Here is a 57,671-nt window from a genome sequence, read left to right as displayed (position 1 = left end):
CGGTTGAGTACTTCCTAAAAGAGAAAGTAGCAGACGTTCCTGAACTGCACGCAGTAAACGAGTTCTTCCACTTTGCATGTACTTCTGAAGACATCAACAACACTTCACACGCTCTTATGCTTAAAGAAGCGCGTGAGAACGTGATTCTTCCAGAAATCCGTAACCTAATCGACGCTATCAAAGCGCTAGCAGTGGAATACCGCGACATTCCTCTTCTATCTCGTACACACGGTCAGCCAGCTTCTCCATCAACAATGGGTAAAGAAATGGCAAACGTGGCGTACCGTATGGAGCGTCAATTCAAGCAAATCGAAAACGTTGAGATCCTAGCGAAAATCAACGGTGCAGTAGGTAACTACAACGCACACCTTTCTGCTTACCCAGAGCTAGATTGGCACAAGTTCTCTGAAGAGTTCATCACAGAGTCTCTAGGCGTAACTTGGAACCCTTACACAACTCAGATCGAACCGCACGATTACATCGCTGAACTGTTCGACGCTATCGCTCGTTTCAACACTATCTTGATTGACTTCGACCGTGACGTTTGGGGTTACATCGCACTAGGTCACTTCAAGCAAAAAACCATTGCTGGTGAGATTGGCTCTTCAACAATGCCTCACAAAGTTAACCCAATCGACTTTGAAAACTCAGAAGGTAACCTAGGTCTTGCGAACGCTGTATTCGGTCACCTAGCACAGAAACTACCTATCTCTCGTTGGCAACGTGACCTAACTGACTCAACAGTTCTACGTAACCTTGGTGTTGGTGTTGGCTACGCAATTATCGCTTACACTTCTACGCTTAAAGGCATCAGCAAGCTAGAAGTAAACCGCGAAGCACTTCTTGCTGAACTAGACAAGAACTGGGAAGTACTTGCAGAACCAGTACAAACAGTAATGCGTCGTTACGGCATCGAGAAGCCTTACGAGAAACTAAAAGAACTGACTCGTGGTAAGCGTGTAGATGGTGAAGCAATGCGTAACTTCATCGACGGTCTTGAGCTTCCTGAGCACGAGAAAGCGCGACTTAAAGAGATGACACCAGCGAACTACATCGGTCAAGCAATTGAGTTGACAGACAAGCTGTAAGAGAATCGAATGATAAAGAGGGTTGACGTGAAAGCGTCAACCCTTTCTTTATTTTAGGGGGAACGAACTACACCCTATGCAGCGCAGTGATTCGGAATAATGGATAAGGCTCTATTCATGAAGCGAAGCGTTCTCGAATCTCGAATCTCGAATCTCGAATCTCGAAGACCAGCATTACCAGACTTACCAGCAATTTTATTGCCTCTGAAAAAACAGAGTAATCGTCCCTACTTCGATCCCAAACTTCTTGATCTTAGTGAGATTAAACACGTGCATTTCGTCTTGGCGGTAGAGCCAGTCATCAAATGAAACCGTGATAGTTGAATCATCCATTTTTAGCTCAAAATCGTACTGCCATTGCAGAGCGTTTCCTACCTCTTTGCCCGTAGCGACACCAATAATATCATCCGCTTTCCCCTGATAAGTACCGTCTGCAAGTTTGGTAATGACCCAGATTCGCTGGTCAAGTTCACCATCGTCAAAGACAAAGTCTTCCACCAGCGTTAACTCATTGCCTTCAACCGTTCCAACAATATCGACTTCAAAGCGGCGAGTTTGCTTCTCGGTGTAATCTTGAACCATCCCCCACGCTTTGACATCGCCTTCAAAGTAGCCAAATAGATCAAAAGCCGGTGAGGACGCCTGGTAATTATCTATGTCAGCCGAACATGCGCCGAGTAACGTTGCAGCAGCGACAACCGATGTTTTGATCATTCGTTTTATTATTTTCACTGCCTCACCTGCCCAATCAGTTGTTTACGAAGTTTGGGGAATTCCGTCTGTGGTGATAACCAAATTGAAAGAAAGGCATCATTGAGGCGCTCATCATTCACATAACCAACCGTCTGGTAAGGTTTACTGCCTGCTTGACGATAAATCAGTTGACCATTTTTACCATCGGTAAGGTAGGTAAGCTCATCGCCTTTCTTGATGTCAGGAAACATAGTGTTCAATTCAGAAATCCACTGCTGGCGATAAGCCTGAGTAAAACCCAGCTTTTGCCATTGTTCGTCGGTCACATCAAGTAGCTGGTCTCTACTGATATCGCGCTGATAGTTAATCTCGAGAGCAAATGGATGGGGAGAAATATCACCGGACACCATATATATGCCCTCAGGCGCTTTTAAGCGAGATTTATAGATATCAAACACGAACCAAGTGAGCTGCGCTTCGCCGACAGTTTGCCATTGCTGCCAATCGCTATTTGTTACTCCGTTTGTACTCGTCACACTTTGCGCTTGCAAAGGCACCGCACAGAATAGGGAGGCGACAATTACACTGCTAGTCAGTTTCCGTTTCCAATTTATCTTCCAACTTTTCATTTCCGTACACCTTGAGTATCAATAGCATCATCAAACACCATTCAACGAACAAAATCGCTAGTGTCGCGCTAACGCTGAAACCAAACTCGACAGCCTCAAGCTTATAACCGGCAAAGTAGCTGGCTGTGCCTCCGAGACCACCTACTATTGATACGTAAATTTTGGGGAAACGGTACAAAATTGACTTAAGTTGATAAGCGTACCAAGAGAACAGAACCCACAAACATGTGAGCCATAAGGGTAACCACGTGGTCGGAAATATAAAGACAGAAAATTGCTTATTGAGTGTGTCTAGCACCAAACCCACAAAGACAACCATTGCGATACGTTTGAGAGCGGAGGGCTCCACTCTCCAACAATGTACTATGGTCAGCAATGTAAGTATTAAGGTCAGCGACTGCCACTGATAGGTTCCAAGCACAGCTAAAAACCAGCATAGTTGGAACCAAGTTGACGCTAAAAACACTTTCATGACGAACTACGGGCGCTGAAACGTCATATGAACCGCACTGATCGTGCGAGCTAGAAACCCACCTTCACAGTAACTTAGATAGTATCGCCACATACGTACAAAGCGATCATCGTAACCAAACGCACGCACGTCATGCTCTGATTGATTAAAGCGGTGGTGCCATTCGTTAAGCGTCTTGGCGTAATCCAACCCAATATCAAACAAGTCTCGCGTCACCAGGTCACTGTGTTTAGTTGTTGCTTGGGTGAGTGACGTTACCGAAGGTAAAAAACCGCCGGGGAATATGTACTTCTGAATGAAGTCGACATTGTTGCTGTAGTAATCGTAACGCTGATCGGCAATAGTAATCGCTTGGATAGCCATCAAACCACCCGGCTTTAGCAGGGACTCACACTTCTTGATATAAGAAGGTAAAAATTGCTTACCCACGGCTTCTATCATCTCAATAGAAACAAGCTTGTCATAAGACCCCATTAAGTTTCGGTAATCTTCTTTGAGCAAGGTGATTTTGTCGGTCAAACCACGCTCATTTATCTTCTGTTCAGCGTAGGCATACTGTTCTTCAGAAATGGTTGTCGTGGTCACTCGACAGCCATACTGCTCAGCCATATAAATCGCCATTGCGCCCCAACCGGTACCAATTTCAATGACATGGTCGCTAGATTTGAGCTCAAGTTGTTGACACAGGCGTTCCATCTTATTGATTTGCGCCTGCTCTAATGAGTCATCCACTTGGTTGTACAGGGCCGACGAGTACAGCATATTCGTATCAAGAAATGCTTCATACAAATTGTTGCCTAAATCGTAATGAGCGTGAATGTTTTTGCGCGAGTTTTCTTGCGAATTGCGATTTGTCCAATGGCTCACCTTATATAACAGCCTCGTTATCCAGCTGCCCTGCTCTTCAAGCTTATCCAGCGCTCGCATGTTAAGCGCCATTAGCTTCATCAATGCTGTCAGATCTGGACTATCCCACCACCCATCCATATAGGCTTCACCCGCAGCGATACTGCCGCCCTGTAGAATTCGGGAGTAGAACCCCGGATGCTTAACTTCAATAGTTGCAGCAACGGGATCTCCGTTATGCTCACCATTGGGTGTTGAAAAACGTTCGCTACGCTCAGTCGTTTCTGTCTTGAAGCTCTCAATGACCGTCAAGCATCCAATCTCCATCTTTTGCAGACACTGGAAAAGAACTCCACGGGCCGCTTTTTGCGTTGTTGTTAATTCACGCGGCATTGCGATAGAAGTTGTATTTAACATGCAGAGTTCTCCTTATGCTTATTATTTTTCTTGTCTTCACCCACATGGTTTGCTTCGCCCTTACTGGATTGAGCGTATTTTGGATGTGAGTAAAAAGGTGCGCCTTTAATCCACAATTTCAGTGCGTGCCAATAAATACCAACCATTACTTTTACCGTTTGAATCGGCGTAACGATCAAGCATTTCAACAAGGCATTACTTGAAAAGGGCTTGGCTTTCATAGCCATAGTCGCATCAAAATGTTTTTCGCCTTTATGGCATTCCAAATGAATATTCAGCTTGTCTGTTAAAGGTTTGATTTTCCATCGGTACAGTTGGTCGATTGGGTTGAAAGGAGAAACATGAAATGCTTTGTTCTGCTCCCACCCAAACTCTTCATCTTGCTCGTCCGCTGCTACCGCATAATAATGACGTTCATTCCAAGGTGTGTTGCTCACCTCTGCGAGAAGGTACTTCCATTCCCCTTCTTTGTTATAAACGTAGTAGAAATTGACCGGACTGAAATAGAGCCCTAGATAACGTAAGTGACAAACCGCTATCACTTTACCGGTCAAACGAACACCAGCTAGCGCTTCCAGTTTGTCTTGAACCGCAGATTTTACGCACCCTTTACCACCGATATAATCACTGCGCTTAAAACGTGCCCAATGCCACCATCGCGAACCAAAGCCCCATACTTTTTTCTCTAACGCTTCGAGCTCGTCCACGTCGATGGCTGGCATAAATAGTGAGTAATTCAACTCATGCTTTATAGGCGTAAAGCGACGGTGACGGACGTTACCTATAAATAATCTGCTGTTCATCTGACTATCCATATCATGCCGCGCCTTTTTCAAAAGGAACCACATTTTGCTCGCGGTACTTTTCTTCTAGCCCTTGAACAACATCGAGTGCGCTACGGACACCATCTTCATGGAAACCGTTGTACCAATAAGCACCGCAGAACCATGTGCCTTGTATACCTTGCACTTCGTCTTTACGTTGCTGTGCAGCGATAGACTCCGTCGTAAACACAGGGTGATGATAAGTGAATGAGCGTAGGATTTTGTTTGGGTCGATTTGTTCCGTACTGTTCAAAGTGACACAGAAAGTATGCTCAGACTGGACATGCTGAAGGATATTCATGTTGTAAGTAAGCGAAGGAAGTCGTTGCTGCTCATCTTCACTGCCTTCTAGCAGATAATTCCATGACGCCCACGCTGCCTTACGTTTTGGGAGTAAACGGGTGTCTGTATGCAGTACAACCTCGTTTGCTTGATAGGTCATATCCCCTAGAATTTCCTGCTCGGTTTGGCTGATATCTCCTAGCATTCTCATTGCTTGATCACTGTGACAAGCGAAGATAACGTCATCAAACCAATGTGTTTCTCCATGAACCTGAACACCTACGCCATTTTCATTTCGGATAACTTTCTCTACAGGGCTGTTTAGACGAATATCATTGGCATAGCCTTTCGTTAGAGGCGTAATGTAAGAGCGAGAGCCACCTTTAACCACGTACCATTGTGGGCGATTTGTAATATCCAACAAACCGTGGTTGAGGAAGAAGCGTAAGAAAAACATAAGCGGGAATGCACGCATATCCGCTAGTGTCGACGACCAAATTGCAGCGCCCATCGGCAAGATGTAGTTGTCGGTAAAGAAAGCACTGAATTTGTGCTCATCCAGAAACGCTCCCAACGTCTGGTTATTAGTTAACTGTTCATTGGCAAAGCTTTTAGCCAGTTTGTTGAAGCGAAGGATTTCAAAAATAAAACGATAGAACTTTGGATTTGCCCAATTTCGTTTTTGAGCAAACAATGTCGATACAGTGTGTCCGTTGTATTCCAATCCATTACCATCGTTTCTGACGCTGAAGCTCATCTGAGTAGGAATGCCTTCAACGCCAATCTCATCCATCATTTCTATGAAGTTTGGGTATGTACGATCGTTGTATACGATAAACCCAGTGTCGATTGCATACTCTTTACCATCAAGACTGACATCAACAGTCGCCGTATGACCACCAACGTAATCATTCGCTTCAAACAACGTCACGTCATGTTCTTTATGTAAGTAATAGCCACATGTGAGACCAGATATCCCTGTACCTACGATGGCGATTTTTTTTCTTCCTGCCGTATTCATGATTCTTCCTTCTTATGATGCGAGTTTTGAGGTAAGCCGAGCTTGCCAGCTATACGGAAGCAACGAGATAAAACGCAGAACACCGGTGAATCTCGCCGGGAAATAAATATGGCTTTTGTTGGCATCCAACTGTTTTCGAATCGCAGCTGAAGCCTGATTGACAGAAACAATCATCGGCATGTCAAACGTGTTTTTGTCAGTAAGTGGCGTTTCGACAAAGCCAGGGAACACCGTCACCACTTTGATACCTTTCTTCTTCAAATCGACGGCTAGCGTACGTGCAAAGTAACTGACGGCTGCTTTTGAAGCGCCGTAGGCTTCAGCACGAGGCAATGCGACCTCTGACGCGATTGACCCGACAATTACAACACGATGCCCACGTTCAAATTGCCCCTGACACGCTTCGACACAATTGGCCACACCAACGACGTTAACGTTCATAACACGCGCCATGAGTTGCGCATCAACAATGCCATCATCCATGTATTCACAGTCACCGGCATTGAAAATCCAAGTTTCAGGGATAAACGGCAGTTGAGAGAGAGCTTGAATTGTTTCGTCGTACTGAGTCACGTCGAAGCGTAAAGTCGACATGTTGGTTGAACCTTTTTCTAGCTCAGCCAATACAGCTTCGTTACGACCACATGCAATCACTTTCCAACCTTCATTGGCATAATCCAAGGCGAGCTGTTTGCCAATGCCTGAAGTTGCCCCGGTGATAAGTACTGAGCCACTCATTGCCCTAACCTCTGTTTAATGGTTTTGACGACAGAACCTAGGAGCGGTAGGTTCTCGTAGAGCATTTCGCCCAAATCAAAATAATCACGATGGTAAATGACTTGCCCTTCACAAAACTTAAGGTGGGATACACCATTTACAGATATCGGCGCACCCTTTTGAAGCTTAGGATGTTGTAAATCCATCGTCCAAGTGAGAAACCCAGTTTCTCCGACTTGTTGATGGTCATGGATAACGAAGTCACAGCGAATGACATTGGTGTATAAGGACTGAAAGTAATCGGAAAGTGCAGGCCACCCTTCTAATCGATGGGCTGCATCTTCAAACACCACATCTCGGTGGTAAACCCCTTCAAGCAAATGCAAGTTTGCTTTACTCAACTTCTGATATATGTTGCCAACTGACTGAATGTCCATTCCTTTGCTCCTATACCACATCAAAAGTTGTACAAAAATATCATATGTACAAGATAGACTAATCATGAAAAGTTGTACAAAAATATTTTTGTATAACTTTGTTTCTGAACAGTGATACGTGATGAAGTTCAGCAGAGATCAACAGACACAAAAAAAGGCTTGGTTAAAAAACCAAGCCTTTTCAAAATTTTAACTAGCAGTAAGTTGAACTGTTAGCTTACAACGTGATTAGTATTGTTGGCTACGTAGCGCTGCAATACGTTTATCTAACGGTGGGTGGCTCATTAGAAGTTCTGTCATCGAGCGCTTACCGTTAATACCAAATGCCATCATAGTGCCATCTAGTTGAGATTCGTGACTCATCTTCAAGCGCTCTAGTGCTGCGATCATCTTCTCTTTACCGACTAATTGAGCAGCCCCTGCGTCTGCGTGGAATTCACGATGGCGGCTGTACCACATGGTTAAGAAACTTGCTAGGAACCCGAATACCAGTTCAAGTACCATAGATACACCAAAGTAAACCATCATGTTGGTACCTTGACCTTCCTCATCATCGTTAGAAGCAACAATATTTGCGATAAAGCGAGATAGGAAGATAACAAACGTATTCACCACGCCTTGCATTAGCGTCATCGTTACCATGTCACCATTAGCGATGTGGCTAACTTCGTGCGCCAATACCGCTTCTGCTTCATCACGGGTCATGTTGTGTAGTAGACCGGTAGAAACTGCAACCAATGAATCGTCGCGTTTTGCACCCGTTGCGAATGCGTTGATGTCCGCAGAATCATAAATTGCAACAGTTGGCATACCAATGCCAGCTTGCTGAGCTTGACGTCCAACCGTTTCAAGAAGCCAATGCTCTGTTTCGTTACGAGGACTTTCGATGACCATGCCACCCACAGAACGCAGTGCCATGCCCTTAGACATCATTAACGAAATAAATGCGCCACCAAAACCAAATACAGCAGCCATCACAAGTAGACCAGATAGACTGCCTGGTTGCATTCCAGTTACAGCGTAAACAATATTCAGAACAACACTAAGCACTAGCACAACAGCTAGGTTAGTTGCTAGGAATAACATAATTCGCTTCATTACTTTTCTCCGAGGAAGCTTATCGTTTTTTAAAACAGATGTTTTTTAAACGGATTATTATATGGAACAGGTTTTTATAAGTAACAGAACGCTTGAAAAGCTGATTCCGCTTAGTTTCGTGCTCCGTTGCGTTATAGATATAGTCTATCCGCGATAAAAACAAGGTTAAGCAATAAATTGCAACATTTGTTTTCGAGACTGAAATAATATACCCAAGTAACCTCGAGATGCTAGGTTCAGCGAGAATGACTTGGTTTGTAGACGCGGCGACGATTTAAAGATCTAGTCACTCTAAATCAAGAATCGGCAACAAAGTATACAAGCCAAGACAACTCGCCCTTCGGGAGCGTGTCATTGCCTCGATTTCTGCGTCAAACAACTTGGAAAGAGCTGGCTATTGCGCGGTGTTGTTTTCCTTGAACTCGAATCAATGACAACGCTCTGAATCCTGCATCTTGAAGTCACTTGGGTATACACACCTTTTTACACTCTTAAATCAGCACTTTAGACCGAGTATAGACTTTGGTCTTATTGTGCGACTATCTGTACGTGCTAGATTCGGGTTAGATGAACGAAACGGGGTTAGCTTTTAGGACAATTAAGCAGCTCCAAACTTCCATGTCTTGAGGGAAAAATCATGGTAGAAACTAACGACTATCAAATGGCTATCGATCTACTTTGTTGTCACCTGGGTATCTCAGAGGATGAGGCAAAGCAACAACTAGGTATTTCAACCGATGCTCAAATGTCAAAGCGCGTTGCAGAAACACAACAGGCGTTGATGGGGCTTAGCCAAGAGAAATAAACTGAACGTCGAATCTTACGATTAGACACAAAGGTTTACACGAAAAAAGGGCTGCATTTCGCAGCCCTTTTGGTTTTAACTAAAACCTTATTACTTATACGTTCAGCAACGGTTCAACGTTGATGTATTTGCCTAACTCTTTACGTTTAGCACTTGGGATGTACGGGATCTCACCGAGTTTTGGCGCGTCTAGACGTTCTTCCAACATATCGATGATTTCTGCATAGTGCTCTGTGCCCGGATTCACGCGATTTGCCACCCAGCCGACTAGATTTAAACCATCAGCTTTGATGATTTCAGCGGTGAGCAATGCATGACTCAAACAACCCAGCTTAATACCTACAACCAATACGACAGGTAACTGCTCTTGCTGTACCCAAGTCGACAAGCTGTCTGTATCAGACACAGGCACACGCCAGCCACCAGCACCTTCCACTAGAACAATGTCAGATTGCTCTTTGTGTTGAGCCAATTTCTCGCTCAGTACTTCGTATTTAATTTCTACATGTTCATGTTTAGCGGCGATGTGAGGAGAAGCAGGTAATTCCAAAGCGTATGGGTTTACATCGTCGTATGCGATATCGAGTGTCGCCGCTTTCTGCAGATGCAATGCATCCGAGTTACGCCAACCTTCCGCCGTCTTGTCGCTTCCTGCTGCCACTGGCTTGTAACCAATGGTGTTAAGCCCTTTTGCACCAAGTGCTTGCAAAATAGCTTTAGACGCTACCGTTTTTCCTACATCAGTATCCGTACCAGCAATAAAAAATGCATCAATCATTTAACTATGACTCCAAAACAAACCTGATAACTTGCAGGTAGAAGACCTTGATCGTTTCTAAATGCTTGGTACGCGCGCTCAACCTGCAACAAAGTGCGACGGCTCGTCAGACCATGTGAGCGCCCGCTTACGTGATTTGCACCAATGCCTTTGAGATCACGCATGACAGAAAACGCTGAATCGTACCAAACTGTGATGGGGGTCAAGTCTAGATGATGGTTGTGGCACCAAGATTGCGCTAACGCAATTTTTACCTGATTGTGGGTAATAAAGTTATTCACGTGTTGATATGTATCAATTTTTGACCAAGCCTCACGCAACTCATAAAGCGAGCCATCGACTAGCGTAGAGAAACACCCGCTTCCCCCCACTTTTAAGACACGACGTATTTCTCTTAATGGGTAACTCAAATCTGTACACCATTGTAAAGCCAAACTAGAAAACACGTAGTCGTAGCTTTCATCATCAAAAGGCAAGTTTTCAGCATCAGCCAACTGATAATGCATGTATTCAGAACCACAACGTTGCTTTGCTTTATCTAACATGGCTTGAGAAATGTCACCGCACACTACTTCTGCGCCCCGCTGCTGAAGAAGCTGAGAAAAGTAGCCAGTGCCACATCCTAAATCTAACACACGCTTGCCGGTTAAATTTGTAGGGAGCTTATTAAGTAACCGATGTCCAACGTCGCGTTGAAACGCTGCATGTTTATCGTATGTTTCTGCAGCTTTACCAAATGAAGAGGCAATCGCATCCTTATCTTGGTGAAAGCTCTCTAATGCGACCATTTGTGCTAAAGCGGAAGTTGCATTATCCATTACAGCGCTCCTAATGCTTGCTTCAATGCCATTGAAAGCGTTTTAACTTGTTCATTAGTATGATTAGCAGTAAGCGTAATTCGAAGACGAGACGTCCCTTTCGGTACCGTCGGAGGACGAATAGCCGTCACCCAAATACCGTTCTGACGACAAGCACCTGCAACTTGCAAAGCCAAATCAGATTCACCAATCAAAAACGGCTTAATCGATGTTTGAGTCTCAACAAAACCGTCAAGATCACTGAGATTGTCTCCATACACTTCCCCCAATTCTGTCAGTTTTTCACGCCGCCACGACTGCTCTTGAATCATCGAGACAGCATGCGTCAGCGCATAGGCTTGTGCTGGAGGTATCGCCGTAGAATACACATGGTGACGAGCAAATTGAGTTAAAAAATCCCCCGTTGCGCGATCACATAAAATGGCTGCACCAGACATTCCAAATGCTTTGCCAAAGGTCACGATCAATATCTCGGGCTTAACCGCCGCCAATTCACATGAGCCACCGCCAGATTCCCCGAGAACACCGATACCATGAGCGTCGTCTATAGCAAGCCATGCATCATGATTACTGGTGACATCAGCGATATCAGCAAGTGGGGCACAGTCACCGTCCATGCTGAACACCCCTTCGGTAACCACAAGATTGTTATCTTCAGCGCTTATGAGTGATGAAAGGTGCTCGATATCGTTATGTTTGAAGCGCTTCATTTTAGCTGGTGACAACACACCAGCCTCCATCAAAGAGGCATGGTTCAAACGGTCTTGGAGCAATACGTCTGATTTTTCTAGCAGAGTAAATAGCAGCGCTTGGTTAGCACTGAAACCAGAGCCAAATAGGATTGCCCTCTCGTAGCCCAGCCATTCAGTTAGCGCCGCCTCTAAATTGCCATGCGCCGCACTAAACCCCGTAACCATTGGAGAAGCACCGCTGCCACTGCCATATACGCTCAAGCCTTGCTGCCAAGCACGGACAAGTGCTTGGTCATTTGCCAAGCCCAAATAATCATTACTTGAGAAATTGATGTAACGTCTGCCTTCGTGCTCCAAAATTGATTGGTTACCAGCAAACACCACATTCATGGAACGACTCAGCCCTCGCGTTTTACGCTCAGCAAGAGCGGATTCGATACGAGATTTAAACGCTGGCATCGTAGAAAAGATCGTCTTTTGTCGGGCGAGCAGCAACGCGCTCTACGACGCGATCGAGTAGCTCGTTTTCTTCGATTTCATCAGGTTTTTGAGACACCTCTTGGCTGTTAATGCCAAGCTTCTTAAACAACATCATGTCTTTGTCTTCAGAAGGGTTTGGTGTAGTTAGAAGCTTGCAGCCATAAAAAACAGAGTTAGCGCCGGCCATAAAGCAAAGCGTTTGCATTTGTTCGTTCATGTTTTCACGACCAGCCGATAAACGGACTGCGGATTGAGGCATCATGATTCTGGCAATGGCGATCAAACGAATAAAATCGAACGGTTCAACGTCATCAACTTCTTCGAGTGGTGTGCCCTTCACCTTTACTAGCATGTTGATTGGTACACTTTCAGGATGCACTGGCAAGTTAGCCAATTCAACCAACAAACCTGCTCGGTCATGTGCACTTTCACCCATACCAATGATACCGCCAGAACAAATTTTCATACCTGCATCACGAACGTGAGAAAGCGTGTCTAAGCGGTCTTGGTAAGTACGTGTGGTAATGATGTTGCCATAGAACTCAGGTGAGGTATCGAGGTTATGGTTGTAGTAATCCAGACCTGCAGTAGCCAATTGCTTAGCTTGATCTGGCGTTAACATACCTAACGTCATACAGGTTTCTAACCCCATGTCTTTCACACCTTTGATCATATCGGTCAAATGTGGCATGTCGCGCTCTTTCGGGTTTTTCCACGCAGCCCCCATACAGAAGCGGGTCGAGCCAGCGTTTTTCGCTTTTTGTGCAGCGTCGAGCACACGCTCAACTTCCATCAAACGTTCTTTTTCAATGTCTGTGGTGTAGCGAGCACTCTGAGGACAGTACTTACAATCTTCTGGACAAGCACCTGTCTTAATCGACAAAAGCGTGCTTACTTGAACATGGTTGGTTTGTTGATATTGACGATGAACAAGCTGCGCTTCGAATAGGAGATCCATGAATGGTTTTTCCATGAGATCGCGCACTTCAGCATGCGTCCAGTTATGACGAACTTCCACGTGTATTCCTTTAATCACTTTTTTTGTTGTGTTGACAGTCTACTGAGTCTCGATAAACTGTCAACACAACATAAAACAACAAAGTTTACATTTGGTTATTTTTTAAACTCAATTATTATTGGAATAGCACATGGATCTCGCCTTCGACCGCCAGCATATCTGGCATCCTTATACTTCGACGTTGACACCTCTGACCTGCTACCCAGTTGCATCAGCAAATGGAGTGCGTATTAAATTGGAAGATGGCACTGAGCTTATAGACGGGATGTCTTCTTGGTGGTCGACAATCCACGGTTATAATCATCCGCACTTAAATCAAGCGGCTCACCAGCAAATCGAGCAGGTCTCTCATGTGATGTTTGGCGGGATTACCCATCAACCAGCAATCAATTTGTGTAAGAAACTGCTGTCCCTCGCACCAAGTAACCTTGAACATGTCTTTCTTGCTGATTCTGGCTCCGTTGCCGTAGAAGTGAGCTTGAAGATGGCACTGCAATATTGGCATGCCAGGGGCGAACACCGACCAAAGTTTCTCACTTTACGACACGGTTATCACGGCGATACTTTTGCGGCAATGTCGGTTACCGATCCTGACAACTCAATGCATTCTCTCTACAAAGGCTTTTTGCCTGAACATATCTTTGCGGAGTCACCAACTTGTGGTTATTGGGATGAATGGAAATCAGAAGACCTTACTGACTTCGAGCAAAAGATAGAGACGCACCATCAAGAACTTGCTGCGGTGATCCTAGAACCTATTGTTCAAGGCGCAGGTGGAATGCGCATCTACCATCCAGAATTTCTCAGAGGTGTGCGTAAGCTTTGCGACAAATACGGCTTGTTATTGATTGCAGATGAGATCGCAACCGGGTTTGGACGCACTGGCAAATTGTTTGCCTGCGAACATGCAGATATTCAACCAGACATTCTGTGTGTCGGTAAAGCGCTCACTGGAGGCTACATGACCCTCTCAGCAACCCTAGCTAGCAAACACGTCGCAGATACCGTTTGTGGCGGTGATGCTGGGTGTTTTATGCACGGTCCAACCTTTATGGGTAACCCGCTCGCCTGTGCTGTTGCCACCGCAAGTTTGGAATTGATTGAGCAAGGTAATTGGCAGCAACAAACCCAACAAATTGAAACGCTGTTTTCCGAGTTGCTGCCAAAACTTGAAACATACGACTTGGTGAAAAGCACCCGTTGGCTAGGTGCTATTGGCGTTGTGGAAACGTATAGCCCAGTAAATATGGAAACCATCCAAGCTCTCTTTGTTGAGCACGGTGTTTGGATTCGTCCATTTGGCAAACTGATTTATATGATGCCACCGTTTATCAGCAAACCAGACGAAATTGAAAAGTTGGTTAATGCGATTGATGCTGCTTTGCAACGCGAAGATTGCTTCGCTTAATTCGTTCTCGGTTAACGCAGGACACTGTGACAAAGAGACAAATAAGAACGGTTTGAATTGCTACTCAAACCGTTTTCTTGTCATTGACTCAAGGAAAGCTATCGAAGTTGACTGTCTTTACTCGCACGTCGATTGAACAGTGCTTGGCGTCGCGACACCAATTCGATCGTTGACTGGCATTCGATACAAAGACGAACGCCTTTCATTGCAAGACGACGCGCTTCTGGGATCTCATCACCACACTCATCGCAGTAATGGGCGCTCTCACCCTTTGTGATACTGCCACGAATACGGGAAATCTCGTCGTCTATTGTGTTTTGAATTTGTTGGCTGACGCTATCGTCGTTTGCCCACCCTACGGCCATAAGCCCTCCTCGTTACTTGAATGAGAAAATCTACTTACCGTGGTAAGGTGGATGATTATATCGATTACAAATAACAAGATAATTAGGGTAAATTCGAAAACACTATTACGTTTTAGTAATAATTACTCTGTAATCGATTATTCGGCGCTCTCATGGAAAAGCAATGCAAGGTTACTCATACTCCCTTCCTCGCATTCAAAATGCTGCGTTTGCTCAGGCTCTCTCAAAGTAACACTGAGTATCTTCTCTACCTCATCAAACTCCTCGCTAAAGTACTCACTAACCAATATGACGCGCTCACCAATACTAAATTCCAGTGACTTCTCATCTACCAACGCTCGATGATACTGGTCTAATTTAAAGTCCTTTATAACTAATGATCTTTCAATACTGCTCCCCCCTAAGCTAAGCTCCGACAGTAGAACCTGACTGTTTATGTTTTCTATTGATATTTCTAGACGGTTAGGATGTGAAGCATCACACTTAAATAGCGCAGTATTAGTGTGGCTGGAAGCACAAGCAGATGAACTAAAAATAAGTCCAAGCAAAGAAATGTTACGCAGCATTTTTAATCGAAGCATATTTTTTGTAAGCCTTTTCTAATTTGACGTCGTATTGATTTTTCTGATACTCAGAACCATTGTAACCATGAGCAAAGGCAGCCCAATTTTTATCTCTTATATGCTCACCTAAGCCAGACTTTTGGATAAACGTAACAAAAGCCTCAAGTTGTTTCTTCTCCGACTCGAATACAGCTTTAACAAAGGATTCAGCGGTAACATGACCAGCTAACTTGAAATTAAAGCCCATAATTTGGAAACGTCCCCAAGATGCGGAACGGATTGCTGCATTTGAATTCAGTTCAATCGCTTTATTTAAACGTACGTATTCTGAGATACCACCGACATAAAGACTTCGATTCCAATGCCGACTTGAAATACTTGGATGACTGTTATCGTAGGCTCTTGAAGTGAGTCTCGAAAATATATGAGCCTCAAACAAAATCTTTGGCTTACCATTGCTAAAGTAGGCTTCTCCTCGGCTCTCAACTTCCGCTACAGCTTTAATAGCAGCGACTTCGCATCCAAGAGTTTCAGCTACTTTGCGATAATCCAAGTCCGTCAACGCATCTCTTGAGCCAACCAAAGGTAACGTATATGCCACCGCAGTCTCAGGTGTTCGTTTTAAATAATCATTCAGCTTACGATGGCTTCTTCCATTCACATCTATCCTTCCATCTGGACGAGCCATCCCAACAAGGTTTTTCTGAAAAGCTTTAATTGCGCCGACAGTTTTGGAGTTTTCCGGTCTAGAGCCTAGTTTCCCATCCACTTTAAGTTCCTTTACTCCCTTTAAAGAACCAAGCAATTGGTTAATAGACCTTTGTACCGTACGAATGTCACCATCCACATTTTTACCACCCAAGCCAACAGAGCCGCTTATTCTTATTGAAGCCATGAAAGTACCTCCTCTTTATCTTTTGGAGGAGCTTGTCACGCTCAATGAAGCTTAGAAAAATGTCATTAGGGGCTGGTTTTAATAATTTGGGCTAACTATGCAATACCTCATCCTACATTTACATAACAACGTATTTTCACTCGACGCAGATAACAAAAAACCCAGCACTAAGGCTGGGTTTTGGTGTTCTAATGGTCAATGAATTAACCGATGTGCGTTGCGCCCGCCATGTACTTCTGAAGTACTGTAGGGATTGCAATGCGACCGTCTGCTTCTTGGTTGTTTTCTAGGATAGCAACCATGGTACGACCAACCGCTAGACCAGAACCATTTAGCGTGTGTACAAGCTCAGGTTTCTTCTCGCCTTTACGACGGAAACGCGCTTGCATACGACGAGCTTGGAAGTCCCACATGTTAGAACATGAAGAGATTTCACGGTAAGTTTCTTGAGCAGGAACCCACACTTCTAGGTCGTAAGTTTTACGAGCGCCGAAGCCCATGTCACCTGTACACAGAACCACTTTACGGTAAGGAAGTTCAAGAAGCTGTAGAACTTTCTCAGCATGACCGGTTAGCTCTTCTAGCGCGTTCATTGAATCTTCTGGTTTAGTGATTTGTACTAGCTCAACTTTGTCGAACTGGTGCATACGAATCAGACCACGAGTATCACGACCGTAAGAACCGGCTTCAGAACGGAAACATGGTGTGTGAGCCGTCATCTTAAGTGGTAGATCCGCTTCGTCAGAAATCGTGTCACGAACTAGGTTCGTTACTGGCACTTCTGCAGTAGGAATTAGAGACAGTTTACGTGGCTCTTCGTCGTTTACTTTTTCTACTAGCGGCTCAGTGTGGAAAAGATCTTTACCAAACTTAGGAAGCTGACCGGTACCGAATAGGCTGTCAGAGTTTACTAGGTAAGGTACGTACATTTCAGTGTAGCCGTGTTCTTCTGTGTGAAGATCTAGCATGAACTGAGCGATTGCACGGTGTAGACGAGCAAATTGACCTTTCATCACGATGAAACGTGCGCCAGTGATCTTAACTGCACTTGCGAAGTCTAGACCGTCACCCATTTCGCCTAGGTCAACGTGATCTTTCAGTTCGAAGTCGTAAGATTTTGGCTCACCCCAACGAGAGATTTCTACGTTATCGTTCTCATCTTTGCCATCTGGCACTTCATCTGCTGGGATATTTGGTACAGAAAGCGTGAATTCGTCTAGCTGAGCCATTACTTGCTCAAGTTCAACTTTCTTCGCATCAAGATCGCTACCTAGTGTACCGATTTGTTTCTTGATCTCTTCTGCGCCTTCTTTGTCACCAGCCGCCATTTTTTGGCCGATTTGTTTGGAGATGGAGTTACGCGTGGATTGTAAATTTTCAACTTCTACTTGAATGGACTTACGTTGTTCTTCAAGTTTACGAATAGTCTCTACGTCTAGCTTAAAGCCACGACGCGCCAGTTTAGCAGCTGTTTCATCCAGCTCTGTACGAAGTAATTTAGAATCCAGCATTGTTAATCCTATGCTTTTTGTTGTGAAATCACGCGCACTTTCCAAGGCGTACGCGTTAAAAAAATTTACGCAATAAATGTATCCAAAAACGCCTACTTTTCATAGCGCTTTTGTGGGCTATTTGCGTCTAAAGTAGCCAAGTAATCTAACTTTTCGCCGATTTTGGTCTCTAGACCACGATTTGTCGGCTGATAGTACCTACGATCACCCATTTCAGGCGGCAAATATTGCTCACCTGCGGCGTAAGCGCCAGGCTCATCGTGCGCGTAACGATACTCTGCCCCATAACCCATGTCTTTCATCAAACTGGTCGGTGCATTTCGAAGGTGATGCGGCACTTCATATTCAGGCAAGTTATGAGCATCTGTGAGCGCTTGTTTCCACGCCACGTATACCGCATTACTTTTTGGCGCACACGCTAAGTACACGATCGCCTGTGCAATAGCGCGCTCACCTTCTGCCGGACCAACACGAGTAAAGCAATCCCAAGCGGAAAGTGCCACTTGCATTGCGCGAGGGTCAGCATTACCCACATCTTCAGAGGCAATCGCCAGTAGGCGGCGAGCAATGTACAAAGGGTCGCAACCTGCTGCGATCATACGTGCAGCCCAGTAAAGCGCGGCATCAGGGTTAGAGCCACGAATCGACTTGTGTACAGCAGAGATTAAGTCGTACCAAATGTCGCCTTTGTTATCGAAGCGAGAGACTTTCTCCCCTGCTACTTCCGCAAGCAACTTAAGTGTGATCTCTTTTTCACCTTGTGCATTGTCTTCTGCCATGTCGTATAGCAGCTCAAGATAATTGAGAGACATACGAGCATCACCGTTTACCAGTTCTGCTAGGCGGTCTAATACGTTATCAGCGAAGTGTGCTGGCGTATTACCCAGCCCACGTTCTTTATCGCTAATGGCTTGGTTTAACGCCAACGAGATTTCATCTTTGTCGAGAGATGTTAGCTTGTACACACGTGCACGTGACAGCAATGCGTTGTTTAGCTCAAACGATGGGTTTTCTGTCGTCGCTCCAATAAAGGTAACTGTGCCATCTTCAATATGCGGCAAAAACGCGTCTTGCTGAGATTTGTTGAAGCGATGCACCTCATCCACAAATAAGATGGTGCGGCGACCCGCCATTTTGTTCTCACGTGCTTTCTCGATTGCTGCACGGATTTCTTTCACACCAGACGTCACGGCAGACACGCGCTCAACTTCAGCATTGGCATAGTTTGCTGCCACTTCTGCCAACGTCGTCTTACCTGTGCCTGGCGGTCCCCAAAGGATCATAGAGTGAATATGACCAGCCTCTAGCGCACGGCGTAGTGGCTTACCGGGACCTAAAATGTGCTGCTGACCGATGTACTGTTCGATCGTTTCCGGTCTCATACGAGCAGCAAGGGGACGAAAATCTTCGTCCCCCGAGAAATCTAATGTGTAATTGCTCACTACCAATTAATTCCTTTGATCATCCACTTCCACGCCATCTGGGATTGTGAAGGTGAATCTGTCTGCTTTTGGTTTGCCAAGCTTCACGTTGCTAAAGCTGAACAGCCCCTTCTGACCATCTTGCTCAACTACGTTAAAGCCTTTCACCACACCTTTTGCATCAATATTAATCTGGAATTGACCTTGTGTGGAGTCTACTGCGGTAGGAATGAGGGTGAACTCGTCACCCTTTTGAGAAATCTTGTAGTTATCCCAATCACTTGCGCGGTTACGCGTTAGCAAAACAAATGGCGTTTGCTCTGTTGCTTGTTCTTGCCAGTAGATGCTGACTTGTTCAATGAATGGGCTGTAGTACCACAGTGTTTTACCATCAGAGACCAGCAAGTTTTCGTCAGGGAATGTCGTGCTCCAGCGAAACAGGCTTGGACGAGCAATTTCAACCGTACCTTCCCCTTCCATGACTGTTTCACCTTCTGGGCTGATTACTTGCTGTGAGAAATCCGCACTGAAGCCATCATTCATAGACAGGCGTTTGTTTAATTCATCTTTAGGAGACGCGGCATGTGCAGTAGAGAAGAGAGAAAAGCTTAAAACAAGCGCAGAGAAAAGTTTCGCTGAAAATAGTTTTTTCATTCAGATACCTATTGTTAGAACCACTCACCTCAGTTGGACTGAGGTGAGTAACACAAGTTCATTAATCTTTTGGTGGCGCAGGAGCCAGTACTTCACGGTTACCGTTATGACCCGGAGCACTTACGATGCCTTGCGCTTCAAGCTGCTCAACAATTCGAGCCGCTCGGTTGTAACCAATCTTGAATCGACGTTGTACGCCAGAAACCGACCCACGACGAGATTGAACCACATGCTCTACGACTTGATCGAACAATGGGTCCACTTCTTCATCCGATTCCATCTGTTCACCCGGAAGCAGACTTTCTGGACCTTGGTCACCACTGATGATTTCGTCGATGTAATTAGGCTTACCACGCGCTTTCCAGTTGTTAACAACAGCGTGAACATCATCATCCGACGCAAACGCACCGTGAACACGGATTGTATGGCTTGAACCCGGAGGTAGGTAAAGCATGTCACCCATACCGAGTAGTGATTCTGCACCGCCTTGGTCAAGAATCGTGCGCGAGTCAGTCTTAGTAGATACTGTAAATGCCACACGCGTTGGAATGTTCGCTTTAATCAGACCGGTAATAACGTCAACCGATGGGCGCTGCGTCGCAAGGATCAAGTGAATACCAGCCGCACGCGCTTTCTGTGCCAAACGAGCAATCAGTTCTTCAACCTTCTTACCTACCACCATCATTAGGTCGGCAAATTCGTCGACAACCACAACGATGTAAGGCAGTTTCTCTAGCAACGGTGGCTCAGTGTCCATGCTGTCGCCTTCTTGCCAGAATGGGTCATGAATTGGGTGACCCGCTTCTGCTGCCATCTTCAACTTCTCGTTGAAGCCTTTGACATTACGGACGCCCAATGCCGACATCAGTTTATAACGGCGTTCCATCTCGCCAACACACCAACGTAGCGCGTTAGACGCGTCTTTCATGTCCGTTACAACTTCAGAAAGAAGATGAGGAATACCTTCGTAGATTGAAAGTTCCAACATTTTCGGGTCGATCATGATGAAACGCAGATCTTCAGGCGATGCTTTATACAGCATACTCAAGATCATGACGTTCACACCCACCGACTTACCAGAACCAGTCGTACCCGCAACTAACACGTGAGGCATCTTCGCAATATCAGCAATAACCGCTTCACCAGCAATATCTTGACCAAGAACGACTGTTGTCGGCGAGGTTGCTTGTTCAAATTGAGGACTGTTGATTACATCAGACAGGAACACGGTTTGGCGGCTCATATTAGGCAACTCTAGACCCACATACGGTTTGCCTGGAATAACTTCGACAACACGTACTGCCATTGCTGACAATGCACGAGCCAAGTCCATAGACAAACCTGAAATACGGCTCACTTTTACGCCCGGAGCCAAATCAAGCTCGAATCGAGTGATAACAGGACCTGGGTAAATACCGACTACATCAGCTTTAATCTTGTAATCTGCAAGTTTGGTTTCAACCAAACGAGCCACCTCCTCCAAAGCGTCGCGGTCGATAAAGTTGTCGCGTTTCTCTGGGTGGTAAAGCAATTCTAGCGTTGGCAATGGCTCTGCTGGTACTGGCAAGTTTTGCTCTTGTTGTACCAAGAATGGGTTTTGCTGAGCAGCCACTTTCGCTTGAGCGCTCGAAACCAAGTTTTGGAACGCCGCTACGTCTTGGTCACCTTCTTGAACCTCTTCTACCTCGACATCTTGAGGCGCTGGTGCTACCGGCTGAGGCGCAGCTTGGTGCTGCATGGGTTGTTCTTGTATAGCCGGCGGTTGTACAGGCTGAGAAACAGGTTGTTGCGGCTCAACATGTGTAGGCTGAGCTTGCTGTACAGGTTGCTGCGCTTGGTAATCATCTTCTTCATCCAAGACATCAAAGTTCGAAATCGTTGGCTCGATGTGCTGGCTTGGCTCTGTTTGTTCTGCAATGTTATCCAAAGCTGCAGCGTTAATTACAGGCTCTTCATGTAGAGGTTGCTCTGTAGTTGGCTGTTCGATTGGCGCGTGAACCAATGCTTGTTCTTGAACAACTTGGGGCTGTTGAGCCTGATCTGCTTCATACTGAGCATACTCATCGTAGCTTGGCTCATTCTCGACCTGTTCAAAGACCGCTGGTTCAGGTGCCACAAACGGTTCTTGCAGCGCTTGTTGATGATCAACTTGCTGTGGAGCTGGTTCTTGAGCAACGGACTGTGGCGCTTCAGGCTGAGCCACAATAGGTGCAACCACTGGCTCTTGGGCTTGTGATACTTGAACTTGTGGCGTTTCATCAGCCCAGTCGTCAGCTTGTTGCGCTGCCGCTTCTAGCTCCTCAATGGTGACATTCAGTTGCTTAGTACGCTCAACCGTCGGATCCACGTTGTCTGTGTTCACTGCTCGAACAGGCTCAACTGATTGAGATTGAGCTTGCTCTTGAGCCTGATGCTGAACTTGAGATTGTAGTGGTGCTGCATTCACAACCGCTGGTTGAGGCGTTGGCTGCGCTATAGGTTGTGTCGTAAACTGCTGTTTCGGTTGTTCCGCTGCAGATTGAGGCATGTAGATCGGGTATTCATGTGCAGGCGCCTCTTCTTTCGGCTCTTCTACATCATAAGCCGTAAGGTGCGGCAGAGGTTCATCTTCAAGATCATCTTGACCGCGCTTACTCACGACTCGGTCCTCAGCTAACTCGTCTAATTGAGGCTCTAGCGTTTCTTGCTCAGTACCACGAGCTTTATTAGTAACAGCAGCAACTAAGCCAAGCGCACGGTCACCTAACCATTCGACAATCTTCAGCCAAGAAATACCGGTAAACAGAGTAAAGCCGGCTCCCCATAGGAAAAGAAGCACAAGCGTTGTACCCAACACATTGAGTGTAGGTAAGGATAGACTGGTTAGTACGTCACCAACGACACCACCAGATGAGAAATACCAAATGTCGTCAAAGTTAATATCAGCAAGACCACAACTGGTGAGAATGAGGATAACTAACCCAAGTAGACGAGTACCCCACAACATAAGGTCGATAGGATCGTCTTCAGAACGCTTACGGCAAATCACCCATGCTCCTGCTGTCAACAGGAATGGCAGTGGGTACGCAAGGGAACCAAAGGTAAAGAATAGCGTGTCGGCTAACCAAGCGCCGAACAAGCCACCAGCGTTATTGATCTCTCCCCCCCAAGCAGTTTGGGACCAAGACGGATCAGCTGGGCTAAAGGTAAATAATGCAACGGCCAACAATACCGAGCTAAGAACGCCAACGATAAAGCAGCACTCTTTTAAGCGTTGGAAGCCATTTAGACGTGAAGACTGAGGCTCTTCACTGGTTTTGATAATGGTTTCGACTTTCTTTGCGTTCTCTTTGAACATAAATCAACTTGAATATGGAAATGAATTAGGAATAAGCAAAACATTCCGAGCGGCACAAAGCCGCTCGGTAAATTGATTTAACCATATCAAAGAGAAAAACCCAATTACTCTATGGAGAAAGCGGAAGCATTTACCGCTTTCTTTGCAAGAATTTAACGAGTTTTAATCACAAGCTGGTTAGTTTGCTTCACTTCTTCCATAACGACGTACGTACGAGTGTCATTTACGCCAGGAAGACGTAGTAACGTATCGCCTAGTAGTCGACGGTAAGCACCCATATCAGATACACGGGTCTTTAGAAGATAGTCGAAATCACCTGATACAAGATGACACTCTTGGATGTCGTCTAGTTTTTGAACAGCTGCGTTAAACTGCTCGAACACATCTGGTGCACCACGGTTCAACGTAATTTCTACGAATACCAATAGTGATGCATCGAGGAACTGCGGGTTTAATAGCGCAGTGTACCCTGTGATGTAACCTTGACGCTCTAAGCGACGCACACGCTCCAAACACGGCGTTGGAGAAAGTCCTACACGTTTTGAAAGTTCAACGTTCGAAATACGACCGTCTTTCTGCAGTTCATTAAGAATGTTGCGGTCGATACGGTCTAGTTCCTTGGACGGCTTCTTATAGTTGTCTGCCATTTTTTATTCCACCTTATTACTTCCTTGCAAAAAAATATACTACAACTTTTTAATATTTGGTGCCAAATATTACAAATCAACATCTATACTAGATATTAATTCGACAATAACACCCTACAAACAGTTAATACAACCATTTTAGAAAGAGGACACAGGATGATCATTGGCGTACCTAAGGAAATCAAGAACCACGAATACCGTGTGGGTATGATCCCAGCTAGCGTGAGAGAGCTAATCTCACATGGTCACCAAGTTTTGGTTGAGACCAATGCAGGTGCCGGCATTGGTTTTTCAGACGATGATTACATCGCTGTAGGCGCATCCATTCTTCCTACTGCTACAGACGTGTTTGCGAAAGCAGATATGATTGTAAAAGTAAAAGAACCCCAAGCTGTCGAGAGAGCAATGCTCCGCGAAGGGCAGATTTTATTTACTTATTTACACCTAGCACCAGATTTTCCACAAACTGAAGAGCTAATCAAGAGCAAAGCTGTCTGTATAGCGTATGAGACTGTAACAGATAATATGGGTCGTTTGCCACTGTTAGCACCAATGTCAGAAGTGGCAGGTCGGATGTCTATTCAAGCAGGTGCGCAAACGTTGGAAAAATCGCACGGCGGTCGCGGTCTACTACTAGGTGGCGTACCTGGTGTTGAGCCTGCGAAAGTTGTTGTCGTTGGCGGCGGTGTAGTTGGCGCGAACGCAGCTCGTATGGCTGTTGGTCTTCGTGCAGACGTAACTATCCTAGACCGTAACGTAGATACTCTACGTAAGCTAGACGAAGAATTCCAAGGTCGCGCTAAAGTGGTTTATTCTACTGAAGACGCTATCGAGAAGCATGTTCTAGAAGCAGACCTAGTGATCGGCGCGGTTCTAATCCCTGGTGCAGCAGCACCGAAACTGGTAACAAAAGAGCACATCGCTAAGATGAAGCCAGGTACGGCGGTTGTTGACGTAGCCATCGACCAAGGTGGTTGTTTCGAAACTTCTCACGCAACAACACACGCAGACCCAACTTACATCGTTGACGAAGTTGTCCACTACTGTGTAGCAAACATGCCAGGTGCAGTTGCTCGTACTTCAACATTCGCGCTGAACAACGCAACGCTTCCATACATCGTGAAGCTAGCAAACAAAGGCTACCGTGAAGCGCTTCTTGAAGACAAAGGTTTCCTTGAAGGTCTAAACGTTATCCACGGTAAAGTGACTTGCAAAGAAGTTGCTGAGAGCTTTGACCTAGAATACGTTGAACCAGCGCAAGCTATCGCAATGTTCAACTAATGACAAAATAACGCACAAATTGTCACGTTTTGTTTACAAAAGCCCACATTAAAGTGGGCTTTTTTGCATAGAGCATTTAATTATAAAAAATAACTAAACCTTATAAGCACAAAGTAAAATGTTTCGAGGTGTGACTGATTTAGCGCAAAACTCTGCCAATCTAACACGATAACCACGTTCTTCAAGATAAAGTACTTTGTCCAAAGCAAGCCAAATCTCCAACGGTCGTTGAAACATCAACTGAACCAAGCTCAAACGCTCCATTTGCCAAAAGCGCTTCTCGCCTAACTTTTCGAAATGTTCAAAGTCGATTTGGTCAGAGAGATCGATACCTTTCTGGTCCGCTGCCCAACGACACAAAGATTCAAATCCTTCACTTAATTGCGACTTACGCACACTTGGAACTGGTTGGTACTCTTCCATGCCCAACGCTTGTCGTGTGATCAAATCAAACCCAAGACGAAACACCATTTCCTGCTGACGATGACGTCGCACACGTTCTCCACCCGTTACTGTTTGTTGTAACGGAATACGCAGCTCTTGTTTAGACAATGAGAGAGAAGAAGCCCTGCCCTGCGTCGACATCGGCTGATACTGCTCAGACTGAATCAGATGGTAACAACAAGGTGAGATTGTCATCGCAGCAATCCCATTCTCGCTTCCGTACTGCATTAAGCGAACATGGAGATCACCACAGGCATGAAGTGCTACCGCGTGTTGCGTCGGTTTAAACACCGCTCTCGCTTTGCTATCGAACGCATCACCTTGAATAAACGTCATCTTCCAATGGTGTTCATTCGCTGCTTGTTGCCCCGAATCACACAGCGCTTGCTGGTATTCGAAACTAGTAACAGGTTGATCGGTTTGCGTTGTTAGGATTCGTCCCAAATACCCTTTACCTGAACACCACTCTAGCCATTCTTCACCGTGATGATGTTGAATCGCCGCTTCGCCCATCGAGCTAATTTGCTCTAACTTACGACCGGGGATGCCGTTATCTAAACCACGGACAAGTTCCAAACCCTTTAAATCTAGTGGCTCTAAAAAAGTGAGTTCTGCGAGTTGTTCAAGTTCAGGCAAAAACGGACTGAGTGCTTTTAGCGCAAGTTCTGGTTCCGCTTTATATTCTTCGATTTGAGAGGGACTAAGAGACGCTAACCATTGGCACAACTGAGGGTGTTGCTCTTGCCAAGGTAACGATACGTGAACGCTGCTTTTAAATGGCTCGAATCGCCACAAAGATTGGTTTTCGATTAAGCAGTCATTAATAAATTGAAATTGCGTTTTCATAGCTCCCCCTACAACGAGCGCATTGTAGAGGGAATCGAAACATCAATGAAGTGTTATCTAACCGGAAGCTCGATGTCTTTAAACATCTCTTCGATTTCCGAGTTCGATTTCAGAGAAATCGCTTGTTCAACTACCGGACGAGTCAAGTGTGGTGCAAAACGCTCCATAAAGTCGAACATGTAAGAACGTAGGAAGGTACCGCGACGGAAACCGATGCTTGTCGTACTCGCACCAAACAAGTGGCTTGCATCAATCGCAACCAAATCGCTGTCTTGGTCTTCATCAACCGCCATACTTGCAATCACACCGACTCCAATACCCATACGAACGTAAGTTTTAATCACGTCAGCATCTGTCGCAGTGAACACAACGCGCGGCGTCAAACCTTCGCGGTTAAATGCCGTATCCAGTTCAGAGCGACCAGTAAAGCCGAACACGTAAGTCACCAATGGGTAAGCTGCTAAATCGTGAATGGTTACCGTGTCTTTCTTCGCCAATGGATGTTCTTTTGGTACCACGATCGAACGATTCCAGTGGTAACAAGGCAGCATAATGGCATCTTGGTAAAGGTGGAGAGCTTCTGTCGCAATCGCGAAATTGGCCGTACCTTTCGCAATCGCTTCAGACATTTGCGAAGGCGTACCTTGGTGCATGTGCAGCGACACTTTCGGGTAACGTGCCGTAAAGCCTTTGATCACGTCGGGAAGTGCGTAACGTGCTTGGGTGTGAGTGGTAGAAATGTTCAACGTACCCATTTCAGGGTGAGTATGTTCACCAGCAACCGCCTTAATGCTTTCAACTCGCGCCAGAATCTCTTGAGAAATTCGCACGATTTCTTCACCAGCGGGTGTCACCTGCGTTAAGTGTTTACCACTTCGTTCAAAGATCTGAATACCCAATTCATCTTCCAGCAAACGAACTTGCTTACTGATACCAGGCTGAGAGGTATATAGGCTCTCTGCCGTCGCAGAAACATTCAGATTATGGTTCACAACCTCAACAATGTACTTCAGTTGTTGCAGCTTCATCGTAATCCCTTACTCATTGATTGAGATAATAACGTCATACTTATCTTGTCTACTCGCCCGAGTAGATATAATGATTAGTTATAACGTGTTAGCAACTAAATGAACAGTAATTTCTAACTTATAGCTCAAACTCATAGCGAATCGAACACCTTGATTAAATATGCATAGAGTTGAATTTTAAAAATTCGCTTTTTCTTACAGCTCACCGCATTCCGTGCTTAATTACGTCGGAAAACGTGTTTGGGGCAAAATAATCAAACAAATAGGGTGCCGAGAAAGATAAGATTCATGTATTCTTGAACGCTAGCCATACAAAAGTAAAAAAGCAGACGCAAAGATATGAATACTGGTTTAATAATCGCTTTGGTAGTCATCCTACTGGTACTGATCCTTGGCTATAACATCATGTTGCAGTACAAGGTCAAAGTAGAGACAGCGAAAAGACAAGAGTCTGCTCGCTACGTGGCACTGATTGACGGTACAGAAGAGCTGATTGGACACGCTCATCATATTCCTTTCAGCAAGGACTTACTGTTATGTCTTAATAATCGCATTCTTGATGCGCTTGAAAGCATGCGTGACCTCGATCCGAAGAACAAACAACTTGTTCAGCGCGTCGAGAACATGAAACAGCAGATTGCTCAACTGAATGAGAGCAATCAAAGCGGCGAAAGCACGACGTTTAAAATGCCAAGCAGCGACAAGCAAGCTATCTTGATGCTGAAACTGGTAAAACGCCTGCGTGACACCGTTCGTAACGAGCACAACAAAGGTCGACTCGATACACAAACTTATGTGACTGAAAACGCGCGTCTGGAAACCATGCAGATTCGTATTAACATCGAAAACGTCATTAAGCGTGCAAACGATTCGATTGCTCGTGGTCAGCCTGGTACCGCTCTGCAATTGCTTCGTAAAGGTATTGATGCTCTGAGCACAAAAAATGATGCTTACTCAGTTCAAGCAAAACAAAAGCTTGAAGAAATGCTTGGTGATCTTGATAAGAAACGCCAGGACAAGAACGACGCAGAAATGCAGCAAATTGCCGATAAAGAGCGTGACAGTGATATGGATGCGCTCTTCGGTGAAAAGAAAAAGTGGTAAACTCCCCACAAGCTTTCCGCCCTATCCGATTAAAGGCTGCGTTTGCAGCCTTTTTTGTGTCTTATTACTCTGAAAATGACACAGGCTGGATAACCCAAATTTGAATGTAAAGTGCTAAAAATTAAAATGATGAATCTCGACGCCTATCAGGATCTTCTTGCTCCAATTAACCAATTCTTGCAGTGCAGCACCCCAGATGAGTGGGTTGAAGAAGCAAAGAAGCCGGAAAACCTTCAAACCATTTTATTAGACCATCTACTGTGTGAGCTGAAAGCGGGTCAGTCTGCGATGTTCTTGATCCGTAAATACGCCGTAGACAAAGAAAGTTCACACGCCCTGCTCGACTGGTTTAAACCCTACGAAGATTTCGCTTACCGTAAAACGGGGTCATTAGAGACACTAAAAGGTAAGAGCAATATTTCTAAAGCCATCATCGCTAAGTCTGATTCACCATACAGTCAGGATCTGATCGATAAGATGGTTCTGCTGATCAAAGAAGAGTTGCACCACTTCTACCAAGTGCTCGAAATCATGGAAAGCCGTGGCATTGAGTACCAGAACATTCCAGCAAGCCGCTACGCAAAAACCTTAATTTCACACATGAAAACGCATGAACCAGAAACCTTGATTGATAAGCTCATCATCGGTGCTTACATCGAAGCGCGTTCGTGTGAGCGTTTCGCTAAACTGGCTCCGCATATGGATGAAGATATTGCCAAGTTCTATGTTTCTCTGCTGCGTTCAGAGGCGCGTCATTATCAGGATTATTTGATTCTGGCAGAGCAAATCGCGGGTAAAGATATTAGCGAGCGTGTGGCAGAGTTTGGTCGTATCGAAGCCGAGCTGATTTCAACTCCAGACGACGATTTTAAGTTTCACAGTGGTGTGCCTGTACTAGCAGCTTAAGTTGCGAACCTGAAGTAAATAGCAAAAAAGCCGGACATCACATCCGGCTTTTCTGTATCTGGTTCGGCACTTGCTGTAACTCAGTGTTCCATAGACATTCCTGACTGCGCCCTTTCGTCGCTTTTGGAAATGACATTATGTTGCGTTAGCAATTCTAACGTCGTCATCCTCACAGTGAGGGACGAGCGAGTTGGGGAGCTCTTTTACTCGCCAACTAAGAACGTGCGTTCAGCTCCATACGTTGTAAATTCGCATCAATGGTTTGATCGCCTTTCAGCCTTTCCCACAGCTGCCCTAACAGATCTAAGCTTCGCTCACTTGGGTAACGTTGTGTCGATTCCAACAACTGCCATTCCCCGCTTTGGCTCTTCTCGGCGAAAACAAACTCAAAGGAAAGGTTGTTAGACATACCTAATCGTAAATCAGTCACAATCAATGCATCATTCTCTACACGGTAGTTAAGGTAGTTGTGTGAAAACGCCTGAAGCCCTTTTAACGTATCCGGTTTGTCCTCTAGTGGCCAACTGCCTAGAGGATGTGAGACAAAATCAATGCGTTCGCTATTATCGAAAACTGATGCCAAACCTTCCCAATATTTACCATCATCCATCACGACCACACGCCAAAGCAGAGTATTAAATGGTGTCGGTGTAATCAGCACCTGTTGATTTGGTAGGCTCTGCGTCATTAAGTTTTGCTCCACTCGGGAAGCAATGATCTGCTGTGAAGCGTAACCCCACCCCAGATAAAGTGTCGAGATCAGCACAACCGTTTGACACCACTGTCCACCACGCGATTTAGAAAACAGAGCGACACCAATTGCGACCAGTAGAGGTAAGGTGTAAAGCGGATCAATGATGAAGACGTTCCGTAGCTCAAAATAGCCCTCAAAAGGCCATATTAACTGGGTGCCGTAGGTTGTCATCGCATCCAATAAAGTGTGCGTAACCAAAACACTCACAGTCAGAAAAAATACTCGAGACAACGTCCAGAATGTGTCTGGTTTCCATCGACAGTACAGCCAAGAAATCAGCAACGCGAAAGGAGGTAAAACAAGTAAAGAGTGAGAGAATCCACGGTGCTTAATCGTATTTTGGACCGCATCACCATAATCAAGGATCACATCTAGGTCAGGCAAGGTTCCGAGCGCTGCGCCCGTTAATAACACTTTCGCATTGCAGCGTTTGCCGGCTATTGCACCTGCAACCGTTGCCCCTAATGCTGCTTGAGTAATTGAGTCCATACTGGCTATCTAAACCTATTCATGACAAAGATTGATTAAGCCGAAAACTAAAACGCATTCCGATAGGAGTCAAACAACTCGCCTTATTTCACTCTCTTACTTACTTACTTTTACACAATATACCCAAGTGACTTCAAGATGCAGGATTCAGAGCGTTGTCATTGATTCGAGTTCAAGGAAAACAACGTAGCGTAATAGCCCGCTCTTTCCAAGTTGTTTGACGCAGCAATCGGGTCAATGACACGCTCCCAAAGGGCGAGTTGACTGGGCTTGTATACTTTGTTGTCGATTCTTGATTTAGACCCGCTAGACCTTTAAATCGCCGCCGCGTCTACAAACCCAGTCATTCTCGCTGAACCGAGCATCTCGAGGTTACTTGGGTATAGAAGTCGATCAAATGTCGAGACAGGATTGAGCATCACCTTAGGCTAGTTCGGCACCTCAGTGCTGGCAATCTTCTTTAACAGCGTTTCTCTTCGAAGCTCCAAGATCTCATCAATGAGTTTTTCTTTCGCATCGATACCGAAATGCTGAGCATAGTTTTTCACTTTCTCAATTTCGTCTGGCTGGAGACGGTAGACCTCTTTCTTTAAAAGAACTTCTGCTTCGCTTTTGATACAGCCTTGGTGTTGAAGCAACTTAATGATGATTTCATCCGTTGGGTTTACAGCTTTTACCATGATTCTCTAATCTTCAGGTTGAGTGTTGAGCCATTTAGCTCGCTCATTTAAGTCGCACAACTTATAGCCCAAACATGACAACTTTATTGCAGCATCACGTCATAAAATAGCAAAACATGATTTACCGCACATTGGTTTAAATGATTGTTTTTAATCATCATAACTAGACAATCGATATAGCTAGACAAGCAATGTCAGCTGCTCGTAGAGGATATAAAGAGATATCGATAGTAAGAGAAGCAGACAAAGTAAACGTACATCGCAGAACCACTCACCTACTCTGCCGAAGAAATATAGAAGCTCAGAATCTTGATACGAAAAAGCCGGACAACTACGTCCGGCTTTGGCTTAATTTAAAGTGACTAGATCGCTAAATCGCCGCCGCGTCTACAAACCAAGTCATTCTCACTGAACCTAGCATCTCAAGGTTACTTGGGTATAGTTCAGTAAAAATATACCAGCATCTCGACATCATCCCCTTGCTGCTTAGCATTTAATGAGAAATGCAAGTAACCAGCTTCGGTAACTGGAATTTGCAGATATTCATTGCTGCCCCAGTAGTTTGATGCATATTCGTGCTGTTCTACTGTCGGCCAGTACGCTCGGCTAGCGTAGAGGTCAACATTGCCATTTTCGTCATTGTTGTTTTTATCACTTAACCATACGCGAACTTCTTTTACGCCTTGCGGAACATATACCGCAGCGTAACGTTGTTGATGCACGGTTAAGGTCTTTGCCTGGCCAGATTCCAACACTACAGGCGCCAAATCATCTTGTTCTTGTGTTGGGGGTGTTTGTGTTTCTGTCTCTAACGTCGCAACCAGAGTCACGGCATTAAATTCAGTACGACCAGCAATGCTGATGTAGTATCGACCAGGTTTAATGTAGCCAGAAGGTTCGGTCTCAAAGGTGACTACCTCATTACTACCATCTGCGTACTGGCTGAATTCAAAATCGTAGTAATGCGCTTCTTTCTCAAAGCTCATGTAAAGGTCTGCATCACCTTGATTCTCACCTTGCAACGCGACTTCAAAGTGTGTGCTCTTCTCTGGAACGTCAACATAGAACAATTGCTCACTGTATGCTTCCCCACTAATTACCACGCTTTGGTTGGTCGCTAGCGCCGTGACTTGATCAGAAGGGTCTGTCGGCTCGTCTGGCTTGGTATCTGGATTTGGGTCTGGCTGCTCTGGTTGGTTAGCAACAGAATCTAACCAGCGGTCAAACTCGCCGTTGTATTGCTGACCTAATACCTGCACTTGCTGCGCCCATTGCTTAAACTTACCAGCACGCGAAAGCGCCAGCAGAGTGTCCACTTCCTGAGGGTACTCTTCCAACATAAAACGCACGGCTAGGTAACCCCAGCGATAAATACGGTTGGAATCATGAGAGTAAGTGGTTGCAAACACATCCGACAAACTCATCTTTCCATTGTCAATCAAACCAATCGCTGCGTCATAGCCTTGTTTGTAATGCATGTATTCAGCGAAACCTTCTAACCACCAAACAACATAGCCATGTGCCAAGTTATCGCTAAACGAACCGTATTGGTTGAATCTCGCATCCAGATAATGGGTGTACTCATGCTCTAGATTGAGAATAGAAAGCTCATCACCATTGGCGTAACGATAAGCGACAAAGCGCGCCACATTGCCGGCTTCTGATGGGTTACCTTCTAGGTACTGTCCACCATTATCAGTTGTGTTACCAAATAAGAAAGATGAATAATCTACATAGCTGCCATTATTAGCAAACACCGCCACTTCTACCCGTTCGTTATGGTCATCTGCCACTGGCTGATTCCCGGTATTCGCAACTTGGTGAAAGTCCGCTTCTTTGGCAGAAAGCACGTCACATGCTTCTATCGCCTGAGCTTGGGTCAGATCTTGTGAGCGAATAATTGCAGGACCATCACACTCATGACGATTCGGTAAAATACGCGCAGCTAAATCATGTTTTGCTTGGTCTAAATCGAGACCATTCAACCCTTCCGGCGCGTAATAGCTCATCATCTCAACTGCCGCTAACCAAAGTTTGTCGTGTTTGCTACCCAACGGGTTTTGCACCATCACTTGCTGCATTACACGTAGTGCTTTTTCTTTAGTCGCTTTATCCGGACTTGCTAGCAAACGACCAGTTTCACGTACCGCGTTGTACACGAGGAAGCTAGCATCAGTATCAAGCGCCCAAGCGTTATCACGAGCAAAGGCAGCTAAGGTATCGATGTGCTGTGTGTGACTTGCCATGTAACGATAAAAATCATCCTTCGACGCATGCCCTGCCATGGCACGGAATAGATTGTTCAGCCCAGCCACCCACTGCGTATCTTTTGCCGTCTCACGATTAAAGTGACGAAGAGCAGTGAGCTGAGCATCCATGGTCAACGGTAATTGTCTTACGTTGTCGACCATTAAGGTCAAACTCTTCATCGCACCCACTTGTTCGCGACCTTGATCAAGCGCGTGTGGGTTAGCAAGAAACGCATTTATTGACTGCGCAAAGCGTTGGCTCAGAGCTTGAGAGAAATTCGGTTGCTGCGCGTTATAGCGCACATAGTAAGCAGCACGCACAAATTCACCCAAGTTTTCTAACTTACGCGCTTGCTCGGCGTCACCTCGGTAACGAGTAATTTCTTGATTTAATACAGTTTGAATGCGACTCAAGCTCGCTTCGGTGTAAATATCATTTAACGAGTCAGCAGGAGCAGAAAACCAAGAGCTGTAACAGTGATAGTCGGCAGCAGACACTGCGGAAGCGAGGTCAACCGTGTGCTGAAGATCAGCAACATCACATTGTTCTTGGGCAAATGAGAAACTGGAAACACTGGCAAGCATGCAAGCTAGCGCCAAGCGATGACGTGGGAATAGACGTGTATGAGACATAACAACACTCATTAATTAGTTATATATTTGAGCGGTGATTTATATTCCCCTCGCACAATTAAGTGCAATTGATAGCATAGCTTTTTATGAAGTTAGTTCAGAAATATTTAAACGAAAACGTTTTACAAAATATTGATAAACTTATGAATTCAAATAAAAAAGCTCAGCAAGAATCCTCGCTGAGCTTTTTTACAGGTCGCAATCAGATTTTAAACTTTAAAATAAGCCACTTCTTGTTTGAGCTTATTAGAAAGTGCGTTCAGATTCTGGCTTGCGACGTCATTGTTTTTCATCGAGTCAATCGATTCTTTCGACATGCTGGAAATCTGATCCATCGCCACGACAAGCTCACTCACAACTTGAACTTGCTCTTCTGTGGCCGTCACAATATCACGCACTCGATCAAGGGAGTCCTGCGCTTGTTTCTCAATGCTAACCAATAAATGCGTCGCCTCTTCTGTGTTCCTTTGACAACTTTCCACTTGTGGTTGCGTGCTTTCCATCGCGTTCACACTTGCGACCGTCTGGGCTTGAACCTCTTTCAGCATCTTCTCAATCTGAGTAGTGGCTTCCCCCGTACGCTTAGCGAGGTTTCTTACCTCATCAGCAACGACTGCAAAACCGCGTCCAGATTCACCCGCCCGCGCAGCTTCAATTGCAGCATTAAGTGCCAACAAGTTAGTTTGCTCAGAGATGTCACTGATCATATTCACGATGCCACCAATTTCACGCGTTTTTGTCTCAAGTGCCTTCACCTGCCCTACTGTGCCATTTACGGCTGCAGTAACGGATAACATTTGTTCTGCCACAGCAGCAATGCGTTCGCGACCATCACGAGCATTCTCTGATGTGTTAACTGAGTTTTGCTCCGATAAATTTACGATCTTGGCTATCTCATCGATACTCGCATGCATGGTTTCTAATCTGATCGCCATTTGATCCGTAAGAGACGCTTGCTGTTGAGCGGTATCAAATACCGAACGAGAACCACGAGAGACTTCTTCGACTTGCTCTGCTAATTGCTCAGAAGCGCCACGAATATTGCTGACAATCGAGCTGAGCTTTTCTGACATCAAAGACAGAGAATGTAAAATGCTGCCTTGTGCGCTATCACTATGATCTTGGGTTAACTCACCTTCTGCCATTGTTTGAATCGCGCGTTGTGCCTCAAATGGCTCGCCACCTAGAGAGCGTCGGAAGCTACGCTCAATAACAAAACCAACTAAGATTGAAATCAGCAAAGCAATTCCACTTAGAGCAAGCATTAAGCTTTGGAAGCCACTTGCTTGCTCTCGCGCTACTGGCGTCAATTTCTGGTTCAACGTTTCTTGGTAATCAATAAACTCGTTGATCACCTTTAGCCACATCGCAAAGTTAGGGCGGACTTGCTCCAAAAGTAAATCCGTGACCGGTTTGCCGTTTTCTTTTTTAGCGATAACTTCTTGAACGAGAGGAAGTGTTTTCGCTTGGATGTCATCGATACGTTGCAATATCTCGCGTTCTTTAGCGGTAAAAGGAACATCACTTGCCATCATGCTTTGCATCTGTTGTTCAGACTCGCGATAAAACGCTTCCAGACGTTTGATTTCCTCTTCAAAGGCGCGCATTTCTTCCACATTTCGCGCCATTGCAACATCTCTAATTGCAATCGCACGGTCATGGACACTACCTCGATAGTTAATGGCATAGCGCTGCTTCACAGAGTTGATATCCGTAACCTCAGATAAGGTCATATCAATAAAGTTAACTTTCTGAATTCCGACAACCGTAAGTATCGCCATAAGCGCCACTAATGTACCGAAGCCAAGCGCCAAACGGGTTCTCACTTTTAACTGAGCAAGGGACTGCATTTCGTTCTCCTGATAGCAAACGAGATAAGTGAGGCAACTTCGCTGTTTGCCTCTCATTCTAATTTTGTGCGAAAGAGAACAGACCTTGTTGTTCTGACAAAAATTCCAAACTAAATGAGAATTCATCACAGGCATGTTCTATACGCTATCCCGATCACATATTTGAGTTTGAATAAGCAGTGGAATCAGAAGGTTAAGTTCAATACTTTATTATGCGAAACAGAATGGTTTGCGGGATTATTACAACCTAACCTGTCAACGTCTAATCGGTTGCATCAATAAAAGCGATAGGTACCATCGAACAATAAAGATAAGAAATAATTGTTGTTTAACAAGTGCTTAATAAATGTCTGATTCGGTCACCTCATATTTTCCAATTTCCACTTGGAATCTGGATCACAACTCATCAACAAATTCGGTCAAAAGATAATCTGTCATCCATATTTAACGTGCTAGTCATATTTATAAATAAGAATTATTGCTCTAACACAACTTATGGATAAACAAGATGAAATTTACGCAGTGGAGTCTTTTGCTAAGCGGTTTAGTGGCATTACCAAGCTTGGCAGATACGGACGTATACCTCACTAATAACTCGGACCAACCGTTAACCATTCAAGTGAAGCACGAAGGCAGCGATTTACTGAAATACGGAGAGGAATGGCAGCAACATGTGCAAGTGCTTGGTCCTTGGGAAACCAAATCCGTACTCAGCTTTAACCGCTGGGAAGGTGTTAAGTCTGGTCAGAATTATCGCTTCGAGACTGTGGTGTCTAACCCGCAAGGTGAAAGCGTTACGCTTAATCAAGTCATGGAAGGTCATTGGTACAACTCGACCATTGAGTACGGTTTATCTGCAGCAGATGTGGATTTAACGCTGAAAGATGATCGTAATATTCACCGTTCTAGCACTAGTGCCTTTGGGTCTCGCCCTTCTGAATTGGCTTTTAAATCCGCAAGCACTGCGCGCTATGACGATTTGTACTACACCATTACTCCAAACAAAATCGATGAAGTCGTCGATACTGATGAACAAAATCTCAAGTTGATGACTTATAACATTTGGGCGCTGCCTGCAATTGCTTCACATATTGGTGACCGTTTTGAACTCATTCCCGATTATGTCAGAGGTTATGACGTGTTAGCACTGCAAGAAGTGTTTGCCAGTGGTCGCGATGCTTTCTTACGCGAACTCGCCAAAGAATATCCTTACCAAACTAAGATGCTGGATAAAGATGGCTTCAACATTTACGACGGTGGCGTGATCATTGTGAGCCGTTACCCTATCGTTAATCAGGCTCAATACGTCTTCCCAGATTGCTCCGGAACAGATTGCTTCGCAGACAAAGGAGTGAATTACGCAGAGATCATTAAAGGTGGTCAGGCATATCACGTATTCGCTACGCATACAGCCTCTTTCGATACTGATACTGCGCGCGAATACCGACAGCGTCAGTTCAAGCAAATGCGCACAATGGCGCAATCTCTCAATATTCCGAGTAATGAAACGGTGGTTTACAGCGGTGATTTCAATGTGAACAAATTGAAGTTCCCTAGCGATTACCAGCAAATGATCGCCAACCTAAGCGCGATAGAACCGCAATACTCTGGTTATACCGCTTCGACGTTTGATCCTCGCATCAACAACTTTGCTGGAGAAGCCCTATCCGGGGGTGAGAATGTGGAATATCTAGATTATGTAATGGTGAGTAATGAATATGGCGTGAAGTCGTTTAACGATAACCGTGTCGACATTCCACGCTCAACAGCGGAGAGTTTGTGGAAGCATTACAATCTGTCGGATCACTTCCCTGTTAGCGCTGTGATCAAACCATGAAGCGTATTGCGTTAGTCACTGTGTCCGCCGTTGTGGCGGGCACGATTTGGTTCTCAAGCAAAGGTGAAAAGAGCGAGAGCTTTCTGCCGTTTTCTTCCGTATTGGAGAGTGCGACGAATCCCCAAGTCGCTGCATCTACGTCTTCCACAACCAATCAAACTGCAAACAAAACAATCGTACCAAAAGCGAAGGATACTCCCTCTCCACTCAAAGCAATTGCAGGGCGGTTAAGTGATGCCAAAGGTAGAGTATTAAAGGATGAGATAGAAGCGTTTTGGCACTCATGTATGTCCGACCATAACTGTGAATCCAAGCTTGCTGAGTTAGAGAGCTACATGGCAGAAGAACGTTTTGCTCTGCTGGCGAATTACCACCAGCTCAATAGCTTATGGCAACAAAGTGTTGGTAATTTAATGTTTGATGAGCATCAGCCTCTTGCCTCTCGCATCGCACTTCTCAAGGCAGAAGCGAGGAAGATATGGGGGGAACTAGCAGACGTAATTTTTGCCGATGAGTTTGCACTCTATGACTTCAGCTTGCAGGCTGAGCAGTTGGATTCGACTTCACCTCAAGACTATGTGCAAACCTTTGAGAAGTTAGTCCAAGATTGGCAAGGCAATCAAGAAGCATTGGGATTGGTCAGCGAACAAGCGAAATATGAACGCGCTGTTGAACTGATACCGAAAGACATGGGTCATGCGGAGCGCAAGGCTTTGGTTGAGAAGCTTCAACAAACTTACCTTTCTGAACAAGAGAGTGAGGAGATACACGCTCGTGAACTACAGGTCGCGCAGCAAAAGCGGCAAGTGCGCGATTATCAGAGCGAGTTGCAACAGCTTGAATCTAAATTAGCAACGCAAAGAGCCACCAGTCACGCGGGTTTGTCGGACTCGGATTGGCAACGTTATTATCAACAAGCGGTAGCCGATTTTCGCCGTGAGTTCTTCGCGGGTTAATCGCTCACTTGTTTATTAAGAAGTAAGGATAACCAAGAGATTCCCTACTCGCTCAAAACTTAAACTAGGTCATTCCAGCAAGCCTAGGAATCTGGTTCCCGCGAATGCTTGATACAAGAAGGTCGCTCACTTAAAGCGACCTTTTGTTATTCATTCTGTTGGTACAACTCAAGAGTTACAGCACGCGCAAGCACTCTTCTGGTGGCAAACTTAGAAGCGTGTTCGCAAAATTAATCTTCTCATCACGCCATTTCAGTGCTGCTTCTCGGCTGTCTTGCGAGTGACGATCTGCTTCAAAATAGCTTTTCCTTGGTAAACCATTTGCTGGTGTCATCACCATAGATTGTTCATTCAAACGAATCGTAAATAAGAACTGACCACGTTGTCCTGTCTGCGCCGCTGGGTGATGCAACGTCGTATCGCAACAATAACGCTTATCACGTAACGCACGACACGTGTACTCAAATGCATCTTGTGCACCACGCCCCGGAAAAGCGGTATACACACTGATGCCATCACGTTGCAAAGACTGATCACCCGCCGCTAATTGCACTGCATACTGGATCATTCTAAAGCCCAGTACCACACCACCAATGCTATTTAATCCACTAAATTGAATCGCCCCTTCTAAACTCAGACGAAGTTTATCTTCACCTTCATAGAGAAAGAGGTCAGGCGCCGCCCAATCACTTTTTGGAATAAGCAGTTGAGTAATATCCGTGTGTTCCATGTTGGTCTCCGCAACAATATGTGTATTTGAGACCATTAAAATAATGTAATGAGAATTATTATCAATAAAATTCAACAAAAAATGAGAGAAGAAAAAGGCACAACACCATGAAAAACGTTGTGCCTTTAACGAAATAATCTGTCACCGTAGTCCAAATTGAATTCGTTTAGCGAGGTAGGTATTCGATGGTCGTCTCAGAACAGATTCAAACCAAACACCCCTTTCACATCAAACAGCACTTGCTCGGTTTTCTCACGGGAAAGCTGACTGCCTTGTTTTAGGATGTCGATAAGCTGTGCTTTGTCATCAAGGAACATGGCGCGTTTTTCTCGAATAGGACGAAGCATCTCTTGCAGACACTCTTCCAATACTTTCTTGGTTGTTCCATCGCCTAATCCACCACGGCGGTAAAGCATTTTGAGTTCTTCTACATAATCTTTGTCGGTATGAAACGCATCAAGGTATGTGAATACAATATTTCCTTCAACCTGACCTGGGTCTTCAATGCGTAGGTGGTTTGGGTCGGTGTACATCGATTTCACTGCCGCAGAGATTTCTTTCTCTGTTGCTCCAAGGTTGATTGCATTGCCCATGCTTTTTGACATCTTGTTTTTACCGTCAGTGCTTGGCAAGCGTGGTGCGTCACTGAGCAATGGACGACACTCTTTCAAGATGGCTTTTCCGCCAAGGTGATTTATCTTTCTAACGATCTCATTGGTCTGTTCTAGCATCGGTAATTGGTCATCTCCGACAGGCACGAGAGTCGCGTGAAAACCTGTGATGTCCGCGGCTTGAGAAATTGGGTAAGTCAGAAACCCAGCCGGAATGGAACGCTCAAACCCTTTGCTTTGAATTTCATTTTTCACCGTCGGGTTACGCTCCAAGCGTGCGATAGAAACCAAGTTACTGTAGTACATTGTCAACTCGGCAAGAGCCGGGACTTGAGACTGCAAACAAATGGTAGTTTGGGTTGGGTCAATCCCGACGGCAAGGTAATCCGCGACCACATTTAAAATGTTAGACGAGACCTTAGAGGGATTATGCGCGTTATCGGTTAAGCCCTGCATGTCAGCAACCAAAATGGTTTGCTCATGTTGAGTTTGTAGAGCAACACGTTGTTGTAGTGAACCAACGTAATGACCCAGATGCAAAGGACCTGTAGCTCGATCACCAGTTAAAATGATTTCGCGTTCTTGAGTATCGTGTGGGGTGTTCATAACTTATCTCCAAAGAAAAATAGATCGCTACTGGAGATAAAAAAGACATGACATTCTCAGCTACCGTCCAGCAGCGTAAGAATGTAAAGATTCCGCGCCGCTCTAATTAGAGCGCCACCAGAAGAAGTTTGATGAAGGAGTAAATGTCGTTTTCATGTTTTTAAAACTAACAAGGAGCAGAGCTGAAAACAACCCTACTCCTTGCACAATTTGATTTTTCAATTTTGGTGGCTTTGCCATACACGCATCAAATTTGAATATACATAGCGATAACGAGCGCCGCGCCAAATACACTCCCTGACACAAACGCGAGTAATACCGCTTTGTTCTGTTTACTTCTCATCCTTTGTTTCTCGACTCTCAATTTACGTGAGCTCTCGCTCGGCTCAGTACTCGTAATCAATGGGACAGTAATCAATCCTTTTCGGTGAGCCAATACTGCGAATAACCCTCAGCTCACTCTGTTGCACACAGCGTTACGATTTTTGGCACAAACTTAAACCACTTAGCCCTAGAAATGTGATGACCTTAGAACAAGTTCAATGAAATCCGACATGGATTACAAAGGTACGTATTTTGAAAAATCACGTTTAGATACTTCTTTTAGGATGCTTTTATTTAGATGTTTAATGGATAAAAATTTGAGTTATTTAGCATCAAATACGGTTTATCAAAAGAAGAATGACACCGATCATCTTTTGACCAAAACCTTGAAAAATATAACCAAACCATGAGGGCGAAATAGCTAACCAATAACTAAACTTTCAGGACACTAACCCCCAGTTAGGGAGCAAAAGATGAGCGACAACAACAATCACTCCAAATGTCCTGTCATGCATGGAGCGAATACCAACCAACAAGCCACAGAGTTCAATTGGTGGCCGAAAACCCTCAACCTCGATATCCTACATCAACACGATCACAAAACTGACCCAATGGGCGCAGACTTCAACTACGCTGATGCCTTTAACTCTCTTGACTTAGAGGAAGTCAAAAAAGACCTGAAAGATCTGATGACCGATAGCCAAGATTGGTGGCCAGCGGATTGGGGTCATTACGGTGGTTTGATGATTCGGATGGCGTGGCACTCTGCAGGTACGTATCGAATTGCCGATGGTCGTGGTGGTGCAAGTCGAGGTAATCAGCGTTTTGCTCCCCTCAACAGTTGGCCAGATAACGGTAACCTCGACAAAGCCCGTCGCCTTTTATGGCCGGTCAAAAGAAAATACGGTAACAAGCTATCCTGGGCGGATTTAATGATTCTTGCTGGCAACATGGCTTATGAGTCAATGGGCTTCAAGACATTCGGTTTTGCCGGCGGTCGAGAAGACATTTGGCATCCAGAAAAAGACATTTATTGGGGCGCAGAAAAAGAGTGGCTGCAACCAAGTGGCGGTGAAAACAACCGATACTCTGGCGAACGTGATCTCGAGAATCCGCTTGCAGCAGTGATGATGGGCCTGATTTACGTAAACCCAGAAGGGGTCGACGGTAAACCCGATCCCATCAAAACCGCACACGACATGCGTGTAACATTTGCCCGTATGGCAATGAACGATGAAGAAACCGTTGCATTAACAGCCGGTGGTCACACTGTTGGTAAAGCACACGGCAACGGCGACGCTTCGTTACTTGGTCCTGAACCTGAAGGCGCTGAAATTGAAGACCAAGGTTTCGGTTGGCTAAATAAAACTTCTCGTGGCATAGGACGTGATACCGTCACTAGTGGCATCGAAGGCGCATGGACAACCAACCCAACCAAGTGGGATAACGGCTACTTCCATTTGTTGTTCACCTACGACTGGTGGGTAACGAAGAGCCCAGCAGGCGCAGAGCAATGGGAACCAATCAACATAAAAGAAGAAGACATGCCTGTGGATGTTGAAGACCCAAGCATCCGCCGCAATCCGATGATGACCGATGCGGATATGGCACTGAAGTTTGACCCAGAGTACCGCAAAATCGCCGAGCGTTTCCGCGACGACCCTAAGTACTTTGAGGATTGCTTTGCTCGAGCTTGGTTTAAACTGACTCACCGCGATTTAGGACCTAAATCTCGTTATCTCGGCCCTGATGTGCCAGCCGAGGATTTGATTTGGCAAGATCCGGTACCACCGGTGTCTTATCACTTATCTGAAGACAATATCGATGCACTCAAGATGGCGATTCTTAACAGCGAGCTAAGTATCGCAGAATTAGTCTCAACCGCATGGGACAGCGCGCGAACATTCCGTGGTTCAGACCGCCGAGGCGGAGCAAACGGTGCGCGTATCCGCCTTGCACCGCAAAAAGATTGGGTAGGTAACGAACCGGAAAGATTGCAGAAAGTGCTCAACACGCTCGATTCAATTCGCACCACCCACAACTCCCCTATCAGCATGGCGGATTTGATTGTGCTTGCTGGCGGAGTGGGTATTGAGAAAGCAGCATCGAATGCGGGCATGAATATTTCTGTGCCATTTAGCCAAGGTCGTGGTGACTCAACCGATGCAATGACTGACGCCGAATCCTTCGATGTACTCGAGCCGATCCATGATGGATTCCGTAACTGGCTAAAATCAGATTACGTTGTGACGGCAGAAGAACTATTGCTTGAAAGAAGCCAATTGATGCAACTAACCGCAGTCGAAATGACCGTATTAGTTGGTGGCATGCGCGTGCTTGGTACCAACTACGGCGGCGCTGCGCATGGTGTGTTCACTGATAATGTCGGCGCGTTAACGAATGACTTCTTCGTAAACCTCACTGATATGAGCTACACCTGGCATCCAACCAGTGATAACGAATACGAAATCCGCGAGCGAGCTTCTGGTCAAACAAGATGGACAGCATCACGTGTTGACTTGGTGTTCGGTTCAAACTCCGTGCTCCGCTCTTATGCCGAGGTTTACGCACAAGACGACAACAAAGAGAAGTTTGTGCACGATTTTGTTGCTGCATGGGTAAAAGTAATGAACAACGACCGCTTTGACCTTTAATCGCCTAACTTAATCAAGCTTTAACCATTGAGAGAAGAGCCAAACATTATGGCTCTTCTCTTTCTTACCTTTCTTTTATTTCTGGTTTCTCTATCCATACTTCCTCGTTCTCTCCTCTCTTTGGCTTAGATTCTTTTACTGAAGATTAACCGCCCGATATTGTCATACAATTAACCATATTCAGAAGGCAAACGTATCTCAATCAAATACCCATTTTTTGCTTATACCTTCTCGTTTTCGTGACCTTATTCCGAAGACATAAAAATCACTCAAAGCCAATAAAAATCGTACCAATAGGCTAACCAACCTCTCATTTTTATCAAAAACCAGTGGCAAATCGCCTTTCGTCTCATTTTCCGATTGCAAATTCAAAATGAGGAATTAAGATAAAAGCATATAATCATACAATAAGATATTTGGAGTTTGATATGACAAAACCTGTCATTGGTTTCATCGGCCTTGGTCTGATGGGTGGAAACATGGTTGAGAACCTTCAAAACCGTGGTTACGAACTAAACGTAATGGATCTGAATAAAGACGCAGTAGCAGCATGTGTTGCTCGCGGCGCAAAAGAAGCAAGCTCACCTAAAGCACTGGCTGAAGCAAGTGACATCGTGATGCTATGTCTAACAACATCTGAAGTTGTTGAGAAAATCGTTTATGGTGAAGAAGGTATCCTAGCGGGTATTCAAGAAGGCGCGACACTGATTGACTTCGGTACGTCTATCCCTGCTTCTACTCGTAAGATCGGTGCAGACCTTGCAGCTAAAGGCGCAGGTATGGTCGATGCGCCTCTAGGTCGTACGCCTGCTCACGCAAAAGATGGTCTTTTGAACATCATGGCTGCAGGTGACATCGAAACATTCAACAAGGTGAAGCCTGTACTGGACGATCAAGGTGAAAACGTATTCCACCTTGGTGCGCTAGGTTCTGGTCATGTGACTAAGCTAGTAAACAACTTCATGGGTATGACAACAGTAGCGACCATGTCTCAGGCATTTGCGGTTGCTAAACGTGCTGGCGTTGATGGTCAACAACTATTCGACATCATGTCTGCTGGTCCATCAAACTCACCATTCATGCAGTTCTGTAAGTTCTACGCTGTAGATGGCGAAGAGAAGCTTGGTTTCTCTATTGCAAACGCAAACAAAGACCTTGGTTACTTCTTAGAGATGGTAAAAGACCTAGGCACTGAGTCTCTTATCGCAGAAGGGACTTCTAAGAGTCTACAAGCTGCAGTGGACCAAGGTCTTGGTCAAAACGACGTACCAGTGATCTTTGATTACTTCGCAGAACTAGAAGGTTAATACCTTACTCAACTGCGCTTCCAAAGCCTTGCTAACCCCGTAGCAAGGCTTTTTTGTGCTTTCTTTTCTCCTCTTAAATCACTCCTTCTCCCTCTTTGAGATCCACACCCTACGTTCAAACTGTATATGTACTCAAGCAGCTTCAAGATGCAGGATTCAGAATGTTGCCATCGATGCCCTTTTTACCAAAAGTAAGCAAGGAGAATAACGCCGTGCGATAGCAAGGTTTGTCCAAGTGGTTTGACACCGCCATTGGTTTAATAAAAAACCGAGTTCATGACACGCTCCCAACGGATATTCTTGGCAAATGGTAAGGGGGTTGGCTTGTATACTTTGTTGGCGATTATTGATTGAACTCTACGAAACCTTTAAATCACCGCCACGTCTACAAACCAAGTCATTCTCGCTGAACCAAGTCATTCTCGCTGAACCAAGTCATTCTCACTAAATCAAGCATCACAAGGTTACTTGGGTATAGACATGACATTATGTTTGTACATTATTCCGCGGATATTTTCTTTTTACAGTTAAAGAGTGACGATTATCTTGAGACTGGCTTCTGAGTACTAGTTGAAGAATTCCAATTTAATGGGAAGCTTTGCCCTTCGTTACAAACCATCGGTGAACTACCCAGAACAACCATTATCACCGCAGAACATGAGCCACGGCGTGATGATTATCGATGACTACAGCTCAAGGTGTGGGAGCATACTGCAAGCGTTATCTGGGTGTTATTCATGGCTTTTTGTCATTCTCTGGGCTGAATGGTTTAGCAACGCGCTCTACTGCAGCGTTTTCAAAGCAGCGCAAACATCCGTCATGGCACACTTTCAGAATCGTTCACTGCAAGTTAATTGGAATGATAAAGATCGTTTGTGGCTCAATTAATGACACCATAAACAAAAAAATCCCACGGTATTGACCGTGGGATTTTTCATAGAGAGTTTGTTAATTGCGGTTAGCTTTTCGCGTTAGCTAACTTTGGGCTTTTAGGTCCTCGCGCCGCGTTCACCAATAGAACACCAACCGAGAGAACAATCGCACCACACAAGATGAACAGAAGTCGACCTGTTGGCTCGTTTGGAATCAGAGCCATCGCTAGGATACCGAAGCCTGCTACGCTAATAAGCTTACCAAGCATGCCACGCTGTTTTGTATCTAGGTTTTGTTGCTCTTCACTATCAGCCACAAGCGGTGTGTTCCAGTTCTCGAACAATTGGTCCACTTCTTTTTCACGCTCAGGCGTCAAGCCTTTGTAGAAGCGTGTTGTTAGTAAGAAGAAACCACCAGTGAAGACAACGTGCGCCGCTAGGCTCAAGCCAACTTTAAGGTCAGCCCACTCACGTGCTGTTAGAGCTTGTTCTAGTCCGAATAGGTGCTCAACATCTTGTGCTTGTAGAGAGATACCGAAGATGTAAGAAACAAAGCCACCTACAACGAGTGTTGCCCAACCAGCCCAGTCTGGCGTCTTACGAATCCACATACCAAGTAACACAGGAATCAACATTGGGAAACCAATCAACGCACCTACGTTTAGTACGATATCGAACAAGCTCAGGTGACGTAATGAGTTGATAAACAAACCAATACCGATGATGATGAAGCCCATCATAATGGTCGTCACTTTACTCACGATAACCAGCTCTTTCTGTGACGCTTGCGGGCGTACAATAGGGCTGTAGAAGTTCATCACAAAGATACCTGCGTTACGGTTTAGACCAGAGTCCATTGAAGACATGGTCGCCGCAAACATTGCTGACATCAGAAGACCCACCATACCCGCCGGCATTACGTTTTGTACGAACGCTAAGTAAGCTGCATCACCACCTACTGAGCCGTACTGCTCTGCAAAGTCAGGCATAAATGCCGCTACGTACCAAGGAGGTAGGAACCAAATGATAGGACCAACAATCATCAACACACATGCAAGACCTGCAGCTTTACGCGCATTCTCACTGTCTTTTGCACATAGGTAGCGGTAAGCGTTGATGCTGTTGTTCATTACACCGAACTGCTTAACAAAGATGAACACCACCCAAAGGACAAAGATACTGATGTAGTTCAGGTTGTTACCCAGCATGAAGTCGCCGTGGAAATTCGACACGATGTTACCAATACCGCCGCCGTGGAAGTAAGCCGCCACCGCACAAGTAATGGTTACCGCCATGATAACCAGCATCTGCATGAAGTCAGAAGCAACAACCGCCCAAGAGCCGCCCGTTACCGCCATCAACATCAGAACCAAACCAGTTACGATAATGGTCGCTTCCATCGGAATATTGAATACCGCAGCCACAAAGATTGCGAGACCATTCAACCAGATACCAGCTGAGATCAAGCTGTCTGGCATGCCAGCCCAAGTGAAGAACTGCTCTGACGTTTTACCAAAACGCTGACGAATTGCTTCGATTGCCGTTACTACACGTAGCTGGCGGAACTTTGGAGCAAAGTAAAGGTAGTTCAAGAAGTAGCCAAATGCGTTGGCTAAGAATAGGATTACAACAACGAAACCGTCGTTGAACGCGCGTCCTGCGGCACCTGTAAACGTCCATGCTGAAAATTGCGTCATGAAGGCGGTAGCACCTACCATCCACCATAACATCTTACCGCCCCCTCGGAAGTAGTCACTGGTCGACGTCGTGAACTTACGGAACATCCAACCAATGGCAACTAGGAAGAAGAAGTAGGCAAGAACAACAAAAGTATCAATAGTCATTTTTTCAGCCTTTCGAGTTTGATCATTTTCTACTGCCTAGATTACTCCGTTCATATTTTTATTTGTACTACAATAAGCTTTAATTGTGATCTAAAGCATAAGTTGTTCGACGAAAAAAACGCACTAAAAGCCTTTATTTTCTTGGCTCTTTGGGATTTTAAGGAATAATCACCACGTAAGCCATTGCACTATATTGTAATACAAATAATATATTAGAAATCCATTAAAGTATGGAATATTTTTCTTTCTTGTGCTTTGTCTGAAGATCAAAAATGCGTGGCATTTATTTGTAGGAAACGTAATGAGATGTTTCAGATGAACTGGATCGCAAGCGCGATTATAGATGAATACAAAAATTGAGATTCCCGACTCGCTCCTTCGTCGCTCTCGAGAATGGCGCGGAGGAGGTTCTGCGCATTTCTATTCCCAGTTCTTAAACCTCATGCTTAACCTCTCGGCTTTTCCCCTACTCCTTCCGTCATTTCTAGAAGGAGGAACGATTGAGTAGGAAATCTCTTTTCTGGTTCCTTTATCTCACCTCTTTCAAACACAAAAAAGCGAGCACTAAGGCTCGCTTTACATTCTTTTCGCTAATTTTATCGGGGCGCTACGACACTTATGCTACGTGAGCGACGGCGTCACGAACCAATGTACCTAGTTCATCCCACTTGCCTTCATCGATAAGCTTTGTAGGAACCATCCAAGTACCGCCACATGCCAGCACTGAAGGAATAGACAAGTACTCATCTACGTTACCTAGGCTCACACCACCTGTTGGCATGAATTTTACTGGGTAAACTGCCGTTAGTGCTTTAAGCATACCAACACCGCCAGATGGCTCAGCAGGGAAGAACTTAAGTGTACGCAGACCCATTTCCATCGCTTGCTCAACAAGGCTTGGATTGTTTACGCCAGGTACAATAGCTACACCCTTGTCTAGGCAGTATTGAACCGTACGAGGGTTAAAGCCTGGGCTAACAATAAAGTCCACACCGGCTTCAATCGCTTGGTCAACTTGTTCATTAGTTAAGATTGTACCCGCACCAATCAACATTTCTGGGAACTCAGCACGCATCGCACGAATCGCTTCTGCAGCACACTCTGTGCGGAACGTGATTTCAGCGCAAGGCATACCGTTTTCAACCAAAGTGCGACCTAGAGGAATCGCATCTTCTGCTTTGTTGATGGCAATAACAGGAATTACTTTTAGGTTTGCTAATTGTTCGTTTAATGTCGTCATAAGAGTGTACTCATCGTCGTTAACTTGAGTTCAATAAATCACTGCGGAGCGCCGATTATTCAACACTCCGCAAAAGAATTACAAAGGAAGATCGGGCATCACTTCACGTGGAATGATGGCACCTTTGTGCTGAATAACCTCACCAGCCATACAATGACCAGAGTAAGCTGATTCAGCCGCGTTACCACCAGTCAAACGCTTCGCCAAAAAGCCTGCACTGAAAGAGTCACCTGCTGCCGTCGTATCAATCACGCTATCGACTTTGTTTGGTGCCACGTATTGCACTTCACCATTCGCCACAACTAAACAATCTTTGCTGCCACGTTTAATGATGATTTCATCTACGCCCAGTGCAGAGGTTCTTTCAATACATTGCTCTAGGTGCTCATCACCATACAGCATTTGCTCATCTTCAAATGTGAGTAGAGCAATATCGGTAAACTTAAGAATCTTAAGGTACCAAGACATGGCACTCTCTCGGCTTTCCCACAATTTAGGACGGTAGTTATTATCGAAAATAACCTGGCCGCCTTGCGCTTTAAAGCGTTCGAGGAATGCAAACAACTGCGTCTTACCTTCTTCAGTAAGAATCGCTAATGTAATGCCACTCAGGTAAACCGCATCATAAGAATAAAGCGTGTCGACTAGTGCCGAAGATTCGTCCTGTTCAAACAAAAACTTTGCTGCTGCTTCATTACGCCAATAGTGGAAGTAACGCTCGCCTGTCTCATCCGTTTCGATGTAGTAAATACCCGGCTGTTTACCATTAACAGTCAACACTAAGCTGGTATCAATGCCCTCTTCTTGCCATGCTGAAAGCATTTCTTGGCTAAAAGGATCATTACCCAGGGCAGTTACATAGCTAGTTTTGATATCGTGAGCTTTCGTCAAACGGGATAAGTAAAGAGCGGTATTCAACGTGTCACCACCGAATGACTGACGCAACTGACCTTCCTTTTTCTGTAGCTCAACCATACATTCGCCAATGATCGCGATATTTAATGATTTCATACTGTCACCTTAGCAACTGAGGTTGCGCTATACGTTACTTTAAGAAGTCTTCACGAGCTGGGTTGAAGATATCCAGAAGAATGCTGTCTTGCTCTAGTGCAACCGCACCATGCATCATGTGCTTACGAGCAAAGTACGCATCACCCTCTTTCAGTACTTTCTTTTCGCCTTCGATTTCTGCTTCAAAGCTGCCACGTACTACGTAGCCGATTTGATCGTGAATCTCATGCGTATGTGGAGCACCAATCGCACCTTTGTCAAAACATAGGTGAACAGCCATCAGATCATCTGTGTAAGCAACAATTTTACGTTTGATACCGCCGCCTAGCTCTTCCCACGGGTTCTCATCTAATACAAAGAAAGAATTCATCGTCATACTCCTAAAAAGTCTCTATTAAAGCGAACCCTACGGCACTTCATTCTTAACCATGCTTTCACAAGAAGGTTCTCTTAAAAAACCGTCATGTTGATAAAAGTGAAACACGAAACGAAAGGGTCTGCTGTCGAATTGGTAAAGAGCATATCCGATCCATTTCAATTGTCATACAATATATCTAAAAATATGTGATATCCATCAAATGGAGAGACCTAAACCATTCCACTTAACGATTGATAACGTAGAAACATCAGCCACACAAAGGATTTCCACCGCATTGAAAATCAATAAGTTAACTAAAATCACGTGATTTCACTCTCCCTTTTTGCCACAAAAACTACACCCAAACTTAATATTGTATTACTTTATAGAAAGTTTAAGAAAACAACACACTTCATCTGAGGGTGGTAAAGAAATGACTACACAACCGATTTTGTTGACTGAAGCAGAAGTCGAACTACTAAGAAAGGAAGTCGGAAAGCCGAGCTTAATGGGCAAATCCATTGAAGCGAATCGCAAGGAACTTGAAGCCTTTATGCGTCTGCCTCTAGACGTACCAGGTCACGGCGAAGCGGGTGGCTACGAGCACAACCGCCACAAACAAAACTATACCTACATGAACTTAGCGGGTCATTTGTTCTTGATCACTCAAGAAGAAAAGTACGCGCAGTTCGTTAAAGCTCTTCTCGCTATTTACGCAGAGAAGTACCTCACCTTTGATTTCCACGTACAGAAAAACACTAACCCTACAGGTCGTCTTTTCCACCAGATCCTTAATGAACACTGTTGGTTAATGTTTACTAGTCTTGCCTACTCTTGCGTGGCATCAGTGATGACAGAAGAAGAGCGCACTGCGGTTGTTGAGCGCATTCTCGAACCAATGCTAGACATGTTCACCGTGAAATACGCGCACGATTTCGACCGTATTCACAACCACGGTATCTGGGCAGTGGCGGCTGTTGGTATTTGTGGTCTAGCTATTGGCAAACCTGAATATCTAGAGATGTCTGTGTATGGTCAAGACCGTGACGATACTGGCGGTTTCTTAGCGCAAATCTCACAACTGTTCGCACCTTCTGGTTACTACATGGAAGGTCCGTACTACCATCGTTATGCGATTCGTCCAACTTGTGTATTCGCAGAAGTGGTACACCGTCACATGCCTGAAGTAGACATCTACAACTACAAAGACAAAGTGATTGGCAACACAGTACAGGCGATGCTAGCAACAGCTTACCCGAATGGTGAGTTCCCAGCCCTAAACGACGCATCTCGAACCATGAGCATTACCGATATGGGTGTTCAAGTTGCAGTGAGCGTTTACAGCAAGCACTACGGCTTGGATGACAACATTCTAGGCATGGCGAAGATTCAAAACGCCGTTTGGATGCACCCATGCGGTCTAGAGCTTTCTCAAGCTTACGATAAAGCAATCGCAGACCGTGAAATCGGTATACCTTTCTGGCCAAGTGTGGAACTTAACGAAGGTCCAACTGGCAACAACGGTGCACAAGGCTTTATCCGTATGCAGGATAAAACCGGTGATGTGTCACAGCTTGTGATGAACTACGGTCAACACGGCATGGGACATGGTAACTTCGATACGCTTGGCATTACCTTCTTCAATCGTGGTCAAGAAGTGCTGCGTGAATACGGCTTCTGTCGCTGGGTAAACGTTGAGCCTAAATTCGGCGGTCGTTACCTAGACGAAAACAAATCGTACGCACGTCAAACTATCGCGCATAACGCGGTAACGATTGATGAGCAATGTCAGAATGGTTTCGATGTAGACCGCGCTGATTCAGTGCACGGTTTGCCTCACTTCTTCAAAGTAGAAGGTACTGAAATCAACGGTATGAGCGCGTTTGCGAACGACCATTACCCGAACACAGACATGCAGCGCAGTGTGTTCATGCTTAACCTAGATGAGCTTGAAGCACCGCTATTGTTAGACCTTTACCGCATTGAAGGTGAAGGCGAGCATCAGTACGACTACTCTCATCAATACGATGGTCAAATCGTACGTACTAACTTCGATTACCAAAGCTTTGGTGCGCTGAACACGCTTGGCGATGACTTCGGTTACCAGCACCTTTGGAAAGTAGCAAGCGGAAAAACGCAAGATATGGCATTGGTTAGCTGGCTACAAAACAACACCTACTACACTTGGTTAGGCACAAGCAGCAGCGCGAAACAGAACGGCGATAATGAAGTGATCTTCACTCGCACTGGCGCCAATGACCCAAGCTTTAACCTACGTAGCGAACCGGCATTCATTCTACGCAGCAAGGGCGAATCGACACTATTTGCTTCTGTGCTAGAAACACACGGCTACTTCAACGAAGAGTTTGAGCAATCGGTGAATGCACGTGGTCAGGTGAAAGATATCCGCGTCGTGGGTTACAACGCCGTTGGCAGCATCGTAGAAATCACGACTGAAAAATCACTGGTTACTGTGATGATCAGCAATGTTCTAGGCGCTGACGACCAAACCCCACACCAAGTAGAAATGAACGGTAAAACCTACAGCTGGAATGGCTTCTACTCTCTAGAAGTGAACGCATTCGGGCAGGAGAAATAACAATGAGCTACCAAACCCAGTCTTACCAACCGCTATTAATGAACTTTGAAGAAGCGGCAGAACTAAGCAAAGCACTTGGCACGGATAGCCTATTAGGAAATGCACTAGCACGTGACATCAAACAAACTGACGCTTACATGGCAGAGGTAGGTATTGAAGTTCCAGGTCACGGCGAAGGCGGCGGTTACGAGCATAACCGTCACAAGCAAAACTACATCCACATTGATCTAGCGGGCCGCCTATTCCTTATCACTGGCGAACAGAAATACCGCGATTACATCGTGGACATGCTAACGGCTTACGCGAAGGTTTATCCGACGCTAGAGAGCAACACCAGCCGTGACTCTAACCCTCCGGGTAAGATCTTCCACCAAACTCTGAACGAGAACATGTGGATGCTATACGCGTCTTGTGCGTACAGCTGCATTTACCATACCTTGGAAGAAGAGCAAAAATCACTGATTGAGAACGACCTGTTCAAGCAAATGATTGAGCTGTTCGTGGTAACTTACGGTCACGACTTCGACATCGTACACAACCACGGTCTATGGGCAGTAGCCGCTGTGGGTATTTGTGGTTACGCAATTAACGATCAAGATGCGGTAGACAAAGCGCTTTACGGCTTGAAACTAGACAAGGTCAGCGGCGGCTTCCTAGCTCAGTTAGACCAGTTGTTCTCGCCAGACGGCTACTACATGGAAGGTCCTTATTACCACCGTTTCTCGCTACGTCCAATCTACCTATTCGCAGAAGCGATTGAGCGTCGTCAGCCTGAGCTTGGTATTTACGAATTTAACGACTCGGTCATCAAGACCACGTCTTATGCCGTATTTAAGACGGCATTCCCAGATGGTACTTTGCCAGCACTGAACGATTCATCGAAGACGATTTCGATTAACGATGAAGGCGTAATCATGGCTACGTCAGTGTGTTTCCACCGTTACGAGCAGTCTGAAACGCTACTTGGCATGGCAGACCACCAGCAAGACGTTTGGGCTCATATCTCAGGTAAAACATTGTCTGACGCGGTTGCAGCAACAGACAACATCAAACCATTCAACTGGGGTAGCCTATTCGTAACAGACGGTCCAGAAGGCGAAAAAGGCGGCGTAAGCATTCTTCGTCACCGTGACGAGCAAGACGACGATACAATGGCGCTTATCTGGTTTGGTCAGCACGGCTCCGATCATCAGTACCACTCAGCGCTAGACCACGGTCACTACGATGGTTTACACCTGAGCGTGTTTAACCGTGGTCATGAAGTGCTGCACGATTACGGCTTTGGTCGCTGGGTAAACGTTGAGCCTAAATTTGGCGGTCGTTACATCCCAGAGAACAAGTCTTACTGTAAGCAGACGATCGCGCACAACACAGTAACGGTTGATCAAAAGACACAAAACAACTTCGACACAGCGCTAGCAGAAACCAAGTTCGGTTCTAAGCACTTCTTCAAAGCTGATGACGAAAAACTGCAAGGCATGAGCGGTCGTATTTCTGGTTACTACAACGGTGTAGACATGCAGCGCAGCATCATTCTTGCTGAATTGCCAGAATTCGAAAAACCACTTGTGATTGATGTTTACCGCATCGAAGCAGATCAAGAGCACCAATACGACCTGCCAGTGCACTACTCTGGTCAAATCATCCGTACGGATTTTGAATACGACGTAGAAAGCACGCTGCGTCCAATGGGCGAAGACAACGGCTACCAGCACCTATGGAACATCGGTTCTGGTCAAGTCGAAGTTAGTTCACTGGTAAGCTGGTTGCACGACAACAGCTACTACTCGCTAATCACAAGCGCAACTAACGGCAGCAAAGTGTTCTTCACCCGCACAGGCGCAAATGATCCAGACTTCAACTTGAAGAGCGAACCAGCACTTATCCTACGTCAATCAGGTCAGAACCACGTGTTTGCCTCAGTGCTAGAAACACACGGTTACTTCAACGAGTCTATCGAAGCATCGGTTGGCGCTCGTGGCCTAGTTGAGTCAGTAACCGTCGTTGGCAACAACGAAGTGGGTACTGTGATTCGTCTGCAAACCACAACAGGCAACGCTTATCTGTTCGCTATTTGCAACTTAGATGAAGACAAGCAAAACGCTGCACATCGCGTTGAATTCGACGGTGTGGCTTACACTTGGGAAGGCGCATTCGCACAAATTTAATCTTTAGATAGCCACTAGAAATTAATGTAAAAAATCGGGAACTAATTCAAAGCCGGACGTCATGTTCGGCTTTTTTTCTTTCAATTCAAATCACTAAGTCTCTCTCAGTTTTATCAAAACAAATCGTTTGTACGTGTTTTATTGAAGGCACAAAAAACACCTAACCACAGGACTCTGCTGATTAGGGGTGGTAGAAATTAATCATTAGCTATCAGGTTACTTACCGTTTAGCTTTAACTTAGAGAACAAAACTCCACCAACTTGACCAATGTTTTGGGCTTTTCAAAGCGAGGGCTTCTTGTTCCTCTAGAATCTGACCTATCACTTAAAACGCCCCTTTCACTGAGTACCTTAGCCGCAGAAATCGGTGTTAAAAGCCCCTCTCATCGGTTGTCTCCCTTCCATAGTGAGCAAGCAACTGGCATAAAAAAGCCCTCGTCGTTGAGGGCTTTTAATCGGATGACAACTTACTTATTAATCATACATAAGCTTTTCTGCTTTCTTTAAATCAAACTCATTAAGGGATTTACGCGCCAAATGCCTAAACGGTAGCGCTTTTACTATCTCCTCAAATGGCATGACGGCGAACGCCCAGAAAAAAGAAAGGTCCCAATGCAGAATGATCAACGCACATAACGGGATAGACACGATCCACTGACCAGTGAAGTTAATCTTGAATACTTCCGTTGTCTTACCTAATGCACGTAAAACATGCCCATGCACCGTGTTATAGCCACGCACAATTGGCAACAAAATGTACAGCGGGGCAATGGAAGCAAGTGCAACGTATGTAGTCGGGTCCAAATCTGGATACAGATCTGGAAGAACGAAACTCAACGCAAGGAAAAAGGCAGCGGATACAAACGAGATCATCACTGCCATGTCGATGCTGATATCAACGTTCTTGCGTAACTCATCCATTTGTCGTGACCCGATAGCTTGACTGATCGTAATCGCCGACGAGTGTGCCCAAGCGGTGATGAACTGTGTACCTGCTTTAATCCAAGGCATCACAATGGTCATAGCTACGTAGGCGTTCAAGGTAAGCTGCGAGTACAACAACATGTAAATGGTCGCACCGGTTTGCAGCATGGTCACGTTTGCTGCAACAGGGAAAATCTCTTTAAAGTGATTGAGTGTGTTTCTCTTCAGTGAAGCATCCAGATTTTTAGTCGACAAGACAATGGAGTCATCTAACTTGATACAGAGAGTCAAATACGACAGTCGAATGGTGATCGCGATTAAGCTGCCTGCCGCTGCACCTTGCACACCAATCCCCTCAAAGCCTGCTAATCCGTGAATCAGCACATAAGACATTGCCATGTTCACTGGCAACTCAATCAAGTAACCTTTAAACGGCACTTTGGTTCGACCAAGTGCATTAAACAAAGCGATCATCACTTGAGTAATTGCGTTGAAAATAATGATGAACTTAGCAACAGCAAGGTAGCGTTCAGTCTCTGCATAAAGGGCGACATTATCGGTTAACTTACTGATCAGCGCTTTGTCGAAGGCGGTAATTAATGTCCAAAACAAGACCGCGACCAAAACGTTGATAATTAAGCCCGCCCAGAAGCCTTTGTTGAGCGACAAATGTTGCCCAGATCCGACCGCACGGCTAAGTACCAACTGTGAACCGTTCGCCAACGCCATTTGTATACCTAAAACAAAGGAGACGATGGTAGTAGCAATACCCATGGCAGCAAGAGAAACTTCACCGAGCGGTGATACGAGGAAGGTGTCGATCATTAACATCGACTGCATTAACAGTGCGTTCAAGGCCAGAGGCCAAGCGAGGGACAGATTTTTTCTTATATAGGGTTGGGAAGACATGCTAGACCTTTCAAAGTTGTCACAGAGAACCGCTAACACAACAAGCGGTTGTCATTAAAACCTTGGCTCTGCCCCCCTTTTCATATTCATGGGGCAAAGCCAAACATATGTTGATTCATCAACCGTTAACGACCTGGGACAGTTTTTGGTTTTCGTCATTCAGCAAAGTGTGCGACGCTAACCGAGCTTGATCGCCATTGCCCGCCATGATGGCGTCATAAATTTCACGATGCTCTTCAATGCAGAATCGACCACCTTCAGCTGAATGATCGATAAACAGCTTAAAGATGGTCGAGAGAATATTGCCAAACGGAATATAGAATTGGTTACCCGTGGACAAGAAAATTGTCTGGTGAAACAGGTGGTCGTTGACCGTCCAATCGTCATAGTCATAGCGACTGGCTGCCATGGTCATACGCTGAAAAATGACCGACAATTCCTTTCTTTGCTCTGCCGTTGCGTTACTTGCAGCCAAGGCACATGCCTCAGGCTCAATCGCTTTACGTAGCCCCAAAAACTGAGCCAGAAACGGCTCGGTATC

Annotated in this window: 48 protein-coding genes (2 of these 48 only partly in view); 13 read left to right on the top strand and 35 right to left on the bottom strand. The window is 45.3% G+C overall.

The window, feature by feature from the left end:
* Positions 1-1,088, top strand: the 3' portion of a protein-coding gene (gene purB, locus OH459_RS03275; protein WP_005378198.1) for an adenylosuccinate lyase. Its footprint begins 283 nt before the window's first position; only the last 1,088 of its 1,371 coding nucleotides appear in the window; its start codon lies off the left edge, out of view; the stop codon is at positions 1,086-1,088.
* A gap of 195 nt (positions 1,089-1,283) precedes the next feature.
* On the opposite strand, the gene OH459_RS03270 is transcribed toward purB, so the two are convergent.
* From OH459_RS03270 to htpX, 9 genes are all read right to left on the bottom strand, one after another.
* Positions 1,284-1,802: a DUF3833 domain-containing protein gene (locus OH459_RS03270; RefSeq protein ID WP_005450780.1), complete on the bottom strand. Its 519-nt coding sequence runs from the start codon at positions 1,800-1,802 to the stop codon at positions 1,284-1,286.
* Positions 1,803-1,816: 14 nt separating this feature from the next.
* Positions 1,817-2,410 carry a chalcone isomerase family protein gene (locus OH459_RS03265; RefSeq protein ID WP_017188200.1) on the bottom strand — a complete coding sequence of 198 codons (594 nt, stop codon included), beginning with the start codon at positions 2,408-2,410 and terminating at the stop codon, positions 1,817-1,819.
* Positions 2,370-2,882: a DUF2878 domain-containing protein gene (locus OH459_RS03260; RefSeq protein WP_005450782.1), complete on the bottom strand. Its 513-nt coding sequence runs from the start codon at positions 2,880-2,882 to the stop codon at positions 2,370-2,372. Before OH459_RS03260 ends, OH459_RS03265 begins: the two co-directional genes overlap by 41 nt.
* Before the next feature lie 6 nt (positions 2,883-2,888).
* Positions 2,889-4,145 carry an SAM-dependent methyltransferase gene (locus tag OH459_RS03255; protein ID WP_101904970.1) on the bottom strand — a complete coding sequence of 419 codons (1,257 nt, stop codon included), beginning with the start codon at positions 4,143-4,145 and terminating at the stop codon, positions 2,889-2,891.
* Entirely contained in the window at positions 4,139-4,960 is an 822-nt protein-coding gene (locus tag OH459_RS03250) for a DUF1365 domain-containing protein (protein ID WP_005450784.1), read from the bottom strand. Before OH459_RS03250 ends, OH459_RS03255 begins: the two co-directional genes overlap by 7 nt.
* Position 4,961: 1 nt before the next feature.
* Positions 4,962-6,272 carry an NAD(P)/FAD-dependent oxidoreductase gene (locus tag OH459_RS03245; protein ID WP_269985488.1) on the bottom strand — a complete coding sequence of 437 codons (1,311 nt, stop codon included), beginning with the start codon at positions 6,270-6,272 and terminating at the stop codon, positions 4,962-4,964.
* 12 nt (positions 6,273-6,284) lie between these two features.
* Positions 6,285-7,010, bottom strand: coding sequence for an SDR family oxidoreductase (locus OH459_RS03240; protein WP_017819149.1), 726 nt, complete (start codon positions 7,008-7,010; stop codon positions 6,285-6,287).
* The gene (locus OH459_RS03235; protein ID WP_005450787.1) at positions 7,007-7,426 is read right to left on the bottom strand and encodes a nuclear transport factor 2 family protein; all 420 of its coding nucleotides are present in this window, start codon (positions 7,424-7,426) and stop codon (positions 7,007-7,009) included. The genes OH459_RS03240 and OH459_RS03235 overlap by 4 nt, the downstream gene beginning before the upstream one ends.
* Positions 7,427-7,654: 228 nt before the next feature.
* Positions 7,655-8,524, bottom strand: a complete 870-nt coding sequence (gene htpX, locus OH459_RS03230; protein WP_005450788.1) for a protease HtpX — start codon at positions 8,522-8,524, stop codon at positions 7,655-7,657.
* A 637-nt stretch (positions 8,525-9,161) separates the two neighbouring features.
* Here htpX and OH459_RS03225 point away from each other — a divergent pair.
* Entirely contained in the window at positions 9,162-9,329 is a 168-nt protein-coding gene (locus tag OH459_RS03225) for a hypothetical protein (protein WP_005450789.1), read from the top strand.
* A 94-nt stretch (positions 9,330-9,423) separates the two neighbouring features.
* On the opposite strand, the gene bioD is transcribed toward OH459_RS03225, so the two are convergent.
* From bioD to bioB, 4 genes are read right to left on the bottom strand one after another with little or no spacing between them, the layout of a single operon-like run.
* A complete protein-coding gene (gene bioD / locus OH459_RS03220; protein WP_009698190.1) occupies positions 9,424-10,107 on the bottom strand; it encodes a dethiobiotin synthase in 684 nt (227 codons plus the stop codon).
* A complete protein-coding gene (bioC, locus tag OH459_RS03215; RefSeq protein ID WP_050935180.1) occupies positions 10,104-10,925 on the bottom strand; it encodes a malonyl-ACP O-methyltransferase BioC in 822 nt (273 codons plus the stop codon). Before bioC ends, bioD begins: the two co-directional genes overlap by 4 nt.
* Positions 10,925-12,076: an 8-amino-7-oxononanoate synthase gene (gene bioF / locus OH459_RS03210; protein WP_269985480.1), complete on the bottom strand. Its 1,152-nt coding sequence runs from the start codon at positions 12,074-12,076 to the stop codon at positions 10,925-10,927. Before bioF ends, bioC begins: the two co-directional genes overlap by 1 nt.
* Positions 12,063-13,115 (bottom strand): biotin synthase BioB, encoded by a 1,053-nt coding sequence (bioB, locus tag OH459_RS03205; RefSeq protein ID WP_005450797.1) that lies wholly within the window; start codon positions 13,113-13,115, stop codon positions 12,063-12,065. The genes bioF and bioB overlap by 14 nt, the downstream gene beginning before the upstream one ends.
* 130 nt (positions 13,116-13,245) lie before the next feature.
* On the opposite strand from bioB, the gene bioA reads away from it, so the two are divergent.
* Complete coding sequence (gene bioA / locus OH459_RS03200; protein WP_050932663.1) at positions 13,246-14,523, top strand: adenosylmethionine--8-amino-7-oxononanoate transaminase; 1,278 nt, start codon at positions 13,246-13,248, stop codon at positions 14,521-14,523.
* A 98-nt stretch (positions 14,524-14,621) separates the two neighbouring features.
* Here the strand turns inward: bioA and OH459_RS03195 are convergent, their stop codons facing one another.
* From OH459_RS03195 to lrp, 8 genes are all read right to left on the bottom strand, one after another.
* A complete protein-coding gene (locus OH459_RS03195; protein WP_269985476.1) occupies positions 14,622-14,888 on the bottom strand; it encodes a DksA/TraR family C4-type zinc finger protein in 267 nt (88 codons plus the stop codon).
* 137 nt (positions 14,889-15,025) lie between these two features.
* Positions 15,026-15,454 carry a hypothetical protein gene (locus OH459_RS03190; RefSeq protein WP_017188206.1) on the bottom strand — a complete coding sequence of 143 codons (429 nt, stop codon included), beginning with the start codon at positions 15,452-15,454 and terminating at the stop codon, positions 15,026-15,028.
* Complete coding sequence (locus OH459_RS03185; RefSeq protein WP_045488171.1) at positions 15,444-16,346, bottom strand: N-acetylmuramidase domain-containing protein; 903 nt, start codon at positions 16,344-16,346, stop codon at positions 15,444-15,446. Before OH459_RS03185 ends, OH459_RS03190 begins: the two co-directional genes overlap by 11 nt.
* A gap of 203 nt (positions 16,347-16,549) precedes the next feature.
* On the bottom strand, positions 16,550-17,857 hold the full coding sequence (gene serS, locus OH459_RS03180) for a serine--tRNA ligase (protein ID WP_005450806.1): 1,308 nt from the start codon (positions 17,855-17,857) through the stop codon (positions 16,550-16,552).
* Between the two features lie 92 nt (positions 17,858-17,949).
* A complete protein-coding gene (locus tag OH459_RS03175) occupies positions 17,950-19,305 on the bottom strand; it encodes a replication-associated recombination protein A (RefSeq protein ID WP_038889531.1) in 1,356 nt (451 codons plus the stop codon).
* Entirely contained in the window at positions 19,306-19,932 is a 627-nt protein-coding gene (gene lolA / locus OH459_RS03170; RefSeq protein WP_009699192.1) for an outer membrane lipoprotein chaperone LolA, read from the bottom strand.
* 61 nt (positions 19,933-19,993) lie between these two features.
* Entirely contained in the window at positions 19,994-23,269 is a 3,276-nt protein-coding gene (locus tag OH459_RS03165; protein WP_269985465.1) for a DNA translocase FtsK 4TM domain-containing protein, read from the bottom strand.
* 152 nt (positions 23,270-23,421) lie between these two features.
* Positions 23,422-23,916, bottom strand: coding sequence for a leucine-responsive transcriptional regulator Lrp (gene lrp / locus OH459_RS03160; RefSeq protein ID WP_005437169.1), 495 nt, complete (start codon positions 23,914-23,916; stop codon positions 23,422-23,424).
* Between the two features lie 156 nt (positions 23,917-24,072).
* Between lrp and ald the strand changes: the two genes are divergently transcribed.
* Positions 24,073-25,197, top strand: coding sequence for an alanine dehydrogenase (ald, locus tag OH459_RS03155; protein ID WP_239969196.1), 1,125 nt, complete (start codon positions 24,073-24,075; stop codon positions 25,195-25,197).
* A 93-nt stretch (positions 25,198-25,290) separates the two neighbouring features.
* Here ald and OH459_RS03150 read toward each other — a convergent pair whose 3' ends face one another.
* Together OH459_RS03150 and cysB are read right to left on the bottom strand one after the other, a co-directional pair.
* A complete protein-coding gene (locus tag OH459_RS03150; RefSeq protein ID WP_239969195.1) occupies positions 25,291-26,487 on the bottom strand; it encodes a methyltransferase in 1,197 nt (398 codons plus the stop codon).
* Between the two features lie 53 nt (positions 26,488-26,540).
* Positions 26,541-27,515, bottom strand: coding sequence for an HTH-type transcriptional regulator CysB (gene cysB, locus OH459_RS03145; protein WP_005450814.1), 975 nt, complete (start codon positions 27,513-27,515; stop codon positions 26,541-26,543).
* Between the two features lie 339 nt (positions 27,516-27,854).
* On the opposite strand from cysB, the gene OH459_RS03140 reads away from it, so the two are divergent.
* A complete protein-coding gene (locus tag OH459_RS03140; protein WP_005450816.1) occupies positions 27,855-28,619 on the top strand; it encodes a hypothetical protein in 765 nt (254 codons plus the stop codon).
* Positions 28,620-28,745: 126 nt separating this feature from the next.
* Positions 28,746-29,525 (top strand): tRNA isopentenyl-2-thiomethyl-A-37 hydroxylase MiaE, encoded by a 780-nt coding sequence (miaE, locus tag OH459_RS03135; RefSeq protein ID WP_005450818.1) that lies wholly within the window; start codon positions 28,746-28,748, stop codon positions 29,523-29,525.
* Positions 29,526-29,739: 214 nt separating this feature from the next.
* On the opposite strand, the gene OH459_RS03130 is transcribed toward miaE, so the two are convergent.
* The 4 genes from OH459_RS03130 to OH459_RS03115 all read right to left on the bottom strand — a co-directional run bounded on the left by OH459_RS03130 (position 29,740) and on the right by OH459_RS03115 (position 36,180).
* The gene (locus tag OH459_RS03130; RefSeq protein ID WP_005450820.1) at positions 29,740-30,768 is read right to left on the bottom strand and encodes a metal-dependent hydrolase; all 1,029 of its coding nucleotides are present in this window, start codon (positions 30,766-30,768) and stop codon (positions 29,740-29,742) included.
* Between the two features lie 428 nt (positions 30,769-31,196).
* Positions 31,197-31,448 (bottom strand): hypothetical protein, encoded by a 252-nt coding sequence (locus OH459_RS03125; protein WP_005450822.1) that lies wholly within the window; start codon positions 31,446-31,448, stop codon positions 31,197-31,199.
* A 443-nt stretch (positions 31,449-31,891) separates the two neighbouring features.
* Complete coding sequence (locus OH459_RS03120) at positions 31,892-34,330, bottom strand: M9 family metallopeptidase (protein ID WP_269985455.1); 2,439 nt, start codon at positions 34,328-34,330, stop codon at positions 31,892-31,894.
* A gap of 209 nt (positions 34,331-34,539) precedes the next feature.
* Positions 34,540-36,180, bottom strand: coding sequence for a methyl-accepting chemotaxis protein (locus OH459_RS03115; RefSeq protein ID WP_017819138.1), 1,641 nt, complete (start codon positions 36,178-36,180; stop codon positions 34,540-34,542).
* Between the two features lie 508 nt (positions 36,181-36,688).
* Between OH459_RS03115 and OH459_RS03110 the strand changes: the two genes are divergently transcribed.
* On the top strand, positions 36,689-38,017 hold the full coding sequence (locus OH459_RS03110; RefSeq protein WP_269985452.1) for a sphingomyelin phosphodiesterase: 1,329 nt from the start codon (positions 36,689-36,691) through the stop codon (positions 38,015-38,017).
* A complete protein-coding gene (locus OH459_RS03105; RefSeq protein WP_017819136.1) occupies positions 38,014-38,973 on the top strand; it encodes a hypothetical protein in 960 nt (319 codons plus the stop codon). The genes OH459_RS03110 and OH459_RS03105 overlap by 4 nt, the downstream gene beginning before the upstream one ends.
* A 175-nt stretch (positions 38,974-39,148) precedes the next feature.
* Here the strand turns inward: OH459_RS03105 and OH459_RS03100 are convergent, their stop codons facing one another.
* Positions 39,149-39,703, bottom strand: a complete 555-nt coding sequence (locus tag OH459_RS03100; protein ID WP_009699822.1) for a hypothetical protein — start codon at positions 39,701-39,703, stop codon at positions 39,149-39,151.
* Positions 39,704-39,897: 194 nt separating this feature from the next.
* Positions 39,898-40,920, bottom strand: a complete 1,023-nt coding sequence (trpS, locus tag OH459_RS03095; protein ID WP_005450839.1) for a tryptophan--tRNA ligase — start codon at positions 40,918-40,920, stop codon at positions 39,898-39,900.
* 797 nt (positions 40,921-41,717) lie between these two features.
* Here trpS and katG point away from each other — a divergent pair.
* From katG to OH459_RS28300, 3 genes are all read left to right on the top strand, one after another.
* Entirely contained in the window at positions 41,718-43,898 is a 2,181-nt protein-coding gene (gene katG / locus OH459_RS03090) for a catalase/peroxidase HPI (RefSeq protein ID WP_005450841.1), read from the top strand.
* Positions 43,899-44,326: 428 nt separating this feature from the next.
* Positions 44,327-45,205, top strand: coding sequence for an NAD(P)-dependent oxidoreductase (locus OH459_RS03085; protein ID WP_269985445.1), 879 nt, complete (start codon positions 44,327-44,329; stop codon positions 45,203-45,205).
* A gap of 588 nt (positions 45,206-45,793) precedes the next feature.
* Entirely contained in the window at positions 45,794-46,093 is a 300-nt protein-coding gene (locus OH459_RS28300) for a lipase (RefSeq protein ID WP_269985443.1), read from the top strand.
* A 70-nt stretch (positions 46,094-46,163) separates the two neighbouring features.
* Here the strand turns inward: OH459_RS28300 and OH459_RS03075 are convergent, their stop codons facing one another.
* The 4 genes from OH459_RS03075 to OH459_RS03060 all read right to left on the bottom strand — a co-directional run bounded on the left by OH459_RS03075 (position 46,164) and on the right by OH459_RS03060 (position 50,542).
* Complete coding sequence (locus OH459_RS03075) at positions 46,164-47,921, bottom strand: sodium:solute symporter family transporter (protein WP_005450846.1); 1,758 nt, start codon at positions 47,919-47,921, stop codon at positions 46,164-46,166.
* A 616-nt stretch (positions 47,922-48,537) separates the two neighbouring features.
* A complete protein-coding gene (locus tag OH459_RS03070; RefSeq protein WP_005388506.1) occupies positions 48,538-49,161 on the bottom strand; it encodes a bifunctional 4-hydroxy-2-oxoglutarate aldolase/2-dehydro-3-deoxy-phosphogluconate aldolase in 624 nt (207 codons plus the stop codon).
* A gap of 78 nt (positions 49,162-49,239) precedes the next feature.
* A complete protein-coding gene (locus tag OH459_RS03065; RefSeq protein WP_269985433.1) occupies positions 49,240-50,172 on the bottom strand; it encodes a sugar kinase in 933 nt (310 codons plus the stop codon).
* Between the two features lie 34 nt (positions 50,173-50,206).
* The gene (locus tag OH459_RS03060; RefSeq protein ID WP_005450851.1) at positions 50,207-50,542 is read right to left on the bottom strand and encodes a cupin domain-containing protein; all 336 of its coding nucleotides are present in this window, start codon (positions 50,540-50,542) and stop codon (positions 50,207-50,209) included.
* A 421-nt stretch (positions 50,543-50,963) separates the two neighbouring features.
* On the opposite strand from OH459_RS03060, the gene OH459_RS03055 reads away from it, so the two are divergent.
* A complete protein-coding gene (locus tag OH459_RS03055) occupies positions 50,964-53,129 on the top strand; it encodes a heparinase II/III domain-containing protein (protein WP_269985422.1) in 2,166 nt (721 codons plus the stop codon).
* A gap of 2 nt (positions 53,130-53,131) precedes the next feature.
* Entirely contained in the window at positions 53,132-55,297 is a 2,166-nt protein-coding gene (locus tag OH459_RS03050; RefSeq protein WP_269985420.1) for a heparinase II/III domain-containing protein, read from the top strand.
* A gap of 474 nt (positions 55,298-55,771) precedes the next feature.
* Here the strand turns inward: OH459_RS03050 and OH459_RS03045 are convergent, their stop codons facing one another.
* Entirely contained in the window at positions 55,772-57,061 is a 1,290-nt protein-coding gene (locus OH459_RS03045; RefSeq protein ID WP_017188222.1) for an MATE family efflux transporter, read from the bottom strand.
* 187 nt (positions 57,062-57,248) lie between these two features.
* Positions 57,249-57,671: the 3' portion of a FadR/GntR family transcriptional regulator gene (locus OH459_RS03040; RefSeq protein WP_005450855.1), read on the bottom strand. The gene runs 294 nt beyond the window's last position; 423 of the gene's 717 nt are visible here — the last part of the coding sequence; its start codon lies off the right edge, out of view — the gene reads right to left on this strand; it ends in the stop codon at positions 57,249-57,251.

Source organism: Vibrio sp. MM46, from assembly GCF_027587135.1.
GTDB classification, from domain to species: domain Bacteria; phylum Pseudomonadota; class Gammaproteobacteria; order Enterobacterales; family Vibrionaceae; genus Vibrio; species Vibrio harveyi.
This window is presented reverse-complemented; position numbering and strand designations above follow the sequence as displayed.

Excerpts from the sequence above, each read along its gene's own strand:
- OH459_RS03270 (WP_005450780.1), bottom strand. The coding sequence starts at position 1,802 with ATGATCAAAACATCGGTTGTCGCTGCTGCAACGTTACTCGGCGCATGT.
- OH459_RS03265 (WP_017188200.1), bottom strand. The coding sequence starts at position 2,410 with ATGAAAAGTTGGAAGATAAATTGGAAACGGAAACTGACTAGCAGTGTA.
- OH459_RS03260 (WP_005450782.1), bottom strand. The coding sequence starts at position 2,882 with ATGAAAGTGTTTTTAGCGTCAACTTGGTTCCAACTATGCTGGTTTTTA.
- OH459_RS03255 (WP_101904970.1), bottom strand. The coding sequence starts at position 4,145 with ATGTTAAATACAACTTCTATCGCAATGCCGCGTGAATTAACAACAACG.
- OH459_RS03250 (WP_005450784.1), bottom strand. The coding sequence starts at position 4,960 with ATGGATAGTCAGATGAACAGCAGATTATTTATAGGTAACGTCCGTCAC.
- OH459_RS03245 (WP_269985488.1), bottom strand. The coding sequence starts at position 6,272 with ATGAATACGGCAGGAAGAAAAAAAATCGCCATCGTAGGTACAGGGATA.
- OH459_RS03240 (WP_017819149.1), bottom strand. The coding sequence starts at position 7,010 with ATGAGTGGCTCAGTACTTATCACCGGGGCAACTTCAGGCATTGGCAAA.
- OH459_RS03235 (WP_005450787.1), bottom strand. The coding sequence starts at position 7,426 with ATGGACATTCAGTCAGTTGGCAACATATATCAGAAGTTGAGTAAAGCA.
- htpX (WP_005450788.1), bottom strand. The coding sequence starts at position 8,524 with ATGAAGCGAATTATGTTATTCCTAGCAACTAACCTAGCTGTTGTGCTA.
- OH459_RS03225 (WP_005450789.1), top strand. The coding sequence starts at position 9,162 with ATGGTAGAAACTAACGACTATCAAATGGCTATCGATCTACTTTGTTGT.
- bioD (WP_009698190.1), bottom strand. The coding sequence starts at position 10,107 with ATGATTGATGCATTTTTTATTGCTGGTACGGATACTGATGTAGGAAAA.
- bioC (WP_050935180.1), bottom strand. The coding sequence starts at position 10,925 with ATGGATAATGCAACTTCCGCTTTAGCACAAATGGTCGCATTAGAGAGC.
- bioF (WP_269985480.1), bottom strand. The coding sequence starts at position 12,076 with ATGCCAGCGTTTAAATCTCGTATCGAATCCGCTCTTGCTGAGCGTAAA.
- bioA (WP_050932663.1), top strand. The coding sequence starts at position 13,246 with ATGGATCTCGCCTTCGACCGCCAGCATATCTGGCATCCTTATACTTCG.
- OH459_RS03195 (WP_269985476.1), bottom strand. The coding sequence starts at position 14,888 with ATGGCCGTAGGGTGGGCAAACGACGATAGCGTCAGCCAACAAATTCAA.
- OH459_RS03190 (WP_017188206.1), bottom strand. The coding sequence starts at position 15,454 with ATGCTGCGTAACATTTCTTTGCTTGGACTTATTTTTAGTTCATCTGCT.
- OH459_RS03185 (WP_045488171.1), bottom strand. The coding sequence starts at position 16,346 with ATGGCTTCAATAAGAATAAGCGGCTCTGTTGGCTTGGGTGGTAAAAAT.
- serS (WP_005450806.1), bottom strand. The coding sequence starts at position 17,857 with ATGCTGGATTCTAAATTACTTCGTACAGAGCTGGATGAAACAGCTGCT.
- lolA (WP_009699192.1), bottom strand. The coding sequence starts at position 19,932 with ATGAAAAAACTATTTTCAGCGAAACTTTTCTCTGCGCTTGTTTTAAGC.
- OH459_RS03165 (WP_269985465.1), bottom strand. The coding sequence starts at position 23,269 with ATGTTCAAAGAGAACGCAAAGAAAGTCGAAACCATTATCAAAACCAGT.
- lrp (WP_005437169.1), bottom strand. The coding sequence starts at position 23,916 with ATGGCAGACAACTATAAGAAGCCGTCCAAGGAACTAGACCGTATCGAC.
- ald (WP_239969196.1), top strand. The coding sequence starts at position 24,073 with ATGATCATTGGCGTACCTAAGGAAATCAAGAACCACGAATACCGTGTG.
- OH459_RS03150 (WP_239969195.1), bottom strand. The coding sequence starts at position 26,487 with ATGAAAACGCAATTTCAATTTATTAATGACTGCTTAATCGAAAACCAA.
- cysB (WP_005450814.1), bottom strand. The coding sequence starts at position 27,515 with ATGAAGCTGCAACAACTGAAGTACATTGTTGAGGTTGTGAACCATAAT.
- OH459_RS03140 (WP_005450816.1), top strand. The coding sequence starts at position 27,855 with ATGAATACTGGTTTAATAATCGCTTTGGTAGTCATCCTACTGGTACTG.
- miaE (WP_005450818.1), top strand. The coding sequence starts at position 28,746 with ATGATGAATCTCGACGCCTATCAGGATCTTCTTGCTCCAATTAACCAA.
- OH459_RS03130 (WP_005450820.1), bottom strand. The coding sequence starts at position 30,768 with ATGGACTCAATTACTCAAGCAGCATTAGGGGCAACGGTTGCAGGTGCA.
- OH459_RS03125 (WP_005450822.1), bottom strand. The coding sequence starts at position 31,448 with ATGGTAAAAGCTGTAAACCCAACGGATGAAATCATCATTAAGTTGCTT.
- OH459_RS03120 (WP_269985455.1), bottom strand. The coding sequence starts at position 34,330 with ATGTCTCATACACGTCTATTCCCACGTCATCGCTTGGCGCTAGCTTGC.
- OH459_RS03115 (WP_017819138.1), bottom strand. The coding sequence starts at position 36,180 with ATGCAGTCCCTTGCTCAGTTAAAAGTGAGAACCCGTTTGGCGCTTGGC.
- OH459_RS03110 (WP_269985452.1), top strand. The coding sequence starts at position 36,689 with ATGAAATTTACGCAGTGGAGTCTTTTGCTAAGCGGTTTAGTGGCATTA.
- OH459_RS03105 (WP_017819136.1), top strand. The coding sequence starts at position 38,014 with ATGAAGCGTATTGCGTTAGTCACTGTGTCCGCCGTTGTGGCGGGCACG.
- OH459_RS03100 (WP_009699822.1), bottom strand. The coding sequence starts at position 39,703 with ATGGAACACACGGATATTACTCAACTGCTTATTCCAAAAAGTGATTGG.
- trpS (WP_005450839.1), bottom strand. The coding sequence starts at position 40,920 with ATGAACACCCCACACGATACTCAAGAACGCGAAATCATTTTAACTGGT.
- katG (WP_005450841.1), top strand. The coding sequence starts at position 41,718 with ATGAGCGACAACAACAATCACTCCAAATGTCCTGTCATGCATGGAGCG.
- OH459_RS03085 (WP_269985445.1), top strand. The coding sequence starts at position 44,327 with ATGACAAAACCTGTCATTGGTTTCATCGGCCTTGGTCTGATGGGTGGA.
- OH459_RS28300 (WP_269985443.1), top strand. The coding sequence starts at position 45,794 with ATGGGAAGCTTTGCCCTTCGTTACAAACCATCGGTGAACTACCCAGAA.
- OH459_RS03075 (WP_005450846.1), bottom strand. The coding sequence starts at position 47,921 with ATGACTATTGATACTTTTGTTGTTCTTGCCTACTTCTTCTTCCTAGTT.
- OH459_RS03070 (WP_005388506.1), bottom strand. The coding sequence starts at position 49,161 with ATGACGACATTAAACGAACAATTAGCAAACCTAAAAGTAATTCCTGTT.
- OH459_RS03065 (WP_269985433.1), bottom strand. The coding sequence starts at position 50,172 with ATGAAATCATTAAATATCGCGATCATTGGCGAATGTATGGTTGAGCTA.
- OH459_RS03060 (WP_005450851.1), bottom strand. The coding sequence starts at position 50,542 with ATGAATTCTTTCTTTGTATTAGATGAGAACCCGTGGGAAGAGCTAGGC.
- OH459_RS03055 (WP_269985422.1), top strand. The coding sequence starts at position 50,964 with ATGACTACACAACCGATTTTGTTGACTGAAGCAGAAGTCGAACTACTA.
- OH459_RS03050 (WP_269985420.1), top strand. The coding sequence starts at position 53,132 with ATGAGCTACCAAACCCAGTCTTACCAACCGCTATTAATGAACTTTGAA.
- OH459_RS03045 (WP_017188222.1), bottom strand. The coding sequence starts at position 57,061 with ATGCAGTCGATGTTAATGATCGACACCTTCCTCGTATCACCGCTCGGT.